Below are 57,671 nucleotides of genomic sequence, written 5' to 3'. Positions count from 1 at the left end.
CCTCCGGTAGCGTTTGAGCATGACGAGAAGAGTGTTGGTGCCGCGACGGGTTTGGACCTGTCTGTCTGTCTATCTGTCTTGGGGTCATCTCCACCTTGCTACTCTCAGCGTGCCCGGCTGATGAAGTCACCGGCGGCAGCGGTGAGACAGGCGACCCCGGCGTGCCAGTCCCCCAAGATCCGTTCGATGGCGAGGGAAGCGATCCGCCTGGCGAACCAGACCCAAACCTAGACTGGCCCCCGCCGCTCACGCTCGGTAATGGTCTGGTCCACGACTCCCGCTACGACCTGCACGCGAGCGAGTATACCAAGACCTTCTCAGCACAGCAGCTCGTGTCTGGCGTCAACTGGGCCGATAAATTTGTGAAGGACCACGCGTTGAAGTTGCGCAACGGCTTTCGTCCCACACAAGTCGACGCCGAGGTCTCGATGGCGAACAACCCCGACGGCAGCCTGGAGCTGACGGTCCTCGACCGTTCGGTGTATGTGTCGGACGACGACGCCAACTACAAGACCGAGATCAAGACCTTCGTGTTCGGCTCGGTGGCGCAGGAGCAGGTCCTCACGGGTGGTGGGTCTTCGGGCGACCCACGACCCACGTCGATCGACACCTTCGCGCTGCCTGTCGGCCGCGTCGGTGCGACCATCGCGTTCGTCTACGACAACAGCTCCGTCGCGTGGCAGATGGTTGACGGCCAGAGCCAGGCCAGCCTCATGACCACAGAGGCGACGCTCGCGGACAAGGGGTATCGCCCGATCTCGATCGCCAGCCGCAAGCGCAACGGCGCCAGCGAGTTCGCGGCCGTATTTGTCCAAGACGGCGTGGATCCGGGCGACTGGGAGCTGGGTGTGGGCTACGACGCACTTGCGCTCAGCGCCGATGCGCCGATCAAATGGGCCGCAGGGTACTACCCGTTCGCAGGTAGCTACGAGCAAGGTTCGCAGGAATGGCCGCGCTTCAACGTGCTTTGGTTGAAGCGCTCCCCAGAGCTGAAGCTGCAGCTACGCTACAACATGGACGATATCACCTTTGAGGGCGAGGACGCGCAGTGGCGGCAGGGCGGGTATCACCTCGAGGGGGCTTGCGCGTACCAGGACGCCGGCGTTCAGCGCTATGCTGGCGTTTGGGTCCGGCATGATCCCTACCTGCGCTGGCAGGAGGGGATTGAGATCGATCCGATGGATCCGGGGTACATTGCCAAATACTTGCCCTTTCATCAGCAGGCGATCCTGGGGATGACGCTCGCGGGCTCTAAAGTCGGGGACTTCTTTCGGCCGTCTGGAACACTGCATATATTCGAGGGTGACGACTTGGTGTTGAATCGGTCCTATACCTACGCGGGATCGACCTATCCTGAGACGCCGCTCAACGCCACGATGGCGCTGGCCAGCGTGGCCAAGTCGATCACGGCGGCGGCGACGGTGCGGGAGTCGAGCATCAAGGGGATCCCGCTCACCGCACCGTTCGCGGGGGCGGCCGGGATCAATGGGGTAGCGACGATGGCGAGTGTGCCGACGATCGCGGATGTGCTGCGCAACATCGGGGGGTTCGCTTTCAGTCCGAGCTCCTACGGCGACCATGCATTGATTGACGCGAGCCCCTACGGGCAATACCCCATCACTGGGAAAATGATGTATGACTACGCCGTGCTTGGAGGGCACCTCGATATAACCACCATGCTAGGTACGGCGGCGGACCCCGACAGCTACTGGAACTTGCTCAGGTACACCCAGAGTCAATCTGCGTCCCCAGGCCCGCGGCTCATCTACTCGAATTCAGCCTTTTCCATGCTCGGGGAGTTGGTGCGTGTGCAGTCGGGGCTGAGCTACGAGGCGTACGTGCGGACGAACTTCCTGGCGCCGCTCAACCTCGACCAGGACATCTACCCGGACCCTGGCCACCGCAGCGCCGTCGAGAATCCCACGCTGGCTGGCCTGCGTAGCTACCTCGTCAACCGCAAACATGCATACAATCCTGTCGACTGCGCCACGGATGCCGACTGTGGCTACCTCGCGTGTGCTCCGATGGACCCGAACCCAAACTGTACGACTCCCGTGTGTGGACCCGACAACACCTGCACGGGCTGCGCGACCAATGGAACGCCATGCAATCCCAAGTGGGCGTGCATGGCGGACACCTGCGTCAACACGGTCACCCCGCTGACCCAGTCAGAACCCACACCGGGGCCGCAAAAAGCCGTTGTCAGCGACGACTCGCCGACGTGGTCGACCAACGCCGGACCCATCGACCCCTCGGCCCCCGGGACTGCCGCCAACAACCGATACGCTGGCCGTGTGTACATGGGTGGCGCGCCGCTGGCGGCTGGCGGTTGGCACGGGGATGGTGCATCGCTTGGCCTGCTCATGTACGCGCTCACACAGACGGGCTTTCTGATGCCCCAAGCCGTCGCCGCTCAGCTATGGAATCCCGCGTGGTGGAACTCGAACGGAGCACCCGGGACAAGCTGGTTTTACGGGCTGGGCTGGTACGCCCGCGGCAACTGGGTGGCGATGGCCGGCGGCACTGATGGCTCAATGGCCATCGTCCTGCACAACAGGGCCTACAACATCACCGTCGTCTACCTCACCAACGTGGTAGGCGACCCCTTCGATGAGTTCATCAACCCGCTTCTAGCCACGAACCTGAGTCAGTGGAGTCAGGTCGCTGGAACGCCGCAGAGTATTTTGGGCGGTCCATTTCCGTGTCTTGACGACATGGCGACCCCACAGAACGAATGCACTGGCCCGTTCGGAGCGTACTAATGACCAAAAAACACAAGTACTTTGGGTTCGCCCTGCTCAGCCTTGCCCTGCTCGCCAACGCCACTGCATGTCGTGCCCCCCTCCCTTGCCCCGACTGCGATGAGCAGGATGGCCCCGAGGACGAGCAAGAGGACGGCCCGGTGCCGGATCTGCCCTGTGGCGGCGCCGACCTCATGACCGACAATCTGAATTGTGGTACCTGCGGCAACGAGTGCACCGTCTTTTTCGAGGGTCTGGAGTGGGAGGCCGGGAGCTGTCAAGCCGGCGAGTGCGGACCCATCTGGGTCGAGTGCATGCAGGAAGGATTTGGTGCGACTTGCGAGGAACTCTGCAAGCTTCATGAGGCGAGTTGCGTCCCCAACGGCTGCGCCGGCTCGACGGCGCTCCTCATGGCCAAGCTCTACGGCTGTGACCCGGACGACGAGCCGATCAAGACCATGGTCGGCGCTTGCGACGAACCGATCCCGTGGAGCGACGAGGACGTCACCCACGCGAGGTGCTGCTGTGGGTGGTGAATAGCGCCGGCTCGTCGGTACGAGCAAGCGCTGCGATCGCGGCCATCGATCGCTGGCCCGACGTGCACGTTCACTCCGCCGACCTCGGCCAAAGCCGAGGTCGGGCGAGGCGAGCTCGCAAGTCTGCTCGCCCGGTCAGCTCAGGGCCACGTGCACACGCCAACGTGGTTGAACGCGTCCGGAACCTGAAGACCCGTGACGCACTGTTGGCCTTCACCAAAGCCCGGGCAGGTGGAGTCCTCTCCGTCGACACAAAAGGGCGTACAACAACTCACACCTTCACAGCCAGGAACACCCGGTAGTGCTGCGCAAATCATGCCCGCATCACACTCTCCGCCGTGAAAACACTGCTCGCCATACTGCTTGGCGCCCGGCGTCCCGCAGTGAAACCCATCACCGACGTAGATACATGATCCAGATCCACAGCTGAGCTTGGTAGGATCGCAGTTCTCGACACACCAGCGATTGCCCGCCCCAACGATCCAGAGATTCCTATTGTGACGCATGTGACCTCATGGGCTGGGGGTGCTCTCATGCTCGGAGTACGACAGCTGGTTGGGCGAGACGCCAAACGGGCCCTGTCCTTCAGCACGAAGTCAGGTTGAGCAATACTGTGACCAAATTTTGCTCGAGCCGCACTTCCTACCGCCGCCGTAGTAGACCATCCAGTCGATGCTCGGAACGGCGGCGCTCGGAGGCGTTCCGGTGTTCGACTCACCCCGGCTTCTCGTGTTGGCCCCGGATTCGCTGTCGGTAGATCGGGTCGTATCTCGGCGGCACTGCTCCCCAACTGCTCCCCAGCATGACAGTGGGGCGCCACCGGCACAGCCCCAGACTCCCAGCGCCGAGAATGAGCGGCGCGACGTTCACGCAATCCCCGCCCCCCCATCGAATGTGCCTCGGGCGCAGCCATGGCCGCGCAAAAACGCGGGGCATCAGCCCCTCGCGCGAGCCCCAGCCCGTTCGACCAGACGCGCGTCGCTTCGACGGCGGACCCGGCAGACGGGCGCGGGAGGTGACACCACGACGACCGCGACCGCGGGGTCGATCTACGACCGCGAGAGCCCGACCCTCGACGTGGCGCGCGAGCTCAGGTCGGCCTGAGCTGCTTCCAGGACTCCTTGGCGGCCACACAGGTGCCTGCGAGCGACCGGGCCTCGAACCGCGAAGCGACCAGGCCCGTCAGCGGCTACCCAGCGCGCTTCGCACAGGCTCGCGAGCTCTCCCGCGTGACCACGGCAGCCCCGCAGGAGCACCACAGCTGCTCGGGACCCAAACGGCGCCGTTCGCACGGGCTCCGTTGCTCCCTCATGGGCAAGCGCGGTGGCCTCGGCGGGCAAACGCAGCTGCTCACCAGCAAGACCGCATTGTTCACGCAGCCTGCTCGGCTCCTGCGTCGCGGCTTCGGTGCGATCGCAGTAGCTGCGTCGATCCCCACTTTGGTTGAGCTGGACCGACAAGGGCTTGCCGCGATCGTGCGAGCTGTCGAGCACGGAGCCGTTGGGGAGAAGCACGATGTAGTGGACCTTCAGCCACTCGCCGTCGCGCGCGCTCGGGCCCTCGCCCTCGGCGAACACGTCGATCTGCACGCACGGCAGGCCGCGCACGCCCTCGAGAGTTTCAGCGTCGCAGTCCGGGTTGATCGCCGCGCGGACGGGCGCGCCCTCGTAGGCTTCACGGGGCGCGGGTTGCTTGGCGCAGGCAAGCAGGTTCAGCGCGAGCGAGAGGAGCGGAACGAGCGGCGAGCGACGCACTAGCGCTAGCGCACGTAAATCTGCATGTAGTTGGTCGCCGATCCAGCGGCGCCGCTGTTGAGGCCCAGCGCGTTGCCATAGCCGAGATAGTTGAACTCCATGCTTGGGAACTGCATCGGGCACACGCCGCATGGCCCGTGCGGACCAAGTCCGTACTCGGCAGGATCGTCGAACGGACAGCCGGCGCCCTTTTCTGCGCTCCATACTGGACCATAGGAGGCGGTGTTCGAACCCGAGCCCAAATCCATACAGGAGGCGAGATCTTGCTCGTGGTCGCCGAGGTTGAAGTACAGATCGGTGTCGCAAAGCAGGCCGGAATTGCTCAGCGTGCCACCCGTCAGCGGAAAACCGTTGCCGCCGAGCGCGTAGTCGCACACGGGGGAGCCGGCCGCCTCGATGACCTGGCCCAGAGTTTGAGCGCCGTCGCCAACATCCGCGTAGATCGTCGTCGCTGCTGCCGCCGCCGCCGCAGCTCATCAACACACCAACGGCGAACGACAAGATCGGACCGCTACGATGCTTGGGCACGCGCCAAGACACGCCAACTAGCGATCGATCGCGCCAAAACAATTCGGACCATTTGACGCCTGGCATGACAGCGGGGACAAACCCCGCGCATGAGCGCCGCCAAGCCCGCGGCGCTGATCACCTGCTGTCGCCCGCGCCGCCCGGCCGGCCCTGGGCGCGTCCCTGCCCGCGCAAATTGATCGAGCGCGCGCTGGTAGTCATGGGTGACGAACAAGCTGGCCTGCAGCAGCGTCGGGAAGGTCGGCGCGTTGGCGATGATCCGGCGGGTCAAGACCGAGTCGAAGCGATCAGCCGCAAGCTCGACGACCAGCTGCTCGGTCGCCTGGAGGTTGCGCCAGTTGGTCGAGAGCTCAGCGACCGCGGGTCACCAAGTGGCCCCAGTGTTCATCAGGAATGAACGATTGATACCACCTTGTCGACCCCCGACCAGCGCGATAAAGGGCTCACTGCCGTCGAGCACATACAGCTGGCCGGCTTCGAGATTGAAGCGAGCAGCGGTCCAGCCGTCGGCGAACTCGTAGGGCGCGGTCAGCTCGGTCGTGGGCCCGGTGATCATGACCGACGCGCCAGTTGGGTACGCGATCGACAGATCCGCATTGAGCATGTTGAAGTCAGGCGTGGCGAACACGTAGCGCGACGCGAGGTGCTCGAACGCCGGGATCTGAGCGAGCCCCGTACCTCGGACCTGATTTTCTTCCGCGCCGTCGGTTATGTTGAACACGGCGAACGGCTTGACCCCCTCGAACAGGATGTCGCCGATCTCGGGGACGTCGTCGGTCTCTATCCAAAATTTGCCGAAGGTGTTGACGAGATAGGGCTGCGGTGGGAGCGGGACGTTCGGCGTCGAAGTCATCACGACCGAGGTGTTCGGCTGCTCTGCCCACACGACCCAATAGGTGCGATCGTAGGTGGGGTTGACCGGCGGCGTGAAGGCATCTCGCAACCCCGCCGTGAGCGTCCCATAGCTGTGCTCGAGCGGCAGCAGCTGCTCGGCGTAGTGATCGTCGCAGAGCGGGCCGTAGACGGACCCGCACGAGTGAGAGATGTAGACGCCGATCGGGTGGGCCGGGTCGCTCGTGAAGGTCGTGTCGAGCAGCGTGCCGTTGGACGCGGGCTTGAACAGGCTCAGAACTTCGCCAGCGTCGAGCAGCACCTGAAAGGGTGAGCTGGTCATGGGTGTGTCTGGGCCGGCGGCCACTGTCCCGGCCGGATCGACCATCAAGGTGGTGCCGTCGACGGCGGCGACGACGCTGATGCTGAAGCCCCGGCCCAGCGACCACTCACCGCGCTCATCCCCGAGCGCGCGGCCCGAGCCGCCCCACGCCCGGACCGGGACCAGGTTCGTGGCGCTGAGGCGTGCGCCGATGTTCGAGTTGAACTGATGCGCCACGATCGGCTTGGTCGACGTGAGCCGATAGGCCTTGCCCTCGTACACACCCGGCGCCACGATATCGTCGGATCCGTAGAAATAGAACTCGTGGGTGTCCATGGCCGCGACCGACAGCGGACCGGCGACCGTGGTCCACGATCCGTTCTGGCGCTGCTCGACCACGACCTCCGTGCTGTCTGACAACGGATTGCCGATGATCAGGATCAGCGGCAGATCGTCGTCGATCTGGGCCTGATGGGTCGGGAACTTGAGCGCATGAAACACGCAGCCGAGCGTGTCCGTGACCGTGTCACAGGTGTCGCCGTCACCGTCACCGTCGCCGTCGCCGGTTGGGTCACCGTCGCCGTCACCGGTAGGGTCACCGTGGCCGTCGCCGGTCGGGTCACCGTCGCCGGTCGGGTCACCGTCGCCGTCGCCGGTCGGATCGCCGTCGCCGTCGCCGTCGGGACCACCGCACACGCCGTCGATGCAGGCCACATTGCCGAAGCACTGCCCCTCGATGCACGCGCAGCCGGGTTGTCCCGCTGTGCACCCCGTACAAATGTCATCTTCACAAGTGAGGTCGCCCAGACACTGGTTCTCGACACACTCACAATTCTCGCTCCCGGGCGTGCACTCGCCGTCGCTCGAGCCTTGCTCGTCGCTCGCGTCATCCTGCGCGGGAGGTGTGCAAGCGAGCAAACTCAGCACGATCGATGAAAGGACAATGTCTCGATTCATGGCCATCGGGATGCTCAATTCTGTCGACCAGCTCAGTCGGTCCGCAGACCGGGGAGGTAGCCAATACCCCACTCGCTGCTCCACGACACGTAGCCGTCGAGCGTGAGTACGACCTTGGCCGCGAAATCCTCGTCGGCGCTGATGCGCGTCACGCCCGGGTCGAACTCCCAGGTCGCGGCCTCCCAGTCACTGGCCATCCACAGCGCGGTCACGCTCTGGGGAACGATGTTCTGGCCGTTGAAAGACACCGGCATTTGAATTGGACGACCGACACCCAGCCAGCCTCGCTCGCCTTCGGGCCAGAAGATGATGTAGTTGTTGCGCAGCCGGTCGGAGGGCGCGACCGAGATCATGGCTGCACCAACCGAGATGTCGTCCTCCATCTCGTGGTGCCGCCCGCGGACGTAGTTCATCACGCCGACCGGCTTGTTTGCGACGATGACGAAGTCGCCCCCGTTGTCGCCGCCGTTGGTCGACGTGAACGACACGACGTCGCCATCGTTCATCATGAAGGGCGTGCCCGGCATGCCCAGAAAGTCGATCGTGCCGCTGTACTCCACGTCGACCACGGTGTTCGGCTGGGAGGCGACGATCTGCCAGGAGCCCTGGAGGTCATCCAGGAGCGCTGGCGCGTTCAGACCGACATACTCGGTCCCCCACAGCTGAATGGGCAGGTTCTGCTCCAAGATCGCGTAGGGGCCCGTGTCTTGTTCTCCGAACATGGCGAGGTCCACCCGCGTATTGCCGCTGAACACGGCAATTGGGTGACCTGGATCCGAGCGCATCATCGCCCCGACGATGTTCGAGTCGGCCGGGGCGGCGACCATGAACACGTCGCCCTGATTGAGCTGAACCTGAATTTACTGGCCCGGGTTTGGCGGGTTGACGTTGCCAATGATCACCGGCCCGGCGCGACGAAGTCGATTATGGTGTTATCGAAGGCCGCGATCGCGGCCATCCACTTGGTCGTGCAATAGCCATTGCAAGGAGACGAGTCGCCCCACAGCAAGACGCGGTGGTCCCAACCCCAGGCCGAGAGCGGCAGGAGATGCGTGGACATGAGCCCATGGTTGCTGGCCGGGATCGGCCCGACATAGTACACCTCGACGGGCACGTCGCTGGAAAAGCGCAGCGCTTTCTCTTGCTGAACACCGGGGCCGATGAGGGTATTGGCGCTGTTGAATTGGTAGGAAGAGCTTGCGAGGGGGTCGAGGTTGACCGGGAGCGCTGCGTCGGTCCACTCGCCATCGACCTTGATCTCGATCTGGATGGTGGCCGGCGTGTCGGAGCTCGGGTTTACGAAACTCACGGCCGCGGGGGGCTGGGGCCCGAGGGTGACGTAGACGGGGAAGCGGGTGACGTAGAACTCACACCCGGCGGTGCCCGTGGCGTTCTCGCAGGTCTCTGCGGGGTCCCCATCGCCGTCGCCGGTCGGATCACCGTCGCCATCGCCGGTCGGATCACCGTCGCCATCGCCGGTCGGATCACCATCGCCGTCGCCGGTCGGATCACCGTCGCCGTCGCCGGTCGGATCACCATCACCATCACCATCGCCGTCGCCGTTGGGATCGAGGCATACGCCCTCGATGCACGCTGCGCCGCCCAGGCACTGCCCCTCCACACATTCGCAGCCGAGCGTGCCCGGCGTGCAGCCCTCGCACACGTTGTCGACGCACTGCAGCTCAGACCCCAAACACTGTCCTTCGACACACTCGCAATCCTGCGTGCCGGGAACACAGGATCCATCACCAGATTCGCCGGATCCGGTTCCGTCGTCGCTCGAAGTGGTCGGGGGGGTGCACGCGGTGAGGCACGCCCACAGGATCAAGATGGACCAGGTTCGAGCGATCACCCGGGCTGAGGAATGTGGTGACGAATTTGTCATGGTATCGTACCTACTATGGAGCCCACAATTGAATCGGCCCGCCCCCTTCGATCGGGAGCTCGTCGTCCCCGATGTTGTGAGGTGACCGAGGCCGAGTTGGCCGCCGTTGTTGTTTCCCCAGCACCAGATCTCGTTGGTGGCGAGTAGCGCACAAACGTGGCCGAAGGTGGTGGTCCTGTTGGCTTGGATGTCGACGACCGGAGCAGGGAGCTCGATCGGGGGGACCGTCGAAGGCGCTTCGTCGTCACCGATCACGTCGAGGTTGCCCTGACCGAGGACCCCCTGGTTATTCTGTCCCCAGCACAACACCTCGTTGGTGTCCAGCAGCGCGCAGCTACATTGAGATCCGGCCGTGACCGCGATCGCGGGCGCGCCGAGATCGACGACCGTCGAGGCGGTCAGAGGCTCGTTATCGCCGATGTGGTTGGTGTGCCCCTGGCCGAGCTCGCCGTACGGGTTCGCGCCCCAACACATGATGTCACCGGTGTCGTACAAGCCGCAGAAGTGAGAGCCGCCGCCGGCGATCGCGACGATCTCGGCGTCATCGGGAAGCCCGATACCCAGCGGTTCGATCGGCGGACCGGAGAAGACAGGGTTGGTGTGGCCGTACCCGAGCTTGCCGGACGAATTGCTGCCCCAGCAGCTAATACGACCGTCACCGAGGATGGCGCAGCGAGAAGAATTCCTGCTCCCCTCGATCTCCGTCGCCCCTGACGGGAACACGAGCAGAGGCATCGCGCTCGGGAACTCGTCATCGCCGATGTTCTCGAGGATCCCCTCGTAGCCGAGCGGTCCGCCGGAGCTATTGAGACCCCAGCAGCGCACGCCGCCGCCTTGATAGCGCGCGCAGGCGTTGAGACCGGCCGCGTTGATGGCGAGCGCATCGCCGACTGACGGGGTCAGGGCGTTTTGGACGAGGGGTTCGTTATCACCGATCATGACCGTGGTACCCGCCCCGCACTGACCGTAGATGTTCCATCCCCAGCAACGCAGCGTGTCGTCCTCGAGGCGCACGAGCACGAAGCTGGCACCCAGGTCGACGTCGACGATGGGTTGGCCGAAATCAATTGGCACGGCGAAGTAGACCGGCTCGTCGTCACCGATCGGCTCGGTGTTGCCCTGACCGAGCTCGCCGGATCCGTTAAAGCCCCAGCAACGCAGGAGGCCGTCTTCGGTCAACACGCACGCCGAGTGGCTGCCAACCGAGAGCTCGATGATCTCGGTGTAGGTACAGTCGTTGTCGCAGCCGTCGTTGGGTGTTTGGTTGCCGTCGTCGCAAGCCTCGCCGGGGCCCTCCGGGATCCCGTTCCCACACTCGGGCATCACACAGGCGCCGTCGTAGCAGGCCAGGTCCATGTCGCAGCTGTCGGGGGTGCCGTCGCAATCGCAGCCGAGTTCGGTGCAGCCGGGATCGCCGTCGCCGTCGCCGGTTGGGTCGCCATCGCCGTCGCCGGTCGGGTCGCCATCGCCGTCGCCGGTCGGGTCGCCGTCGCCGGTCGGGTCGCCGTCGCCGGTCGGGTCGCCGTCGCCGGTCGGGTCGCCGTCGCCGGTGGGGTCACCGTCGCCGTCGCCGTCGCCGTTCGGATCGACGCACACGCCGTCAACGCACTCGAGGTCGCCGAAGCATAGAGACTCGGAGCAGACACATGCCTCGGTCCCGGGCGTACAGGACTCGTCGGTGTTGGTGTCGGACTCGGATCCGGTCGTGTCCTCGCCCGCTTCGTCGCTGGCGGGTGGCGTGCACGCGGCGAGGGCCAACGCAACCAACAAAATTCTCGATCGCGACCTGTCAAATTGCAATTCTCCCACTCATTGCGAGCGACTGTACATTTCCTTCGAATCCCTCCGCAACCGAAAACGCCTAGGCGCGAACGCGCGCCGACCCGCGCGGGTCCGAATGGCGCCGACCCGCGCGGGTCGGCGATCTTCCAGTACCGGGATTTTTGACGGTGCGTCGCGAACACGCTCGGCGACGCGATCGCCCGAGTCCTCGCCACCGTTGGGCACAGGCCGAGGCCACCAGCGCGACCCAGGCCGCCGCTTCCCCGCCAGCTCGAGCTGAGGCGGCGAAGTTTCAATGCGCTGAAGGTGAAGCTTCACCTTCAGCGCTGACCTCAAAAGCGCCCGGTGCCCGGACGCGGCGCTTCGAGCGGAGTCGAGGGCGCGGCGGGGGCTGGCTCGGGAGTAGCCTCGGGCGCCCCCAGCAAGAAAATAGCGAGAGCGTCCAGCACGACCGCGTGCGTGCCGTCTCGCCAGGCGTGCTTGAACCGAACCACGAAGTGTTGGCTATCGGCCGTGAGCCCCCTGTTAGAGTGCCGACGATGCGGGCCACGTCCACGCTCTCCCTCACCCTCATGGCGCTGCTGACGGCCTGTCCGAGCACCACCACGAACCCACCGGCCGCGACCGAGCCCGCGCCGCCGATCGCCAAGCGCGTCGCGCATGAGCTGGTCGCCCACGGTCACACCCGCGTCGACGACTATTACTGGCTGCGCGACCGCGACGACCCCGAGGTCATCGCCTACCTCGAGGCCGAGAACGCCTACACCAAAGCCGCCACGGCCCACACCGCCCAGCTCCGCGCGGAGCTGCTCGCCGAGCTCACGGGTCGCGTGGTCCCCGACGACAGCACCGCCCCGGTTCGCACCCGCGACTATTTCTATTATTCACGCTGGGTCGAGGGCGCCGAGCATCCGCTGTATTGCCGCAAGCACGAGTCGCTCGACGCCGACGAGCAGATCATCTTGAACGCCGATGCGCTGGCCCAGAACCACGAGTACTTCGACACGGGCGGCCTCGCGCTGAGCGAGAACCAACAGCTGATCGCCTACACGACCGACACCGTGGGTCGCCGCTTCTATACCATTCACGTCCAGGATCTGCGGACCGGAGCCATGCTCGCCGACGTGATCCCCAACGTCTCCGGTGACGTGGAGTGGGCCAACGACGACGCCACGCTGTTCTACACCAAGCAGGATCCGGTGACCCTGCGCACCCATCAACTGTTTCGCCACACCCTCGGCGACGCCCCGGCCGACGACACCCTGGTCTACGAGGAGCGAGACGAGACCTACGAGCTGGGCCTGTGGAAGACCAAGTCGCGCGAGTACCTGGTGCTCGACAGCGGCTCGACGCTCAGCAACGAGGCGCGAGTGGTGCCCGCCGCCGCGCCGCTGACCGAGCCGCGGGTCATCCAAGCGCGCGAGCGCGGGCTCGAGTACGACGTGGACCACATGGGCGCGCACTTCTTCATTCGAACCAACCTGGAGGCCAAGAACTTTCGCTTGATGAAGACGCCGGTCCAGGCCACCGCCAAGGCCAGCTGGCAGGAGGTCGTCCCCCACCGTGAAGACGTGCTGCTCGAGGACTTCGAGCTGTTCACGGATCACCTGGTGCTCGAGCAGCGCAGCCGCGGGCTCACGCAGCTGAGCGTGCGTCGGTGGGACGGCGGCGAGGCCCACGATCTCGACTTTGGCGAGCCCGCGTACCTGGCCTACGCCACCGGCAACGACGTGCTCGACACGGCGACCTTGCGCTACAGCTATTCGTCGATGACCACACCGGACGCCGAGTACGACTACGACATGAACACCCGGGGAAAGACGCTGGTCAAGCAGCTCGAGGTCCGCGGTGGGTTCTCGCAGGCGGACTATGTGACCGAGCGGCTCGACGCCCCGGCCCGCGATGGCGTCAGCGTGCCAGTCTCGCTGGTGTATCGGCGCGACGCCCCGCTCGACGGCAGCGGCGCGCTGTTGGTCTATGCCTACGGCTCGTACGGCTCGAGCATGGACGCGGAGTTCTCGGCCAGCACCCTGAGCCTGCTCGAGCGCGGGTTCGTCTACGCGATCGCCCACGTGCGCGGCGGCGAGGAGCTCGGGCGCGACTGGTACGAGACCGGCAAGCTGCTCCACAAGCAAAACAGCTTCACGGACTTCATTGACGTCACCGAGCACCTGGTCGCCCAGGGCTACGCAGATCCCTCGAAGGTGTTCGCCGAGGGCGGGAGCGCGGGCGGCCTGCTAATCGGCGCGGTCGTGAACATGCGGCCGGAGCTCTACGCCGGGGCGATCGCGGGCGTGCCCTTCGTCGATGTCGTGACGACCATGCTCGACGACACGATCCCGCTGACGACCAGCGAGTACGACGAGTGGGGCAACCCCAACGAGAAGCCATACTACGACTACATGCTGGCCTACTCACCCTACGACAACGTCGTCGCTCAGGACTATCCGGCGCTGCTGGTCACGACCGGGCTGCACGACTCGCAGGTCCAGTACTGGGAGCCGGCGAAGTGGGTGGCCAAGCTGCGCGCGAACAAGACCGGCGACGATCTGCTGCTGCTGCGCACCGACATGAGCTCGGGCCACGGCGGCAAGTCTGGCCGGCTCGAGCGCTTCGAGGAGATCGCGTTCGAGTTCGCGTTCTTGCTAGATCTGGCAGGATAGACGGCGAGGCTGACGCCGCCGGGACTCGAGCGGGACGCCGGTCGCTGCCAGAACTGTATGGGCCCCGGCACAAGATACAGGCGCCGCGTCGACCTGAATCGTGGTTTGATCGGTGGCATCACGAGAGCGACGAACAAGCCCATGCGCGTAGCCCAACTCATCGCCATCAGTCTGCCCCTCGTCGTGTTGCTTGGGGGTTGCGACGCGGCAGAGTCCTCCGACAAGGCCGAGGCCGAGGCCGTCGCCGCCACTCCCACCACCGCGCTCGGCGGCGTCGCAACACTCGAGCCCGGAAACACCGCGGCGAGCTTCCAGATGCAGGCTGTGATCGAGCTGGTCAAGGGCTACGCGGTCGCCGACGCGGCGGCCCTCGAGGTCAAGCTCAACGACCCCGAGGCCAAGCTCAACGCGGTGGATCTCGACGAAGACGGGGTCACGGACTTCATCGAGGTCATCGAGTCCAAGGACGGCGACGTGACCACCCTCGAGTTCCGCGTGATCCCGTCTACGAAGCAGGGCGAGCCGCCAGCGCAGGTCGGGGTCGTGATCGCAACGATTACGTTCAGCATCGAGGATCAGGAGAAGCTCGTCGTTCACGGCGCCTTCACCGATCACATCGATCACCACAAAGACATCCACGTGTACCACCATGAGCAGCCCGTGGTGGTCGAGCACGGCGCGGTCGTGATCGCCGAAGGGTGCTTTTTTCACTACATCTTCGTGCTCCACCACGAGCCCTATCACGGGCACCATCACTACATTGTGATCGATGCGCCGCACGTGGACGTGCATGTGCACCACCCGAAACACAAGAAACACAAGAAACATAAGAAGCACAAGGGCCACAAGGGGCACAAGGGCCACAAGGGCCACGGCCACGGCGTCGTCGTCGAATGGTAGCGCTGCCCAGGCTCGCCTGGGGGCTGGCGATCGCTGGCGCGATCGTGTGCGGGGCCGGCCTGGCGGTCGAGCTGAGCTGCCACACCGGGCACCTCGATCCAGACAGCCCGTGGCGCTCGGGCCTGTCGCTCAGCTACGAGGGCAACCTACCGACCTGGTACTCGGCGGGGCTGCTGTGGACCGCGGCGCTGGGGCTCGGGCTGTGCGGCTGGTCTCACGACCGACCCGAGCGCAAGTGGTGGGTCGCGCTCGCGGCGATCTTCTTGCTGATGTCGCTCGACGAGTCGATCGAGCTGCACGAGGAGCTCTACGGCCTCGCCCTCGGCGGCGCCCTGTACTTCAGCTGGGTGGTCCCCGGCGCCGCGATCACGCTGTGCTTCTGCGCGGCCTATCTCCGGTTCTGGCTTGGTCTGCCCACACCGACCCGGCGCGGGTTCGCGGCGGCCTTCGTGATCTACGTGGGCGGAGCCCTGGGCATGGAGCTGCCGCTGGGCCTGTGGTTCGAGCGCCACGGCAACGAGAACCTCGGCTACGCCAGCCTCGACTTCGTCGAGGAGAGCATGGAGATCGCCGGGCTCAGCGTGTTCTTGCTCGTCATCGCCGGCTACCTGCGCGACCGGGCCCCGTTTGCGAGCCGCTACATCGACGACAGCTCGAACACCAGCTCGGTCTGATCGTCCTCGGTGCCCGAGTTGGGGTGCTTGAGGACCTTGGCGTACACGCCGGGCTTGTCGGCGATCATCCACACCGTGTAGTTGTTGCCAAAGAACCCGGCGAGCTCGGCCTTGACCGTGTCGAAGGTCCCGGCTGGGACCGTGAGGTCCGCCCGCTCGATCAGCTTGACCTCGGGCCGCGAGACCGAGAAGAACGGGCTGAACTCGGTCCACTCCGCGGTCGCGACCATGGTCGCGCCCTTGTCCTCGCTGGGATGGTTGACCCCGTTGCACACGGTCCCAACCTCCATGTCGGTCGCGGTCTTGATCTCGCACTTGAAGTCGTCCTCGACCTCCTTGCCCTTGATGTCTTTGCCCGACTGTTTGTAGACGAGGGTCGTGCCAGGCTTCATCGCGCCGGTCACGTCGCTGGCCATCCACGGCAGCTCGAGCTTCTTGGGCTTGTCGGCCGGCTTGTCGACGGGCTTGTCGGCGGCCTTGTCGGCGGCCTTGTCCGCCGCCTTGTCGGCGGTCTTGTCGTCGGCCTTGTCACAGGCGAGCAGCGCGAGGGGGACCAACAGTGCGAGGGCGAGGTGCGGGCGCAGCATGGCGCGCAGGGTACCAGGATCGACGCCGCGCTACCCAGTTCGGTCTCGCGTTGATAACTTGGCGGGGGCTGGCTCATGACCTCGACGCGCACCCCCTTTGTATTCCTGGTCCTCGAGGACCACCCTTACGGGCGCGAGATGTTGCGCGCGCTGCTGCACGCCGACCTGCTGCCGCTCGCGGTGATCGAGGAGCGGTCCACGGTCGCCGAGGAGGAGGCCGCGAAGTTCACGGCGCGCATGGCCGGCCTCGAGCTCGCGCCCAGTTTCGCCGAGCTGCTCGCCAGCCACGAACATGGCCACCAGGTCGAGCGACTCGCGGTGCCCAACCACAACGCCAAGGTCTGCGCCGAGCTGGTGGCGGCGCGTGCCCCCAAGCTGCTCGTGCTCGGCGGCACCCGGATCTTGCGCGAGCGCATCTTCGCGCTCGCCGACCACACCCTCAACGCCCACCCGGGGCTGCTGCCCGAGGTCCGCGGGTCCGCGTCAGTCGCGTGGGCGATCGAGACCGACGTCGAGGTTGGGTGTACCTGTCACTTCATCGACGCAGGTGTCGACACCGGGGAGATCGTCAGCCGCGAGCGGATCCCGGTCCACCGCGGCGACAGCTACGAGCTGCTGTGCTGGAAGACCACACGGCTGTCGGCGACGCTGATGTGTTCGGCCGTGCGGGCGTACTTCGACGGGAGCATTCGCTCGACGCCGCAGCCCCCTGGGGGTGCGACCTATCGGAACATGTGTGCCGAGGGGGTCGCGCGGGTCCAGCTCAAGCTCGCCGAGGGTCGCTACCCCCACCTCGTCGACGAGGTCAGCGGTCTCCTGTAGAATCTGGCCCGTGGCCAAGACCATGTACTGGCGGGTCGTCCCGGGCGTCGTGCACGTCGTCGCCCACACCCATGTCGCCCCGTCCGACGAAGACTGGGACGCCTACCTCGCGGATGTCCTCGCCAACCTCGGCACCATCAAGGGCGCGTTGGTGTACACGCACCGCGTGGGGCCGTCGGCGCCTCAGCGAGCCCGCTCCAACGAAGCGTTCACCCGCGCGGGCGCCGAGCTCCAGACCGTGATCATGACGGCGTCGCGCATGACCCAGGGGATCGTCACGGCGTTGAGCTGGGCCATGGGCGCCAAGATCAAGGCGTTCTCGACCCGCGACTTCGCGGGCGCCGTCAACTGTCTCAACCTCGATCCCGAAGAGCAGATCAGGACCCGCGTGGTGCTCAAGCAGCTCGCCCGGGCGGCCGAGGTCGAGGTCGACGCGTTCGCCGACGAGTCCGGCCGGTTCCGTCAGCGGCTCGAAGAAAAGAAGTAGGCGTCCATGCCGGCCGGCGGGCGCCCGAGCGCGACGTCCCCCCAACGCATGATCATCGCGGCCGCCGATGACACGCTGCCTGGGCCATAGACCAGGACCGTGTCCCCCGCGGTGATCCGCTTGGTGTGGGCGGCGTAGTGCAGGTTGATCGGCGTCAGCGCCGGGCCCACGTTGGCGTAGTGCTGGTAGACGCTGGTCGTGCGCTCGGGATCGATGCCCAGCGCGCTCACGGCGAACTCGGCGAACCATGCCGTGGGCGTGTGAAACACGAAGAAGTCGACGTCATCGAGGCTGATCCCGGCCTTGGCCGCCGCGCCGTCACAGCAGCGCCGCAGGTGCTTCTCCACGGTCCTGCGCAAGATCTGGCCGGTCTCGGGCTTGGCCCGCATGACCCGCGCGGGCATGCCGTCATCGTCGAGCTCGAGCGTGTAGTACCAGCTCCCGCAGGTGTCGCCCGTGTGCATGGTGTAGCCCGAGATGTACCCGGTGCCCGACGCGACGCGGCTGACCACGAACGCCCCGCCGCCATCGCCAAGGAACCACGACAGGGTGTCGTCTTCGCGAGCGTAGCGGGAGTAGGCGCACGACACCGTGACGAGGATCGTCTCGTACTCGCCGGCGCGGACCAGCGCGAACGCGGTCTGCAGAGCGGTGAGCGGCCCGGCGCAGGCGGTCTCGAGGTTCCAGCCGCCGCCGCGCAGGCCCAGGCGCTTGGCCACGTAGACCGCGTTGCCGATCCCGACGTGGTGCGGCAAGAAGCCGACGCTGATCAGCAGGTCGACGCTCTCGGGCGCGAGCCCGGCCAGCTCGAGCGCCTCGGCGCCGGCCTGAACCTCGAGATCGATCGAGCTCTCGTCAGGCCCCAGGACCCGCCGGGTCGTGACCCCGCGGAATGGATCATCGAGATAGGGCACGATCGACGCGTCGATCATGGACATGTCCGGCCGACTGTCGGTGTTGGACATGATCCGCCCCAGCGTGCTCTGCTCGGAGCGCTGGACCAGCTCGGGGTGCCGGCGCCGGAGCTCGTCATTCGTGCGAATGGTCGCGGGCGCCGAGATGGCCAGGCTACGAATACCAACGGGGATGACGGTTGACATGAACGTGCTCTATTCGTGAAGCTTGCGAACGTACTCGTAGTGAGTGGGCAGCTGCTGCAACAGCGCGGCGGTGCGCTCGGCCACGTCCGCGAGCAGCGCGGCCCCGGGGGCGGTGGGTGCGTGGTCCAGGATCGGCGGGCCATACTCGGGATACACGCCCATGCCGGACAGGATCGCCGCGTAGCTGCGGGACCGAAACAAGCGAAACCGCAGGCGATCCTGCGGCATCACGCCGACGCGATACTCCTCGAGGGTCGTGGCCAGCGAGTCGGGGATCGGCATGTCATCGCGGATCCGTCGCCAGAACGCGGTGTCGCCCCGGCTCGTCGTGCAGTAGTGCATGACGATGAAGTCCCGCAGGTGATCGTACATGTCGTTGATGGTCTCGTTGTAGCGATGGAGCCGCGCGGGCGCGAACCGACGGGAGGGGAACATATTGACGAGCTGCGCGAGCTGATACTCCACGAAGAAGATCGCCGTCGACTCGAGCGGCTCCAGAAAGCAGCTCGACAGGCCGATCGCCACGCAATTGTTGACCCACGATCGGCGACACCGCCCAATCCGCATGCGCAGGTGGTTCGCGTCCTCACCGGCGGCCGGCCCGAGCAAGTCACGCAACTCCTGCTCGGCCGCGCTGGCGTCGAGGTGATCGCTCGAGTACACGTACCCGCAACCCAGCCGGTGAAACAGCGGGACCCGCCACGACCACCCGGCCGAGAGCGCCGTCGCCATAGTGTAGGGAAAGATGCCGTCGCGCTCGGGTGCGCTGGCGGCCGGCAGCGCGACCGCGGCGTCGCAGGGGAGGTACTTTGCGTCGCTCTCGAACGGCTCGTCGAGCGCGCCGTTGATCAGCAGCCCGCGAAACCCCGAGCAGTCGATGAACAGGTCGGCGGTGAGCTTCGCGCCAGACTTGGTGACTAGCGAGCCCACAAAGCCGCGCTCGTCGAGCTCGACCGAGAGCACATGATCGATGCGTCGCTCGACCCCGCGCTCGATGGCGACCTCGGCCAGCATGTCAGCGAACAACGAGGCGTCGATGTGATAGGCGTATTGCAGCGTCTGTGAGCCAGGCAGGCGCTCGGGCGCGAACGCGAGCGCGTCGCTGACGGCCGGGATCGCCGAGCACACACGATCGAAGCGTGGTTCGCGGCGCTCGCCTCCGGCGGCCCAGATATCGGCGGACGAGAACCCTTCGCCGACAAACGGAAAGTGCATGACGCCGTACGGCTGCGCGAGCAGCTCGGGCCGGTCGAAGAAGGGGTGATAGAATTCGTCAACGCGCTCGCCGCTGCCCCCCGTCGCCCAATTGACGTACTTGATCGCGGCCTTGAAGGTTGCGTTGCAGCGGCGCATGAACGCCCGCTCGTCGATCCCGAGGAACGCCAGCGTGCTGACCATGGTGGGGACGGTGGACTCGCCGACTCCGACCCGCCCGACGCTCGCCGACTCGACCACGGTAATCCGCACGCTCGAACCGAGCGCGCGGTTGAGGTACGCGGCCGACAGCCACCCGGCCGTGCCGCCCCCGACGATGACGATCGACGTGATGCTGTGTGGGGTCACTGGTGCTGCTCCCAGCCCTGGGTGAGGATCTCGTTGCGCCGACCAAACGGCGGAGGCGCGCTGGCGTCCATGGCCACGTCGAGGACCACGGGGCCGGGCGTCGCCAGCATCTCGACCAAGGCCGCGTCGAGCTCGCTAGCCGAATTGACCCGCAGCCCCTTGGCCCCGAGCGCGCTCGCCAGCATCGCAAAGTTGGTCGGTGGGATCGCGGTGCCGCGCGGGTCCATGCCAACCGCCAGCATGCCGTGCCGGACCATGCCGTAGGAGGCGTCGTTGAGCACGATCCACTTGGCGTCGACGTCGTACTGCACGGCCGTGCTGACCTCGTTGCCCATGAGCATCGCGCCGTCACCGACGATCGCCACCGCGGCCGCGTCGCTCGCGAGGGCCGCGCCGACGACCCCTGTCGTGGCGTTGGTCATCGACGCGAACCCAGATGGCGTGCGGTAGCGTCCAGCTCGCTCGAAGCGTAGCTGCGCGTTGGCCCACGCGAACGAGTTTCCGACATCGGCGAGCACGGTCGCGTCGCTGCGCTCGACGATGACCCGCTGGATCGCGGCCATCAAGCTGCGGGGGTGGACCGGTCCGTCCTCGTCGACCGCTTCGGTCCCCGCCGCGGCCACGATCTTGATGATCGGCGCCGCCTCGCTGACCGGGCGCAGCTGGTTGAGCGCGGCCAGCAACGACCCGATCTCGGCGCACACGCCGAGGGTCTCGACCTCCGGGTACGCGACACCAAACGTTGTCGCGTCGACGTCGACGTGAATGAAGGCGCGGCGCGGCGCGAACGTGGGATCGAAGCACGAGGTCGACTGCCCGAGCCGGCTGCCGAGCACCAGCACGTAGTCGGGCCGGTTCGCGCGGAAGTAGTCGTGCACCCATGGCTGCCCGCCGAACATGCCCGTCACGCCCAGGTATTGAGGATGCGACTCGGGGAACACGCCCTTGGCCCGGGGCGACGCCATGACCGGAGCGCCGCTGCGCTCGGCCAGCTCGAGCAGCTGCGCTCCAGCCTTGCGGGCCCCGAACCCGACCCAGATCGCAAACTTGCTGCCGTCCAGCAGCTCGTAGACCTGGTTGACCAGGGCCGGACACACGGACGGCGACGGCGAGACCGTTGCGATGCGAGCCAGCGCCATGTCGGTGGTCCCCCCCTGGACCCCGAGGGGAAAGCTCAAGCTGGCCAAGAACCCGCCGGGCTTACCCAGGTGGAAGGCCAGGCGCTGGCGCAGCAGCGGGATCTGGGCGGCGTCCTCGATCGTGTACTCGAGGTAGTGCGAGGTGTCCCACAGCCAGCTGCCGAGATCGAGCGAGCGCGGGCCGGTCTCCTGGAACGCGAGCCGCCCGCGCTCGGGCAGCTCGGTCGCGCCGGTGACGACGATGATCTTGGCGCCGTCCCACGCTCCGGACACCAGGCCCGTCAACGCGTTCGTCGCTCCCGGCCCGGTCGTCGTGTACACGACGACCGGCTCATCGGTGGCGAGGTGGGCCTCGGTCGCCATGAACCCGGCGGCGGTCTCGTGGCGGGCGTGAATGACCTCGACGCCCGCTCGGTGCAGCGCGCCGCAGAACCGCGCGATGGCGCCTCCGAGCACACCAAACGCCCGCCGCACGCCCAGCTCGACCAGCGCAGCAGCCAACATGTCGGCGCCATTGGTGTGACCGTGCGAGCGCGGCCGCGCCTCGAGCTGCGGCCGAGCGAGCTGCGGACGCCGCCCGAGCGGCTCTTGGACGACCCGCGCAATGGGTATTGGAATCGACACCTCTTCCGACTGCAGTTTATGGCTCATTTCTGCACACGCCTACGACAACAGAATAGACCTCTGCGGTTTCTAACCCAAGTATTTAGGTGTCGTGGTTCGCTCTTTTATCTCGCCGCCCCCAGAACCAGTCATCGCACTGGCCAAAAGGACGAAATCGGAACAGTGTATTTAGCGCTGGTCGCGTTCGCCAAATGCGCTGAGCTGCGCTGATTACAGTCAACTGCCCATATCCGCCTTGAATCGGGCCCGTTGATCGTGAGACCGTTCGCGCATGCGTCGTCCTGCTACCTCGTGGTCTCGATTTGTTCGCGAACGAGCGCGAGGCACGGCGATCGCGGCGATCCTGCTGCTCCCGGCCAGCGCGCTCGCGGGCGATCCGGATCAGATCGCCGCCGACCCCTTGGATCCATCGATCTACGGCGGCGCCCCCGCGGCGACCTGCGGCTGGCCGACCACGATCCTGGTCACGGGTGGTGGTGGTCTGTGCACGGGTACGCTCGTTCACCCCCAGCTGGTGATCACCGCCGCGCACTGCACGGGCAACGGCGCGAACAAGCAGATCGGCTTTGGGCCGACCGGCAACTCGCGCACCGCCAGCGCGACCTGCTATCCGCACCCAAGCTACAACGGGAGCGCGACCTACGACTTCGCCTACTGTGTACTGAGCCAGCCGGTCAACGACGTGCCGATCGTTCCACCGCTGTTCGGGTGCGAGACCTCCTACCTCAGCCCCGGTCAATCGGTCGAGATCGTCGGCTACGGCCAGACCAACCAGGGCGGCGCCGGGACCAAGTACGAGGTCACCACGACCATCAACTCGTATCAAAACGGCGAGGTGTACATCGGCGGCAACGGCAAGGACTCCTGCTCCGGCGACTCGGGCGGGCCCGTGTATGTCCAGCTCGACGACGGCTCATGGCGGGTGTTCGGCGTCACCTCCTACGGCGGCGCATGCGGGGGCGGCGGCTACTACAGCAACATCGCCACCAACCTCGCGTGGGCCGAGCAACAGTCCGGTATCGACATCTCGCCCTGCCACGACGCCCAGGGCAATTGGACACCCAACCAGGGCTGCGGGAGCTTCCCGCTCGATCCGGGCAGCGGCGCCAACACCACGTGGGGCCAGGGCTGCGGCGGCGGTCCAGTCTCGGGGTTCTCGAGCAGCTGCGGCAGCCCGTTCTCGCCCGAGGGTGACGACACCGCGCCCAGCGTCACGATCACCTCGCCCGCCAACGGCACCATGTACATGACCGGGGGCGAGCCGACGGTGTCGGTTGCGATCAGCGTCAACGCCGACGACGGCCCGGGGTTTGGCGTCGACCACGTCAGCCTCCGGGTCGACGGCAACGACCTCGCCAACTCCGACGACGCGACCGCGCCCTACGAGTGGACCCTCGAGTTTCCCAAGGGCAGCTGGGTGATCGAGGCCGTGGCCGTCGACGTCTCGCAGAACCAGGCGGTCTCCAACGCGATCGCGATTGGCGTCGACGAGGAGCCAGACGATCCGCCGCCGCCTTCGGATGAGGGCGGCGACGGCGAGGACGAAGGCGGCGGCGAGGACGAAGGCGGCGGCGAGACCGGTGGCGACGACGAGTTCGGCGGCGGCGGCGGGCTACCGCCGGGGTTTGGGCTCGACGAGTTCGAGAGCGGGTGTGCGTGCTCGAGCGACGACGGCGAAGACGGCGGCGCAGGCGGGCTCGCAGCGCTGGGTCTGCTCGCGGTCCTGGGCTGGGTTCGGCGGCGACGCCCGAACGACCTACCATGACCGGGATGCGCCGCTGCCCGCCGCACCTCACCTCGCGTCTGGTCCCGAGCCTGGTCTCGTGCCTGATCTCGTGCTTGGCCCTGGCCTGCGACGTCGCGGCGCCGGGCAGCTTCCCGCCCGAGGACCCCGAACTCGCCGCCAACAACGAGGCCGCTGGCGATCCTCACCGCGGTCGGTTTCCCCTCGAACAGGCGGTCGCCGGGCTGCCCGAGACGGGCCAGCTGTACGCGACGATCGTCACCGACGAGGGCGAGCTTCGCTGCACGCTGCTGGCCGACGTCGCGCCGCTGGCCGTCGCCAACTTCGTCGGGCTCGCCCGCGGCCTGCGTCCCTTCCTGGACCCGCAGCTGGGCACCTGGACCACGCGGCCGTACTACGACGGGCTCACCTTTCACCGCGCGGTCGAGCGACAGTTCGTGCAGGGCGGCCGGCTGGGCGAGGACAAGTGGATCGGGTTCTTGCTGCAAGACGAGCGCTCGATCGGCACCGCGTTCGACAAGCCTGGCGTGCTCGCGCTCGCCAACCAGGGCGCCCCCAACACCAGCGCGGGCGAGTTCTTCGTCACCACGGAGGTCCTGCGCAACCTCGACGGGCAGTACACGATCATCGGTCGCTGCGAGCCCACCTTCGTGGCCCGCGCGCTGGCGGTGCGCACCCACGCGGGCGAGCGCCCGGTGATCCAGACCGTGCAGATCACCCGAGAGTGATCGCGCCGCCAAACACCAGCGTGAGCTGCTCGTGCATCTGAGGTGAGGCCGCGAGCACGCTGGCGCCCGTGTGTGGGTCGTCGCTGTGGCGCAGGCCCGTGACCACGCCGCCGGCTTCTTCGACCAGCAGGTTGCCCGCCGCCACGTCCCAGGGCTTGAGGCCCTGCTCCCAGAACCCGTCGAACCGGCCGGCGGCGACCCACGCGAGATCCAGCGCGGCCGAGCCAAACCGACGCACCCCGCCGACCCGATCGCGGACGGCGACCAGCTGCGACATGAACTGATCGTGGTGGATGCTGCCGCGATGCGGGATGCCCGTGGCCAGCACCACCTGCTCCCATCGACGCCGCGATGACACGTGGATCGGCGCGCCGTTCAAGGTCGCGCCCGCGCCACGCCGGGCCGCGAAGCGGTCGCCCGTGAGCGGCTGGTAGACCATCCCCGCGATGGTTCGCCCCGCCTCGCGCAGCGCGATCGAGACGGCAAAGTGGGGGATCCCGCACAAGAAGTTGGTGGTGCCATCGAGAGGATCGACGACCCACTCGAGCGCAGACGTCCCCTCCTGGTAGTCCGACTCTTCGCCGCGGTAGGCCGCGTCGGGGTAGGCCTCGAGCAGCACCGCCCGGATCGCGGCCTCGGCCTCGAGATCGGCCCGCGACACGAAGTCGGCCGGCCCTTTGGACACGACCTCGAGCTGGTCGAGCGCACGAAAGTAGTTGGAGAGCACGTCCCCACCCGCGCGCGCGGCCGCCTCGATGACCCCGAGAGTGTCCCCTGTCGCCATGCGCGGCCATGGTACACCGGCTTCGCTTGGCGTCGGCGCCGGGCGAGGCACCTCGTGACCTTCACGACCCTGACCTTCCTGCTGTTCCTCGCGGTCGTATTCACCGGCTATTGGGGCGTCCGCGGGCGGGCTCGGCAAAATTTGGTGCTGCTGGTCGCCAGCTACGTGTTCTATGGCTGGTGGGACGTCCGTTTTTGCGGGCTGATCTTGGCCTCGAGCCTCGTCGATTTTGCGATCGCCCGCGCGCTGGTGCGGGGCCGCGACGGGGCCGGCGCCCGGCAACGAGCGCTGGTCGGTCTCAGCTGCGCGCTCAACCTCGGGCTGCTCGGGCTGTTCAAGTACTACGGGTTCTTCGTCGACAGCTTCGCGGCCGCGCTCGGCAGCCTGGGACTCGCGCCGAGCCTGCCGAGCCTGCATCTGGTCCTGCCGGTCGGGATCAGCTTCTATACGTTCCAGACCCTCGCCTACACGATCGACGTCTACCGCGATCAGGTCGCCGCGCGGTCTGGGGCCGCGCGGCCCGGGGTCGCAACCGACAGCTTGCTCGACTACCTGACCTACGTCGCGCTGTTTCCCCAGCTGGTCGCCGGACCGATCGAGCGCGCCCGCCGGCTGCTCCCGCAGCTTCAGCGTGAGCGCAGCTTCGACGAGGCGCAGGCGCGCGACGGCGCCAAGCTGATGCTGTGGGGCTTCGCCAAGAAGATCATCTTGGCCGATCACCTCGGTGAGTTCGTCGAGCAGGTCTACGGGGCTGGGGTCGTCCACGCGTCGGGGCCGGTGCTCGCTGTCGCGACGATCTGCTTCGCGTTTCAGATCTACTGCGACTTCTCGGCCTACTCGGACATCGCGATCGGCTGCGCCAAGCTCCTGGGCCTGAGCCTGGTCCGCAACTTCGCGTACCCCTATTTTAGTCAGTCGGTCGACGAGTTCTGGCGACGCTGGCACATCTCGCTCTCGACCTGGTTCCGCGACTACGTCTATGTCCCGCTCGGTGGCAGTCGCCACGGGCCCGCGCGGCTGTGGTTGGCGCTGATGCTGACCTTCACGCTGAGCGGGCTGTGGCACGGCGCCAGCTGGACCTTCGTGATCTGGGGCGCCGTCAACGGGCTGCTGGTCGGGCTGGCCGCGCGCGTGCGGCCAGCGTCTACCCCGAGCGCCACCCGGCTCGGCGCGTCCGATATCCCGGCGCCGCTGCGGGGGCTCGCGGGCCTGCGCGCGCTGGCCCGCATGCTCGCGACCTTCGGCTTGATCTGCCTGACCTGGGTGTTGTTCCGCGCCGTCGATCTACCCCAGGCGATGGGCATCTTTCGCCGGATCCTGCTCGACATCCCGCGCGCCGACGCGTGGCGCGAGCTCGTCCACCACCGCGAGTTCTTGTCGGCCTTCGGTCCCCTGCTGATCACGCTGGTGATCGTCGAGTGGCTGACCCGCGACTGCGAGCACCCGCTCGCGCTGACCCGCTGGCCACGACCGCTGCGCTGGGCCCTGTACACGGGCCTGGGTTGGTTCACGATCTACCTGATGCCCGACGACCCGGGCGCCTTCATCTACTTCCAGTTCTGACCCGCCACCGCGACTCGAGATGCGACGCTTCGTCACCCACGCGCTGATCTTTGCCCTGGTCCAGGCGCTGATCCTGGTGGTCGTGTGGCGGACCTGCCCGGACGATCCCAACCACTACATGGCCGCGACCGTCGACAAGCACGCGCGCCTGCGGGCCGTCGCGACGCCGCGCGTGATCTTCGTGGGGGGCTCGAGCGTCGGGTTTAGCGTCGACTCTCGCGCGTTCGCGCCGCTCGGGCTCGAGCCGGTCAACATGGGCCTCAACGACGGGCTCGGGCTGCCCTTCATGCTCGCCGAGGTCGCCGGCCAGCTCCGCGCGGGCGACGTGGTGATCGTCGCCCCCGAGACGCACCTGTACTGGACGGGCTCGCAGGACGACGCGCTGTGGGCCGTCGTGCAGCAGCGGCCGGCGAACCTGGCCTGTCTCGCCGCCGCCGGCCCGCGCGAGCTCGCGGACTTGTCGGATCAGGGCCTGCACTTCTTGGCGCGCAAGCTTCGCTGCGCCGCCCACCAGATCGCGACGGACCGGCCGCTGCCCACAATCTATACGCGCAGCAGCTTCGATGAGTACGGCGATTTCGCAGCTCACCGCGACGTCGCGCCCAAGCTCGAGCAAGCGATCGACCAGCCGTGGCCAGCTCCGGAGTCACTGTCGTTTGATCGCGCGATCGCGGCGCTCGCCCAGTTCGCTGACCAGTGCGAGCGCGCCGGCGCCCGCTGCTTCATCGCCTGGTGCCCCACGCGGCGCCACGAGCTCGAACGCGAGATGGCGGTGTTCGCCGCGATCGAGGCCCGGCTGCGCGCCGACGTGAACATGCCGATGCTCGAGCACCCTGGCGAGATCGGCTTCGCCAGCACCGACTTCTTCGATCGTGGCCCGCACTTGAGCGGTGAAGCAGCGGCGGCCCGCTCGGCGCGCTTGGCCGCAGCCCTGGCTACTGCCATCGGTCGATAGACGCCTCTTCATGCGAGGTCTCCGTCCTGTGAATCACCGGATTTTCTGCAATTGACGCCGGCTTCGCCAGCTACCGCGCGAATCTGCACAGTCTTATTTCTGGCGATCGAGCATCAACATGCGGTCTAATGCCAGCGTGATGCATGGATTGACGCCGTCTCGCCTCGCTGGGTTGTTCTCGCTCGTGCTGCTGGCTCCCGCGTGCGGGGGCGGAGCTCGTGACAGCGGGAACGAGGGGCTCGGGATCGACGACGGCATCGACGACGGCATCGCGTCCAACTCCGACGGCGACACCGGCAGCACCACCAGCACCGACACGGGTCCCAAGTTCGACACCGACCAGTCCGACTCGATGGGCATGGCCGGCGACTGCGGCGAGGGTGGCGGCGGCGGCATGATGGGCATGGGCGGGTACAGCTACATCTGGATCTCCAACTCGCCCGAGGGCACGGTCTCGAAGATCAACACCAAGACCACGATCGAAGAGGCCCGCTACCGCGTCGGCCCGGGCGTCACCGATCCCTCGCGGACGTCGGTCAACCTGTTCGGCGACGCGGTGGTCGTCGATCGCAACGGCGGCATCACCAAGATCGCCGTGTTGGAAGATCGCTGCGTCGAGACCAATGGCCAGCCGGGGATTCAGACCTCGACCGGGCCCAACGACGTGCTGGCGTGGGGTCAAGACGAGTGCGTCCTGTGGCGGACCGAACTCGCCGCCCTCAACTACCAGATCGGGGCCCGACCGGTCGCGTGGGAGGGCGGCCTCGCCGACGGCTGCCCGGATCCGAACCCGCGGGTCTGGGTTGGCTGGTACGACGGCGCCAACGGCCACTTCCGCCGGCTCGACGGCTCATCCGGGGCCGTGCTCGACAGCGTCGGCCCGGTGCCGTGGTCGGGCTTGAGCTTTGGCCCCTACGGCGGCGCGACCGACAAAGACGGCAACTTCTGGGTCAGCGGCTGGCAGGCGGGTCCGCTGATCCGCATCAACGCCAGCGACCTCAGCGTTCAGACCTTCCAGATCCCCGCCACGATCACCGCGCAGCAGTGGAACTACGGCATGGCGCTCGACAAGAACGGCGACGCCTGGATCGCCAGCGCCTACAGCGTCTACCACTTCCACGCCAACAACTCGACGTGGACCGAGATCCCCGTGCCCGGCGCGTTCAGCCTGCGCGGGCTGATGGTCGACAAAGATGGCACCGCGTGGGTCGCAACCAACGATCCGCCCGGTCTCGCCGCGATCGACACCGCGACCGAGACCGTGCTCGCGCCGTCCATCTCGATCCCCGGCTCGATCCAGCCGGTCGGCGTGTCGATCGATGTCGACGGCTATGTGTGGGTCGTGGATCAGTCGGCCAATTCGGCGTTCAAGATCGACGGGGACACCTATCAGCTCGCGGGCACCACGACCGGGCTCAACCAGCCCTATACCTACTCGGACATGACCGGCGCCGGGCTGGATCTCGTCACCTTCCCGCCGCCTGAGTGATCCGAGCCTCAGTTGCTGCAGCCGGTCTCGTCGTACCGCTTGACCCAGACCTCTTCGGCTTCTTTGCGGGCCTCGGCCTGGTCCTGGTCATGGCGGTACTCGAGCGAGGACTGAATCGCCCACTTCTTGGCGGCCTCGCAATTGCCCCGGCTCCACAGGCAGGCGCTGGCCTCTCCCAGTGCCTCCATCGCGGAGTGATCGGGCTTGGTGCCAGCCTTTCGTTGCTTGCGGATCAGCTCGAGCGCGGCCTCGGCGTTGGCCTCGCACAGCGCGGGTTGGTTCTCTGATCGCGCGGTCCGGATCCGGGTGAACATGGCCGCGCCCTGCAGGCTCTCGGGGATCTGATCGAGGGGGCAGTAGGCGAGCTCGGCCTGGTTGAGCTGCACGTGGATCTGCAGCTCGCTGAGCTTCTTCTTCTTGTCGGCGAGAGAGATCGCCTCCACCAGCATGTCCTTGCCGCCCTGGCAGTTGCCCGCGACCATCGTGCACAGCGAGCGAATCCACAGCGACTTGACCCGGGTCTCGTCGCTGTTGTCGAGGGCGTCGGCGCGATCGAGATCCGCGAGGCAGCCGGCACCGTCGCCCGCGTCGCCCTTGTCCTCGGCGGCGTGACGCAGCTTGGCCGCGCGCTCGGACACGGTGTCCTCTGCGGGCTCGGGGTCAGGGCGAGCCGCCCCCGCTGCGCTCGCGTCGAGATCTTGGGTGGTCTCGTCGATCGCCTGCAGGACCAGGCGGATCGGCACGCGGCAGTGCTGCTGACCGCGTGTCTCGCAGCTGTCGAGATCGCCGCCCTGCTTGAGGTTGCTGCTCTCGCTGTTCGTGCGGGTGCCGACGCCGGCCTGACCGACGCCGCCCTCGATCTGGCCCCCGGCCAATTCGTGGGCGAGCAACCGGAACGCGCCCAGGTTGTAGGCGGACACGAAGTGGGTCGCGGCGCTGCAGCGGCCGTTGTCGGCGATCGCCGACCGCTCGACATAGTTGCGCGTGCTGTTGACCGCGCCGCTCACGAAATAGCGCAGCTCGAGGGCCTGCCCGACCTCGAGCTTGCCGGCGAAGCTCGCCGCGCCGAGCGGGAGCTTGGCGTAGACCTCGGACTGGTCGCGCATCTCGAACGACTCGACCGTGCCGCTGGTGAAGATCGGGGTCTCGTAGGCGCCGTAGCGGCCCGGCACGCCGTTGTCCGAGCAGCCGTAGAGCATCTGGATCTCGCAGCCCTCGTACTTGACGAACACCAGATCACGCGACGCCTTGGCCTCGAAGCCCGCGAGATCGGTGGCGTCCCACTCGACCACGAACGGCCGGGCGTCGCCGTCCTCGTCCGGGCAGCGGTTCTTGCCCACGGCGACCTCGTCGAGCATCGAGCTTGGTCCGGCGCCGGCTGGCTTGCCATCCACGCTGCGCAGCCCATGGCAGCCAAGCGCCACGCATCCACTTGCTAGCAACAGTCGTGCCCAGAGCGTGCTTCGCATGGCGCGGAGTATCACACGTTTCACCCCGGGGCCGTGAAGCTCAGGACCACGCCGTGCCGCTCCCGCTGAGTCGGGCTCCGGCAGGTCCACGCAGGATCCCCAGGAGGCGGCTGCGGGAGCTCGACGAGCTCGAGCGCGGCCCCAAACCCAGCCTCCTCGAACAGCCCCGTCACGGCCTCGGGCGTGGCCTCGCACGCACAGTCCATGTGGTGGATCAGGCGTCCACCAGGCGCGAGCGTGCGCAGCAGCTCGCGCAAGTAGGCGACGTCCCGCTCGCGGGACGACCTGCCGTCAAAGCACAGGGAGTCGATCATTAGCATCCGGTCAAACGACTGGTCCGGGACGTCGCTCAGCCCCGTGTCTCGCTCGTGTGCGCAGGCCCGAACCTCGACGCGGGCGCGGTCCGGGTTCACTCGCCCCGCCAGCTCGCGCAGCGCGACCACGGCCGCCGGATCGATGTCGGTCGCGTACACGACCCCCGCGGGCCCGAGCGCGAGCGCGGCTCGGTCGACAAACCAGCCCCGGCTGGCCCCAATCTCCGCGACGCGCATGCCCGGCTCGAGCTGCGCGTGCTCGAGCAGACGCTCGCGGGCTCGCTCGATCATCTCGGCGTGATCGCCCGATTCGGCGATGCGCGGGTCCGGCAGCGGCGGCGCCGGAACCTGGACCGGTGAGCCCTCCCCCGCCGACCCCTCGCTGCCCACGACCTCGTGCACGTCCGGGCCCCGCTCGCAGGCGACGGCGAACCCCAGGACGCTCGTCCACACGACCACGCAGAACGCGGCGCGATGCATGGGCGATGTCATAGCCGATCTGGCGACCGTCGGTAGGGACAATTCGCGGGGTGACCGGGCCTGCACAACTCACTGCGAGTCGCGGGAGCGTTGGGCGTCGGACCGTGTCAGCGTGATCGGTCAGCGGACCTGCGCGAGCTCGACCTCGAACACCCGACCATCGAAGTCGATCGCCACCCGCCCGACCGCGTCCGCTGGCAGCGGCACGATCACGCCACCGACCTCGCCCTCGCCCGTGATCTTCGCCGCAACCGCAGCCACCCACCTGCGGCCTTGGCCCCGCCCTCGGGCCGTTCGCGCGTCGGAGTTGGGCGTCGCGTGCACGACTGGCTGCCCGCGCATGACGTACCAGCGCGCGCTCCCGTCGGCCAGGAACACCCCATGCAGCGACTCGCCAGCCGTGGCGGCGGCCCCAGCGTTGTCCCAGCTCGACAAGGTCGAGATCCGCTCGGCGAGGTGGCGGTAGTTGTACGCGCTGATCCAATAAGGGTACGCATAGCTCATCACGTCATTGAGCGCGGGCCCCCACAGATCGTAGTCGTCGTGCCCGTAGCAGTAGTCTGCGAGCAGCAAGCCCTCGGTCGGCGCGATCAGCCAATTGTCGAGGGTCTGCATGGCTGGAAAGTCCCACTCGTTGGCCTTGGGGTGCCGACCCGCGCGGACCGGCCAGCCCCAGGTCGATCGGCGGCCGCAGTCGGGGCTGCCCAGACTGCCCGGCTGGTAGCCGCCGTCTTCGAAGCTGTGCTCGCGCCCGTTGCTGTGCCCAAGCTCGTGGGTGAAGTTGTTGGGGGATTCGCCCCAGTGGTTGACGGAGTAGGACACACGATCGGCCCCGGTGGAGTCGTCGACCAGCCACGCCATGCCCCCCGCCCAGCAGCTGCCCTCGTGGGAATTGGGGAAGATCGCGTGATAGTAGACATTGGGATCCGCGCCCTCGCCGTTGCGGTAGCCCGACACCTGGGCGAGGATGTTGTTGCCGTCGTAGCAATCGGTGATCTGAACCGGCGCGTGAACCTCGACCGAGATCTCGTTGACCGGATACAGGTTGTACAGGTCGGTCTCCATCACCTCCCGCAGCGCGGCCGGCAGCTCATAGCTCGCGCCGTCGATCGCTGGATCGTTGGCGGGCAGGATCACGACCTTGACCTCCATGTTGCCACCCACGACCGCGAGCGCGGCTGCGCCGTCGCCGGGCAGCCGCGGCGGATCGGCGTCCGTACCGGCCTGGCCCGGATCCGCTTCGAACAGGCCGATGATCAGTGAATCCCCGGCCCGCAGCGCGTCGGCCTCGAGCGGCACGGCGAAGCTGCCCGCGACGAAGCCTGGATCGGGCGGGCCGGAGATCAGCTTGGTCTGCTCGAACTGATCGACGGTGCCGTCGCTGTGCTCGAGCGTGACGCGAGCGAGGATGTCGCGAGGCACGAACTCGGGCTCGAGCGCCCAAAACACGCGCAGCAAGCCGGGCCGTCCGCCGATCAGCGGTGCGACCCACTGGTTCTCGGGCAGCAGCTGGCCGCCCGCGGCGATCGTGACGCCCACCGCCTGGTTGATCTCGACGGTGTCTATCGAGATGTCCGCCGCGTAGCTGCCCTGATCGGGATCAACTGGATCGCCGTCGCCGTCGCCGTCGCCGTCGCCGTCGCCTGGATCGCCATCGCCGTCGCCTCCACCGTCGGTCGAGCTGGCGTCGCCGAGGCTGACGAAACCGTCGCCGTCGCCGTCGGGACTGCCGCAGCCCACGATGACGAGCAGCCAGGCAGCGAGGGGGACCAGTGGAGAGCCGCGCACGCGGACACTATAGCGTAGAGCTGAGCGGAGATGGTAGTTAAATTAATCGAGTCCGTACAATTCTGACGCTATAGAGGATCACGTCGAGGCAGGTCTGAGCCACGGGCGTCCGCCGGACCCGTGGTTGAAATTGCGCAGACGAGTCCAGTTCACGGGCACAGACCATATGTTGGAGCCATATTATTTCATGTAAATTATACCAATAGTTCGAACGCGTGGCGCAGTGCATGCTCTGAACATGGACATGCGCAAGCTCTTCAACGTGCTCGTTCTCGTCGGTGGCCTCACGTCCGAGCTTGGCTGTGACCCCGGCGAAGACGACGGTGACACCGACGGCACGGCGGAGAGTGAGGACGGCGACGCGACCACGAGCGGCGACGGCGACGGGGACCCGCAGGACACGGGCGACGGCGACGGAGACGGAGACCCGGAGGGCACGGGCGACGGAGACGGCGATGGCGACGGGGACGCGACTGGGGATGGCGACGGGGACAGCGAGACGACCGGAGACGGCGACGGGGACAGCGAGACGACCGGAGACGGCGAGGACGGAGACGGCGACGGGGACGGCGACGGCGACGGCGAGCCGGACGGCGCCTGCGGGTGCTGCTGGGTCGTCGACTGCACCTACGGCGACGAGTGCTGCATGGACTGGGGCCCCGACGTCAACGACCCCGACTGCGCTTGAGCTCGAGCCGATCCCCGGCCATGGTCGTGGCGCCATGAACACGCTGACCTACGCAGTCACCGGCCGGATCGCTCGCATCACCCTGAACCGCCCGGACCGCGGCAACGCCATCACCCTCGACACCCCCCGCGAGCTCGCGCGCTGTGTCGAGCGGGCCGACCTCGATCCCGGCGTCCACGTGATCGCGCTGTCTGGCGCCGGCAAAGGGTTTTGTGGCGGCTACGACCTCGTCCAGAGCGCCGAGCAGATCGAAGACGAGGGCTTTGGCGACGCAGACCAGGCCGGGACCGCGCTCGATCCCGCGGTCATCGGCCGAAACCATGACCCCGGCCAGGTCTGGGATCCGGTCGTCGACTATCAGATGATGGCCCGCAACGTGCGTGGGTTCATGAGCCTGTTCCACGCCGACAAGCCGGTCGTGTGCAAGGTCCACGGGTTTTGCGTCGCGGGCGGCACCGACATGGCGCTGTGCTCGGATCTGCTGGTGATCGCCGACGACGCCAAGATCGGCTATCCGCCCGCGCGGGTGTGGGGCTGCCCGACCACCGCGCTGTGGGCCGCCCGAATCGGGATCGAGAAGGCCAAGCGACTGCTGTTCACCGGGGACTGCCTGAGCGGTAAAGAAGCCGTCGAGTGGGGCCTGGCCGTCGAGTCTGCGCCCGCCGAGCAGCTCGACGCGCGGTTCGAGATCCTGCTCGAGCGGATCGCCAGGATGCCCGTCAACCAGCTGGTGATGATGAAGCTGCTCGTCAACCAGAGCGTGGGCGCGGCCGGGCTGCAGGCCACGCAGATCCTCGGCACGGTGTTCGACGGGGTCACCCGCCACACCCGCGAGGGGTATGCGTTTCAGCGCCGGGCCGCCGAGGTCGGGTTCAAGCAGGCCGTGCGCGAGCGGGATGAGCCGTTTGGTGACTTCGGGCCGAGCACCTTCAAGGGCTAGCGCCAGCAGCCCGTACGGCGGGATGCGGATTTCCGCAACGATGGCGCGGCCTTGGCCCGCATCCCGCCGTGTTTGTTTGGGTTTCTCGTCTCGTGTGGTCCCGTTGGGTTCCCGGGTGGAGAGGCTGCTGCAGCAGAGTCACAGCACACTAGCAGCACGAGACTATTGGCGGCTGGACGGTGGCAGAGTGCGGCGACGTCGGGGCGTGTCGCTCCTCGAATGCCTGGGGGAACGCTATCAACTATCACGACAAAACCCGCTCAACGGCTATCGACGGCTAACGTTCATGATGCTCGACGACGACGTCGCTGGAGCGATCGACCTCTATGGTCTCCTCGAGGCGGTGGCACCCATCGCCATCCCGGGGCGAGACCGTTGACCAAGTTGCGGTCGGACGGGCCACGACCACAACTTCTCGGCCGTGACGGGACGCCACAGACCTTGTGCGGCGTCAGCCGCGTGGCCGGGGTCCCTGCCACTTCACTTGTGCGTTGACGAGTCGCTAGCGACGCAAACTCGGCCCAAGTCGGGTCAAAGACTGCGCGAATACGCGCTCAGCAGCGGCCACGCACCGAGCGGGTCTTTATGGGACGTTTCTGGCGCCCGTCAATCGGGCAGGTGCTGGACGTAGAACTGGCTAGGAAACGGCAGCCGCCGATCGACGACGAACTTCGCCGACATCAACTTGTTGGCCCGGGCCTTCGGGTCCGACCCAAACGGAAAACGGTCGGCGCGCTTGCCCTCCGTGAGGAACCCAAAGCCTTCATCAAGGCGCATCATCCAGCTGCCCCCCTCCCAGGTGAGGGTGAACCCGCGGTGATGCGGAAGCTGTCGGCGGTTGACTTGGCGCAGCTCGATCGTCAGGCCGAGCCGCTCGGCCGCCGCGGCAAGGGTCGAACTCCGGTCGGCATCGCTGCGCCAGTCATGGCTGAACTCGCTCGGGGTCCCACGGTTGTTGCCCGCGTCGGTCGGGATGGTGTTGACGACGACCTTCGTAGCATCGGTGAACGCGCCTGGATTCTCGGCCTTCAATATGCGCAGCGTCTCGAGCAGCAACCGCATGGTTAGCGGCGTCCGGAGGTAGCGGTCGGAGTACTCGATGGTCTCCAGCGGAGCACTCGCCAACCGCTTGCGCAGGTTCGGGACCTTGGTGTGGACCAGATTCCAGAAGTGGCGCCCGAACACCTCGGTGGACACACGCAGCTGCCCCTCGATGGCGATGCCGTGGTAGTCGCCGGCAGCGGAGGGAGCGGGAAGCGGCGGGCGGATGGCGTCGAGCGAGATGGGGTTCCCAGCCAGGGCTGGGAGCGGGGACGGGGAGCGGTCAACGACGCACACCTCCGTGCGACCCCACTGCGAGCCCGGTCCGCGGGCGTCGGCGGGGAGCGTGGCCCAGCGGACCGACTCGACCCCGCCGAGCTCGACGGCTAGCTCCGTCGGCGACCGACCGTCGTGCTCCCGGACCTCGAGGCCGAGGGCCTCGACCAACGTGGCGAGCGTCGAGCGGTTGCCAGCGTCGAGTTTGGTGACAGCGTTGGGCGGCACCAGCAGAGTGACCTTGGCGTGCGCGGCAGCCCAACGCAGCAACGACGCACGCGCGGACCAGGCGGGGAAGTCCCACTGCTCGACGTCGCCGCTCAGGTGAATGCGTAGGTCCCGGGCTTGGCTGCGGCGAAGCTCGCGATCGATGGCCTCCTCGAGCGGCTGGAACTCGGACTTGCTGTCAGGACCCAAGAGTCGGTCCTTGGCCAGGAGCTCGAGCGCATCGAGGAACTCGGTGGACAGAGCCTGTTCGCCGACGTGGCGGTTGAGGTGCTTGCTCTCGTGTTGCGTGTCGTAGCTGAGCAGGCACCCATGGCAGGCCTGGTCGCACTTGCGCTCGCAGTCCAGGTGCTTGCGGGCGGCACGCAGGAGCTCGGGCAGGAGTTCGGGGATGGCCCCGACGAAGCCAGCACCACCGGCGGCGGTGTCGTAGAGGACGATGGACCGGCCACGCATGCCAGAGGGGGCCTGCGAAGCGATGATGGCCCAGCCGAGCTCGCGGTCTTCGATGCCGAGCTTGGCGGCGGTCGCTCGGCGCAGGGCGACGGCGATGGTGCTCAGGGCCGTGCGCGAGGTGATGACCTGGCCTGAGGCGAGGTCGCAAAGCTGCAGCTCGAACACGTCGGTGCGGGACTCGACGCCGAGGTTTTGCCCACGCTTGATGCCGTGGGTGGAGTCGTTGGCCGGGCAGCGACTCGAGCCGTTGGCCTCCTTGCCGCCGCGGAGCTTGTAGTGGTTCTTCAGGGCGTTGGGCAGGGGCGGGTTCCTGGACCGGCCAGAATCGTCTGCGTCGCCGGACTCGGCGTGGGCCCGGCCGCAGACCAGGCAAATGGCGTACCCGCGGCCATGCTCGCCGCGGTTGTAGTGGAAAATCGAACCCTCGGCGCTGGTTCGCATGCGCCCAGCGTCGGGGCGAGCGAGCGGGACCCACGGTTCGGGGCCGACGGAGATCCACGGGCGCTCGACTGGGAGGTAGCGCTGGCGGAGATCGTTGTCGGGGTCCTGGACGATCGGGATGGCGAATCCAGCGGGCTGCAGGTAGGGGATACGGTCCGGCTTCGCCGCTCCGCAACCGGTGCAGCTGTCGACCCAGCTCGAGACGGTCCCACTGGCGCCGCAGTCTTTGCAACGCCAGGCCTGGCGGAAGGACTGAATCTCTGGATGAGGCTGGTCGCCGGGTGGGGTCTGCCAATTGAGGGTCACGCCCCCGCTGGTCCAGACCTCGCCGTCGATGACGATGCGGGCCCCAGGGGCATACTCGCGGATGGCCTTGGGGAGTTCGCGGCTGGCCCAGGCGCGGCCGCGCGATTGGCCGTCTTCGCGGCTGTTCTCGTCGTCGTCCTGCCCGGCCTTGCGCCGAGCTTTTCGTGCTGCTTCGGCCTTGAGGTCGCCGATGTTGCTGTTGATGAACGGGACGACTCCGGTGGGGAACCCATAGCCGGGCAGGAAGCCGCGGTTGGCGAGCTCGCCGAGCAGGTACTCGTTGCGGAGGCGTCGGAGCTGGCGTTGAATGGCGAGTTGGGCCGGGCTGGCTACGTCGTTTTTCTTGGGCACGCCTCCGGCGTTGTCGAGGTCGGACACGAGGCGGTCGATCTCGGCCCGCCACGGCGCGACGATGTCGTCGAGCATGGCGGCACTCGCCTCGAGCAGACGGTCGAGCGGCTGGCCGGCGAGCCGGGAGTTTCGGGTCAGCAGCTCGGCGACACCTCGGGCGAACCGGGTCTCGGCCTCGCGCGCGGGAGTGTCCCGCAGCCATTTGCCGAACAGGTCGGACGCGGAGAGGCCCTCTTTGCTCGGAGGCTCGACGAACCACTCGGTGCGGAGGCTCAGGCCGTCAGCACCCTGCTCGGCCAGGAAGCTGGTCAGGGCGAGGGCGTTGATGTGGCGCTGGACGATGCGGTTGCTCTCGAGCGAGACCCGCGGGACGTTGATTGGTGTCGTGAACGGCCACATGGGGTGGCGGAACACGGCCTCACCGTGGGGCATGGCTTGGCACATGGTCAGGCTGACGGCTGCGGTCTCGCCACGCCGGCCCGCCCGACCTGCACGCTGTAGGAAGTTAGCGGGTCCAGGCGGGGCGTTGTTCATGGCGACCGCAGACAGGCCACCGATGTCGACACCCATCTCCATGGTGGTCGAGCAGCTCAGCACATTGACGTCGCCCGCTTTGAACTGCTTTTCGATCTGCGCGAGGCGGCTGCCGCTTTGTTGGGCGGAGTGCTCGGCGACACGATAGTAACGGGCGGCGGTGGCGAGGCGGTCGCTGAACTCGGTCCAGACCCCGCGGGTGCGGGCGATGGCGATGTCTGGGTCGGTTTCGAGCCAATGGGGGATGGTGCCGGGAGGGATCGGGCGTCCGGTCGCGTCGCCGCGCTCGGGGAACGGGTGTGGGAGCCGGGGCATGGTCACCGGGCGGCACTGCAAGTCGGCGTCCTGGCGGCGAGGAATGTAGGGGGTGGTCTCGCGGAAGGTCGTGTCGAGGATCCGGCGGGTGGTCGGACAGATCCACGCGTGACTGATGCTCGTGAGCACCACGGAGTCCTTGTGGCTGAGCTGGTGGCCGTCGGCGAAAGGCTGGAGCACACGCCGCGCGTCGGTCCAGGCCTGCTCGAGCAGCTCGTTGATACGTGTGCGATCCTCGGCGACCCCGGTGTCGAGCCCGAGAACGCGCGCAAGGAGTTTGACGAAGCGTGAGCCCATGCCACCTTCGCGGATGTAGGGCCAGAGCATCTGCTTGTTGCGCTGGCCGACCTCGGCATGAGGTCCGAGGATGAACTTGAGCGCGAAGTGAGTGCCCATCCAATCGAGCCACTCGCGTTTGGCGGCGACGGCTGTGTTGCCACGGACCCCAAGGTCGAGCAGCAGCTTGATGAACGACCGCCACTCGTGGGCGCTCAAGCCTTCGCGGGCGACGACCGACGGCACTCCACCAGCAGCGATTTGGTCGAGCTCGCGGTAGTCGACGGCGACGAGACCGAGGGTCTCGACCGAGTTCTGCCGCATCGGTCGGCGGGCAAACTCGCGAAACAGCAGAAACTCGGACAGCTCGTAGAGCTTGCGGTCGTGGCCGTCACTCTTCCAGGCTGGTTGAATCCAGTGCTGGACCGCGTTCGAACCAGCGAGGGACTGCACGGCTTCGGGCCACGTGACGGTGCCGACGGCAGGGGCAGACAGTCGCGCCCGGATCTCTTCGGCCTGGCTAGCCAGCATGGCTTGGACCGACTCGGGCATGCCGGGCTGCGCGAGCGCGAGTTCGAGACCTGCGAGTTTCTCGGCGTCGTTGGGCAGAGCGGGACTGGTGATGCGGCTCTGGACGAGATGGTAGATGTGACTGCGGACGAAGTTGCGCTCGGCCTCGATCTGCGAGCGCAGCGAGAAGCGAGCGGTGCCCTGGCGACTGTCACTGAAGGTGATGATTCGCCGGCCGTCGAAGGGCTTCGACTTCGGGTCGTCTTTCTGGGGCGGAACGTGCTCGAGCAGGGTTGGCGTGGACACACCGAGCAGGAACGGCGCGCCGAGGTTCATGCTCCGGAGCATCTCGCCGCGGGCAAACTCTCGCTCGCCGCAGCGCGGGCAGGTTCCCTGCTCGGTGTGCCAGCGGGCCATGAGGTGGCTGGTGCCGGGGGTCGCCCATGTGCCAGTGGCCACGTTGATCTCTACGGGGAGGTCGGACTTGTGGTCCCGCTGCCGCCAAACCAGCATGCGTTCGCCGGGTTTGGGCGGTGAGTCTGGATCAGGATCGGTCTCCTCATCGATCCCCGGCTCCTGGCCGGACTCGTCGCCGGATTCGTCGTCGGAATTCTCATCGCTGCCTCCAACCGGCACGAGGCGAGGCTCGGGGTTCTTGGGGTCCTGCTGATTCTCCGCCGCCAGATACTCGGCGCCACAGCGCCTGCACATGACCAGCTCGAGGGCCAGCGCTCCACAGTCGCACTTCGATCGGTGTTCGAGGAACACTCGCCCGAAGTCCCAATTGTCGAGCTCGGGCTGGCGCTCGGAGCAGTTGGGATCGATGCAGCTCCACAGCCCTGGCTGCGTGCGCTGGAAGTAGTGGGCACGCAGGGGTAGGAACGGCTGCTTGTCGAGGGTCGCCATGCGGGCGACGTCGAGCAGTTCGAGGGTCTTCTCGATCGTGTCGGGGTCTTTGTCACCGAACGTGGCCTCCGCGAGGACACCCGTCTGAGTGGGGCCCTTGGACAGGGTGTCCCGGAGCGTGCGCACCGCTGGGACCGTGGCGAGAGACCGGAACCTGTGTCCGGGCGAGGCACTAGCGAGGTCGCTGAGGTCACCGAGTTCGTTCGATTGCGATACGAGCTCCTCGGGCAGATTCGGTGTCTCGCGCGAACCCTCGACCACGTGGACGCGGTCCTTGGGCAGGCCGGCGATGTCGGCCAGGTACGCTTGTAGCTTGTCGCGTGACTCTTGGTCGCCGAACTTGCCGATGGTGGCCGATGTCGCAACGAAGCGGACTTGCTCGGGCTCGACCTGGAAGGCGTGGAGCACCCGGCGAAGCAAGAGCGAGACCTCGGCGGCCTGCGAACCAATATAGGTGTGGGCCTCGTCGAGGACGATCCAGCGCAGCTTGCCCTTGGACGCCTCGAGGATCGGGGCGTCTTGTTGGCGCACGAGCATGTACTCGAGCATCGTCGCGTTGGTGATCAGGATCGGTGGTGGCGACCGCCGAAGTGCAGGGCGACCCATGACCTCCTGCGGCACCTTCTTGGCCTCATGGGCGGGCGGGTCGACTTTGGGGGTTTGGCCGTTGTAGAGGCAGAATTTGATGTCTCCGCCGAAGTCATTGGTCCACGCTCGAAGCCGGTCGCGCTGGCTGTTGATCAGGGCGTTGAGCGGATACAGAAACAGGGCCTGAACCCCGACCAAGCTGGCCCCGCTCGCACGCTGGCGGGCGAGCGAGTCAAGAATTGGGACCAGGAAGCACTCCGTCTTCCCCGAGCCGGTGCCACTGCTCACGACCACCGACTGTGCCGGCTCCTCTTTGAGCTTGTTCCAGGCCTCGACCTGGTGGACGTAGGGGTTGAAGGACTTCTCGAACCGCTCGGACTCGGCCCGATCCATGGCATCGACGAGCGAGTGATGCAGCAGCGAGCCGCCGAGCGAACTCATGGGCGCGTGGTGCTCCTTCCACCCGAAGGTGGCTTCGAACACGGGGTCGGCGAGAAAACTGCCATCGGCGCCCGCTTGCCGCTCGAGATGTTTGGTCAAGAACGCACGGAGCCCAGGCGAGAGCGGATTGAGATAGCTGATGACCGCGCGCGAAGAACGGAGCGCAAGTTGGGTACTGAGCGAGGAGTAGAAGTCGGCGTGGGTGGTCATTGGAAGGTCTCGGGATCGCTCTCGAGCATGATTCCGATCGCCGCAGCGAGGCTCGCCTCGTAGCAGTGGTCAAACCATGTATTGTCGAAGGCCTCAAGCTGGCGGAGAGCGAAGATCTGCTCGGGGTTGAGTTTGAGCCCGCAGGCCGCCGCGATGGCGGCCTGGACGGGGGCGTAGGTGACGAACCGGGTCTTCTCGCGGATCTTGTTGGCGAAGACGCCGAGCGGAAGCAGGCTCTTGGGGACCTGACCCGGAAACTCGTCGAGGAGGTCGCGAGCTGCTTGGAACGACGGCCACGATCGGTCGTCAGCGTGGGTCCGGAACAGGTTCATCCGGGCTTCGTCGCGGCCCTCGAGCAGGGGGGCGCGTCCCAGGCCCCCGGGGAAGGCGAGAAATTGCATGTACTGGCCTGGCTCAGCCCCGAGCAGCGCGCATTCGATGAGTTCACGGACGATCGTGAACCCGTGCAACCGGGCCTCGATCGCGCTCAATGTACTAGCGAGCTGGTTCCGGGCGGCATCCAGGACGATGGGCTGAAGTCCCTCGTCGAGTTTGGCGACGTCGGCTTCGATCCGGGCCCACCACAGCCGAAAGCCGGCAATCCACGCTTTGACGGGGACCAACTTCCACGCGAAGCTGAGTTGCTCGAGAGCGGTCCACAGTGGTTGTAATCCCACCGAGGGTGACATATCGATCAACGTGTAGACGCACAGCGTCGGTTTTCGCACCGCGACGTCGAGCACGTCGTAGGTCGTGGCGGGGAGTGTGGCGAGTGACCCAAGGAATGGGGTCAGTTGGGTCCACTCGGGGTGGGAGGGGTCGGCGATCAGTTCGTCGAGGACCTTGCTGATCGCAGCGAGTCGTACCTGCTTCCAGGCGACGCCGACGGCGTCGGTGAGCGTCGAGATGTCGTCGAGTTCGGGAGCGGGTCCAGAGTCCCGGGGCGGGTGCCAGATCACCGGCCGTGCACAGCAGCGCCCCTCACGAGAGCCGATCACGAGCCAGGTTTCAGCGTTGTCTTCGTCGAGTCCGATCGTCCATCCAGCTGGCGACCGCTCCATCGAAACCGGTGTGGCGTCGGGCGAGCGTATCGGGATTCGATGGAGTTCCATCCCCATAACGAGTTCGTCGACGAAGGTCTCGCTCTTGTCGGGCAAGACCATCACGCCGGTGTGCTCGGGGGTCACCATCATGGAAAGTGGGAAGCGTCGGACGTTCAACCGGGTCTTGCCGGTTCGGGTCTGGACTACGAGCCTCACAAACGCGTTGAGCTCGGTGGTGCCTGCGAGGCGCAGACCCACATCATCTACGAGTCGAGAAAGATCGAGGGCGAACCGACGGATCAGCGGCGCGCCACGTTTACTCAGCAGCCGGAGCTTGTGGGCAAAGTTCGAATCGCTGACGAACCCGCCTGGGCGATCGGTGGCGCTCTTCAGCTTCGCTTCGACAAAGGGATGTGGCTCGTGACGGGGCAATAAGGCCTCGACCCGGCACCCACGAAGGTTGTCGAGGGCGACGGTGGCGTCATTGGGGAGCACTCGACCAGCGTTGTCGATGAAACGAATTCCGACCTTGGGAAACGGGAGCCACAGCTTCATGGCGCGCGACTCCGTCCAGCGAAGTTGGACTTGGACACGCGCCGGAGCGTCGTCGGTCGAAGTGACGGCCCAGGCGAGGTTGCCTGAATCAGCCAGCGACACCACCTCGAAGCCCGCATCAGCGCGCAGGAGACCGTGGCTGGCCTCGGTCCCATCGAGCAGGAGTTCGGCGGTGTTGTGGTCGCTCGTGGGGCGGATCTCGAAGACCGTGGCTTTGGGCACGATGAGGAGCGAGCGGGCGAACGCAGTGGTCCCGCCGCGCCGAAGACGGATCTCGACATGGCCTCGACAAGCGTCGGACAGGCGGGCCCAGGTGTGGCCGCCGTGTTTGGGTCGCCATTCGAGGTCACGGGGGTGCACTTCGCGACGGACGCCGAACATGGGCTCCTCGTAGACCCGAGGCACGCCTCGCCAGACCGGGGGTCGAAGTTCCTCACCGAACAGCGGCCCCTCGAACCGGTAGGCCTGGGCATCGTCCTCGCTGGCCGAGGCCTCGACGACGTAGCGCTCGCCAGAATCCACGTCGTTGATGTGGATTGGTCCACCAGTGACTCGAACAAGGGCACGGACTCCCTTGTGAGTGATGAGTTGACCGTGTGGCTCAGTACCCCGGAGGGTCGAGGGGCAATTGGCAGGCAGGGCGACCAAGACGTCGCTCGACCGCACGCGGGCCGAGCCTTGCGCGATGAGCTTCCATTCTTCGCCGCCGCCTTCATCCTGCCCGTCGGCGATGAACACCCAGGGCCCGTGGTCGAGCCGCTCACCACCTCGAAGTAGCTTGCCGGGGAACGCCTCGCTCACGGTGTCCGCGAGCACCACCAACTCGGTCGCGGAGAACGAGACCAGCGCACCCTCGACCAGCGGCACAAGTTCGAAGGGGTCATCCGCCTTCCACTGAGTGGCGATGGCGAGCGGTCGCGGCCCGCTCCCGTCGTCGATCAGGATGCGAACGCGACGGGGATTGTCGTCCGCTTGGGGATCGAGGTCGAGCAGTTTCCACAGCTCGCGAGGCTGCATGCGTCGAGGGGGCTGGAGCACACGTTGGAACGACCATTCGCCGTTGCGGAGCATCAGCCGGGTCTCGACTGTGAGACCGAGGCGTCCGCTGGTGGCGATTTTCTGAGCGTCCTCGACTAGACCGCGGACCAAGGCCGCGGCGACGTCGCTGTCGACCAAGATCGGGAGTCGCTCCTGCCAACCTGTTTGGACGCGGTCGAGTTCGAGCACAGGCTGCTCGGCGTGAGCAACACTCTTGCGCAACTGCCAGATGTGATTGACGAGGGCGGGCGCGAGTTCGTAGATGTCGGGATGACGCCAGGCCTTGGGAAGGTCGATCGCCGCAACCTCTGCCCACTTTGCAGTCACCTCGACGCCGGTGCTCTGGATCTGAAGCAGCTGGCGGAAGAACCGGCGGATCGAGGTTTGGGAATCGAGCAGGAGTTGGAGCGGGAGACCACCCTCGCGCGAGAGGCTACCCACGAAATCGCGCCAGCTTCGGGTCGGCGTACGAACGATCCGCAAGTGCCGGCCCCAGTAGCGTAGTCCCTGCTCGATCTCGCCGTAGAGCTCGGTGTAGGAGCAGTCCCAACCAAGCGACTCGAGCAGACCCTTGAAGGTCAGTCCTTCACCATGTCGTCGCCACCACTCCGCAGCGTAGAGGCAAAATGCCCCGCAATCGTGGGCACTGACGAACAGAGTCTCGGACACGAGCGCTTGCAGCGATGCGAACTCGGCCTCCCTGGTACGATACTCGAACAGCGGCCGACCATCGGGTTTGACGAGGTTGCGCCCACGGAGGAACTCTTGCAGCCATCTTGCTGTTGTCGCCATCATCTTGCTCGGAGTCGTTCCCCTCGATCGCCGGGAGCGACCAACCTGGCGCCGATGGTGGCGTGATTACCAGCCGCCGGCAAGGGGAAGTGGTGTGATCGTTGGTCCGTGATCTCGTTGGGATCAACCACATCGATGAGCTGGACAAGTCGGCCGTGCAAATCGGCCAAGCAACGTTCGGGAAGGTTTAAGCACTCTCCGATCCGATCGGACAGGTTCCTGCACTCATGGAAAGACCTGCTTGTGGCAGGCGACGAGCCCAGGAGCGAGCCCGGGGAAAGTTCCTTAACACTTTGCCTTCACGAGTCTGTGAGCAAAAGCGGCCCATCTTGGGCCGGGTAACGGATGGGCCGGGGCGGCTGCCCTTCGATCTGTAGTGCAGCCCGTTCAGGACACACCCGTGTCCAAAGGCCGGCGTCGTGCAAGCGCCTGGATGGGTACGTCGAAGTCGCAGTCACCGCCGCGTCCCACGAATCGCTCAGGCACGAAAGAGATCTGCTCCCACGCGCGCTCGACTCCGACCGCGGCGATCGGCTCGAGATCACGATCGCTTCGGCTCGCGCTGGCGAGAACGCTTCCCGCCCCTGGTCTCCCCGGTCACTGCGGCAGCAACACCATGCTGGTCCGAGCCGGCAAATCGACCCCCGGACCAGCCACGTTCTGCCCGGTCAGAAGATCCTGATAGCTCCCCCCCGGCAGCCCGCCCGCGCTGCGGTTGCCATCCGACCGGTTGATCGCCACGTACACGCTGTCCGAGCCAAAGCTCATCTCGTACACGAAGGTGTCCGCGTCGGCGCTGAGCGTGGTTCGATCCCCGCGGCGCAGCGGCATCTGCTCGGCTCGGATCGCGTTGAGGGTCATGACGTGATCGAGCAGCAGCTCCTGCCCGGCGCTGTAGCCATCCCACTGCATGAAGCGGCGATTGTCTGGGTCGCCCGCGCCGGCCATGCCGACCTCGTCACCATAATAGATCAGCGGCGCCCCGGGGGTCGTCAACAAGACCGAGAAGCCCAGGGCCACGCGCTCGAACGGCGCCAGGTTCCCTGGCAGCGGAATGTTGGACCACGCCAGATCCTTGCCGTCGGTCCACTCGCTGTTCCACACCGGCTGATCCTCGGCGAGGTGGATCACCCGCGGGATGTCATGATTCCCAATGAAGGTGCTCATGATCCCGGCGCCATAGTAGTCGTCGTTGCCGTCCATGAACGCGGCAAAGTCCGACATTGCGCCGTTGCGCATGAGCAGCTTGTTGGCCAGCTCCATGCGCAGCGGAAAGTCGAACTGGCCGTCGAGCATCGACGAATTGACGTAGTAGGCGATCAGGTCGCGGTCCCCGGTGAAGGTCTCGCCGACCATGTAGAAGTGCTCACCGGTGTTTGGCTCGACCTCGCTCTCGACCCGCGCGCGGAGATCGAGCAGCCACTGATCTTCGATGTGCTTGACCGCGTCGAGCCGGAACCCGTCGACGCCGGTGTCGGCGATCCACTGCATGGCGTTGCCGACCGAGTAGTCCCGCGCGCCCGCGTCGGTGAAGTTGAAGTCCGGCAGGTAGGGCGTGAACCAGCAGCGCCGCCCGTCGGCGCCGTCCCACCCGCAGCCGCCCCCGCACACACAGTCGCCGCCCTGGCCGTTGTCGTTGGGCCAGAACCACCCGGGGTTCTGCGCGTAGATCGGCGCGCTCGAGTGCACGTGGTTCATGGCGTAGTCGAACAGCACCTTGATGTCGTGGGCGTGGGCCAGCTCGACGAGCGCCTGCAGCTCGGCCAGGGTCCCAAAGTGCTCCTCGGTCTGATCGAGGTTCTGCGGCCAGTAGCCGTGATAGGCCGAGTATTGATGGCCGTCGGTCCCGGCCCCGCTGGCCTGGGTGTTGTCCATGGGCACCGACAGCCACAGCACATTCACGCCGAGATCGTCAAAGTAGCCCTCGTTGATCTTTTGCGAGACCCCGGCCCAGTCGCCGCCCTGCCAGTCGGCCAGCGCCTCTACGCCGATCGGGCCGTCGTTGCTCATGTCGCCGTTATAGAAGCGATCGACGAACACGAAGTAGATGACCGCGTCGCGCCAGTCAAAGTCGCCGATCAGGTCGGACTCGCAGTCCCAGTCTTCACAGGTGGTCGCGTCGAGCACGGAGTTGAACCCGCCGAACCCGTCGTCGACCTGATTGGGGTTGTTGGGGTCGGGGATGTAGCCCTGCCCGCCGTCGACCCTGAATTTGTACTCGACGGGGGTGTCCCAGGGCACGCCCGTGATCACCCGCCAGGTCCCGCCGTCCAGGGTCATCGACGCGCCAGCGGTCCAGCCGTCGGACGAGAAGTCGCCGATCACGTCGACGCTCGAGTAGCTCATGTCGGGCAGCGTGAACTCGTGAGGGCAGCGCTTGTCGGCGTCGTCACACTCGGGCGGGCCCTCGTCGCCGTCGCCGTCGCCCGTGTCGGGCTCGCCGGTGGTCGTGGACGTGCTGCCGCTCCAGTCGCTGCCGTCGTCGGGGCTGTAGGTGTCGCTGTTGGGCGGATCGCCGTAGTCGTCGTCGGACTGAAATTGATCGACGGCGCAGGCCGGGAGCGCGAGCAGCAGCGGAGTGAAAACCAAGGTCAGGTGAGTGCGCACAGCCAGGTGGTTCCTCGAGAGCAGATGCAGGCCGCTAGAGTACCGCCTCTGGCGCGGCGCGAGGACCACGGTCGCCTCAGCGCAAGCAGGGATCGTCCGCGGCGAGCAAGACCATCGCGGCGCGCGGGCCAAGCTCGACCTCGGCGCCCGCACCAAGCTCGACCGCGCCGCCTCCGAGCGCGTCCACGAACGTTCCGCTGATCGTGCTGGTGCCGGGGATCGGGATCACCCGCGGCGCGTCGGCCCGCGAGATCAGCACGACCGCGACGCCCCCATCGCCGGCCGAGCGCGCGTAGGCGTAGGTGTCGTCGCTCACGTGCAGGGTCTGGCGTAGCTCGGAGCGCAGCGCGGGCGCGCAGCGTCGCAGCTGGCCCAAGGTCCGGGCGCGATCGAGCAGCGCGAGGCGGGCCGGCGACAGCGACTCGAGCGAGGGCATCACCCGGCGGTTGTCGGGATCGTCGCCGCCGGCCAGGCCGAGCTCGTCGCCATAGTAGAGCACTGGCATCCCCGGCAAGGTCAGCTGCAGCGTCAGCGCCAGGCTCACCCGGTCGAGCGCCGCGAGCTCGAGCTCGTTCACGCCCTCGGGCTGCGACGCGGGCTGGTCCCAGGGGTCGCCGGAGCCGTCGCCGACGACCGTCGAGACGAAGCGCTCGACGTCGTGGTTGCCGAGCATCCGCGCCAGCACGGCCCCCGAACCGCCGAGCTGCGCGTCGATGTGATCGAGCAGCGCGTCGAGGCTGGTGAACCCGGCGCTGTCGGTTGCGAGCACGTCCCGCAGCGCCCACATCAGCGGAAAGTCGAACACGCTGTCGAGCCCGCCGGGGCCGAGATAGCGGCGCAGACCAGCGACGCCCGGGGTGCCCGAGCCGGTGAACACCTCGCCGAGCACCAGGCGATCGACGCCCGGCGCGGTGTGCTGGTGAACCGCGTGGACGATCCGCCGCGAGGCCGCGCGCGGCATCATGGGGACCGCGTCGACCCGCAGGCCATCGACCTCGAAATTGTCCAGCCACCACAGCAGCTCGCCGACCGCGAAGTTCATCGCGTCGCCGTTCTCGAGCCGCAGATCCGGCAGGTAGGGCGCGAACCAGCAGTCCTGCATGTTCGTGGCCCACGGGCAGCTCGCGGTCCCACACACGCACTCGCTGGGGTGCTCGTTGAACCACCCCAGCGTGCCTGGATCGCCGACGATCTCGTGGGTCTCGTAGACATGGTTGGGGACCACGTCGAGGATCACCGCGACCCCCCGCGCGTGGGCCGAGTCGATCAGCGAGCGCAGCGCTTGCTCGCCGCCGATCCGGGGCTCGACCGCGCGCGAGTCCGTGACCCAGTAGCCGTGGTAGCCCTCGTAGAGCCGCCCGTCGGTGCCCAGGCGCGGCTCGACCGGGTTTGCGTAGACCGGCGAGAGCCACAGCGCGCTCACCCCCAGCGCCTCGAAGTAGCCGCTCTCGAGCGCGGCCTGAACCCCGCCCAGCGTCCCGCCCGCGCGAGATCCCGGGGTCGGCGGGGCGGCCAGCGCGAGGCCGTCGTCGGCGAACAAGCGATCGGTCACGACTTGGTAGATGACCGCGTCCGCCCAGCTCGGCGCGATCGGATCGACGAACACCGAGACCCGAGCCCGAGCTGCCCGACCCGCGAGGTCATGGGCGCGCAGCTCGAACGAGTGGCGGCCGCGAGCGAGCGGCGGGCTCGACAGCTCGATCGTCCCGTCGGCGGGCGTGGCTGCGTCGACGGTGAGCGCCGCCTCGACGCGAGCCGGGTCCAGCCGCGCGTCGGCGTTGACGGCCAGGAACGACGCCGAGATCGCCAGCTGGCCTGCGTCGACCTCGACATCCTCGGGCTGCACCCGCAGGGTCGGCACCGTGCAGTCCTCGATCTCGAGCCGCGAGACCTCGCGCCCGTCGTCGAGTCGAAAGCTGGTCAGCGGGTTGTGCGGGTCGAGCCGCGCCGAGCCGCCGTCGACGACCAGGTAGCCGTACTCGCCGGCCGGCAGATCCAGGCCCAGCACCCGCCAGCCGTCGTCGCGGCGCAGCATCGAGGTGCCCGGGCTCGCCCAGCCGTCCCAGCTGCCAACGATCTCCACGCTCGCGCTGGGGTGGCCAGGCCACGCCCAGATCACCGCCGTGCAGTCGCGGACCGGCGGACCGTCAGCGGCCTCGCCATGCGTGCAGCTGGTGATGAGCACCGCCCACACGATGGCGCGCAGACCACGACGCACACGCTCCCGCGGCTTCGCCACGGCGTGACTCTACTACCCGAAGCGGACGATGTCTGAGGTATGGTGCCAGCGGTGACGACCCACGGGTTCCGAGGCGCGGTCAGCCAGCTCAGTCAGCTGGCTTCAGCTCGGGCGAGGCTCGCCCGCTTGCGGACGCCCTTCGTAGACTGGTGCGCCGTGAGCCACGGACTCGTGCGGGTCAGCTGGGTCACTGGCCTGATGCTCGCGGTGCCCACGTTGGCGTGGGCGGCTCCACCCGAGGACGCAGGCCCACCCGCGCCCGTGAGCGAGCCGCCGCAGAACACGATCGACGCCGAGCAGCTGCGCCGCATGCAGGAGCAGCTCGACGCGCTCGAGTCCGAGGTCCAGCGACTCCGCGGCGAGCTCGAGGACCGCGAGTCTCAGCCGGTCCCCGAGCCACCGCCCAAGCCCGAGCCTGCGCCGGAGGTCGAGCCAGAGCCAGAGCCAGAGCCAGACCAGCCGACCACGGTCGGCGTCGCGTCAGACGGCCAGCGCCCGCCCGACTACGCCGACGGCTTTCACTTTGGATCCTACGGTCGCGTGGTCGCGGCGGGCGACGCCCGGGGTCGGCCAGGCCGCGACGCTGACATCGTCGGGCGCGGCTCTCGGTTTGACGAGTCGACCTACGCCGAGCTCGAGCTGCGCCGCGAGGATTACTGGAAGCAGACCGGCGCCTACACTCGCGTGGTCGCGACGGTCGCGTTTCGCCACCCGATCTTCCACTACAGCGGTGACTTCGACGCCGCGATCGCGCTGCGCAACCTCTATATCGAAGAGACTGACCTCGGCCTGAAGCGGCTCTCGTTCTGGGCCGGGTCCCGCATGTACCGGGGCGACGACATCTACGTGCTCGACTGGTGGCCGCTCGACAACCTCAACACGATCGGCGGCGGCGCTGGCTATCAATTCGAGGGTGGCACCTTCATCAAGGTCCACGCGGGCGTCAACCAACCCCAGACCCGATTCTACACCCAGCTGGTCGCGCGCCCGCTGCCGCTCAACCAGCCCGGTGAGACCGACGTTGCGATCTTGGATCGCCAGCAGATCGTGAGCAGCTACAAGCTTGGTCACGTGTTTCACATCGGACACAGCGGCGGCGGCGTGAAGCTGGTCGGCTACGGCGAGACCCACCACGTGCGCGCCGGTCAGCGCGAGCTGCTCGGCGAGTTCCGCGAATTCGAAGCCGTCCCGCCCGACAACGGCTACGTGGCTGGCGGCGAGGTCAGCCTGTTCACGGGCAAGCGCAGCACCCACCTCAACCTGTGGGTCCGTCACGCCTGGGACCTGGCGGCCTACGGCGAATTCTCCCGTCCGACCCAGCTGGCTCCAAATGGCACGACCAAGGGCGCGCGCGAGCTGATCGTCGCGCTTGGTGGCAACTACGAGGTCAGCTTCTTTGGCGTGATGATGGGCGCGTACTTTCGCCGCTATCGCAACGCCAGCCCCGACCTCGATCTGTTCGATCTCAACGAGGGCATCGTGCTGGTCCGGCCGCAGTTTTGGTTCGGCAACGTGGCCGGCACCGCGATCGAGGCCAGCTACCAGGCCCAGCAGCGCGCCGCGTTCCCCAACCTCGAGCAAGACACCACCGGTCCGCTGTTCGCCAGCTTGTGGCGCGTGGGCGTGATGCCGTTCTGGGCGCCGGCCGGCCGGGGTTCGTACGCGCGGCCGCATATTCGGGCGTTCTACATGGCCACGATCCGGGATGATGGCGCTCAGTCGCTCTACGCCCAAGACGACGTGTTCGCGCAGCGCGCCGTCGACCACTTGATCGGCTTTGGCGCCGAGTGGTGGTTCGGCAGCACCTCCTACTTCCGGGACTGACATGCAGCAGCTTCGTCGAACCTCGAGGGTATTCACAAACGCCATCCGGGCGCTGTCGTTGAGCGCCGCCCTGCTCCCGCTCAACAGCTGCCTGGATTTCCAGGGCTACGAGCAGACCCCCAAGCTGACCACCGAGGTCGAGGACTGGCGCGACGAGGTCATCTATCAGGTCCTGGTCGACCGCTTCGCCAACGGCGACAACGCCAACGACTATCGGGTCCAGCTCGGCGCTCCGGCGCGCTACCACGGCGGCGACTGGCAGGGGCTCGAGGACAAGCTCCCCTATCTGCAAGCGCTCGGGGTCACGACTTTGTGGATCTCGCCGGTCGTCAAGAACGTCGAGACCGACGCCAACGTCGACGGCTATCACGGCTATTGGGCCCAAGACTTCACCGAGCTCAACCCCCACTTTGGCGATCTCGTCGCGCTGCGGCGCCTGGTCGACGCGGCCCACGAGCGCGACATGTTGGTGATCATCGACATCGTCGCCAACCATGTCGGGCAGCTGTTTTATTACGACATCAACCTCAACGGTCACCCCGACGAGCAGATCCAGGGCAACGGCGTCGACTCGCCGGTGATGTACATCAACGAGTACGACCCGGACTTCGACCCGCGCGGGATCCAGTCGTTCACCTCGCTGGGCGAGGCCGGGCCGGCGCCGATCATTTTTGGCAATGACCCTGCGACCAACCACATGCCGCCCAACCCCGAGGTGTTTCGCAACCCCGCGATCTACAACCGCAAGGGTCGGACGCTGAACTTCGACGAGGAAGATCAGCTGCTCCACGGTGACTTCCCCGGCGGACTCAAGGACGTCGACACCAGCCGCTGCGACGTCAAGCAGGCGTTCGTCGACGTCTACGCGCGGATCATCGAGCAGACCAACGCCGACGGGTTCCGCATCGACACGATCAAGCACGTCGAGCACGAGTTCTGGCGCTACTTCTCGCAGCGCGTGCGCCAGCGCCTGGCCGAGCAAGGCAAGCACAACTTCTTCATGTTCGGCGAGGCGTTCGACGGTCGCGACGATCTGGTCGGCTCGTTCACGCAGAAGCTCGAGCCCGACCCCAGCGAGCTCGACTGCGCGGCCGGGGGACCGGCGCTCACGGGCGATCAGCTCGACAGCGCGTTCTACTTCCCGCAGTACTTCCAGGCCGTCCGCGACGTGTTTCAGCAGGCCCAGTCGACCGATCGGATCCAGGCGCTGTGGGAGCAGCGGACCACCAATTGGGGCACCGAGCCGGCCGAGGGTGGGGTCGGCGTGGCGCCGTCGGACATCCCCGTCAACTTCCTCGATAACCACGACGTGCCGCGCTTCTTGTATGGCGTGCAGGAGCTGTCGCTCGAGGTCCAGCGCAAGCTGCTGCGCAACGGCTTGGTGTTTCTCTATACCGCGCCCGGGGTGCCCTGCCTGTATTACGGGACCGAGCAAGAGCTGCGCGGCGGCAACGATCCAGCCAACCGCGAGGATCTGTGGGACACCGGCTACGACCAGAGCGGCGGGACCTTTCAGTGGATCGCGCGGCTGGCCAAGATCCGGCGGGCCTACGCGTCGCTGCGGCGCGGCGACGTGGCCGTGACCTGGGCCAGCGCGCGCACGGGCGACGAAGAAGACGCCGGGTTGTTCGCGTTCGAGCGCACGGGCGGGACCAACAAGAACAGCTACTCGCTGGTCGTGCTCAACTCGAACCAGGTCCACGCCAGCCACACTGGGTTCGAGGGCGCGACCATGCCGGTTGGCGCGCCCCCGGGGCTGGTGCTCGAGGACGTGCTGTCCGGCGACAGCTATACGGTCGCTGGTGACGGTACAGTCGACATCACCGTCGAAGCCATGTCCGCCGCGATCTTGGTGCCCGCGAGCGACATCGTGAGCCTGAACTGAGCGCTCAGGTGGGCGCGGCGTCAAACCCAAAGTGGGCCAGGCCGTCGGTGTCGCGCAGCCGGATCAGGCGCATGCGGATCAGCTCGCGCTCGGGGCCTGCGAGCCGAGCCACGGCGTGCCGCGCGGACTTGCAGCGCAACAGCTCGGGCTCGAACAGCTCGACGCCGAGCTGCTCGTGAACCAGCTGCCCGAGCCGGGCCAGCGGCGCGAGCGGGCGCCGGGCGGCGAGCCAGGCATAGACGCCGAGCCGCATCGCCGTGATGAAGCCCGGGTCGCGCCATGCGTTTGGTAGCGGAGCCGATCCTGGCTGCAAGCTGGCCGCGATACACAGGACCTGGAGCGTCAGGCACGCGAGCAGATGCCTGGTCGCGGGCTGCGTCGCGCCGACGGGCCACGTGGGCGCAGACGCGTTGATCGACTCGAGCACCCACGCCGCGGCCGTGGACTCAGTGCGTGGCTCGGACTCGACGTTCGCGTGATCGAACACCGCACAACACCAGGCACGAACTAGCACTTGCCGAGCGGGCTCCGCCACACCCGAGAGCGCCGAGCTCGCGTCCAGGCCAGACGACCTGACAGGCCCGAGCGCGCGGGCATGCCACGCCTCGTCGATGTCGCCGACGAGCTCGCGCTGGGCGTCGCCACCAGCGAGTGCCCGCTCGAGCGCAGCCCGTAGACGTGTCGCCGGATCTGCTGACGAGGCCTGCGGCTGGGTGGTCGGAGCCGGTGCGCCAGCGTCACGGGCGATCGAGGCGCCGCCGCCCGGACGCCCACTCAGCGCGTACACGCTCGGCATCGGGCCGGGATCATGAGGATCCGAGAACCACTCGCTGACGACCCCCGTGAACTGCTCGAGCTCGCGCTGCTTGGGCTCGCCGGCCCACGCGATCCGATGCAGCGGATCCGCGAGCTCATAGAAGCGCTCGCGGCCGAGCTCGAGCTGGACGACCAGCCCATCGCCCCGCAGGTGCCGGATCGAGCCCGAGGTGGACCCGTGCGTGCTGAAGGTTCGCTCGGCGATCTCGCCGACCGACAGCGGCCGCCAGTGCTCGGCCAGCAGCTCCATGATGTTGCGCTGCGCGGGAGAGATCCGCGCCAGCTGCTCCCGAACATAGGGCGTCTGCTGCTCGGCCAACCCCGCGAGCGCGCTGCCGAGGTCGACAGCTCGACCGCCCGGCCCCCCGAGCCGCTCGAACGCCAGCGCCATCGCCCGCGGGCTGCCACCGAGCAGCAGGCGCAACGCCTTGACGCGCGCCAGACCGATCGGCGACATGAGCTCGGCGACCCGCTCGGGTTGCTCGTGGGCGTTGGCCAGCGCGACGAGCAGCTCGCGGCAGTGCGCGGCCGACAGCGGCTCGAGTCGCTGGATGTTGAAGGTTCCGTGAAACGGCGCTTCGTGCTTGGTGAACGATGGCAGCAGCGAGCTCGCCCCCGCGAGGATCGACCAGCTGCGCTCGGTCTGCAGGATGTTGCGCAGGCGCTGCTGGCCCAGGCGCCCGAGCGCGTTGAACAGATCGTCGAGGTGTTCGAGCACCACGATCATCGAGCGCCCAGCCAGCCGCGCGCGGATCAACGCGACCGCGCGCCGCTCTTGATCGCCGTCGGTCTGCCGACGCAACGACTCGAGCGCAGGCGCGACCGGCCCGACGTCGGGATCGTCCGGGAACTCCCGCAACAGCACCGCCAGCAGCTGCACCAACGACGTGGGGTGGAGCTGCTCGGGCGGCGCGACCACCAGGGTGCGATCAGCCAGCTGCGCGGACCCACGCAGGCGATGCTCGAGCACGCCGAGCATGTGACTCTTGCCCGACCCACGCGGACCAATGAGCAGATCAAAGCGGGCCTGGCGGCTGGCGACCGCCCCCACGATCGAGTGTTCGAGGTGACGCAGCAGCGGAGCCCGGCCGACCGTCAGCGCCTCGAGCTGCGCGGGCGCGAGCCGGCGAGGTGAATAGGGTGACGACCGCAGCTCGTTCACAGCCCACGCTCCGCGATCCAGAACCGACGCAAAAACCCGAACATGAAGTCCAGCCGGTCGTGCTCGATGCGACGCAAGTAAAAGTCGTCCTCGAGGATCCGGATGGTTGCGAGCACCCCGTCGCGTGGGTGGCCAGCCAGCACGGCGCACACGCCCGCGCGATCGAGGGCGGTCGGGCTGCTCGCCAACACGTCGAGCACCGCGCGGGCGAGCGCCGCCGCGTCGGGGTCGAGCTCGCGCTCGAGCCGGTCGAGGTAGTGGTTGAGATCGAGCGGATCGCCAGGCGGCGTCATGAGAGCCGCGAGGCAGCCGGGGATGTCTGCGCGGCTTGGCACCGGCTGCTGAAGCAGGCGCTCGACGAGCAGCTGAATCACGAACGGGTGCCCCTCGCTGACACGCACGATCTCGTTGATGAACGCGGGCTCGCGCGCTTGCTCGGCGTCTCGCAAGAGCGCGCAGATCAACGCCTCGGCGCCCCCGGTTGCAAGCAGGGGGACCAAGCGCTGCGCGACGTCGTTGAGCGGCCGGTTGCGGTAGCCGTGCTCGCGCCGGAGCCGACGCAGGAGCTCGCCGAACCCGATCGAGCCGGTCAGCACCATGCGCACGCGGGAGTGGCTCTGTCTGATCGCGCGCAGCAAATCGAGGAGCAACATCGCGTCGCTGGCCCCACCGGAGTTGATCAGCTGTGCGATGAACAGCGTGACCTCGTCCCACATCAACACCAGCGTGCGATCGTGGAGCTCGAGCTGCTCTTGGAGGTCATCGAACAGGCGCTCGAGCAGCCGCTTCCAGCCGACGCCCCGCAGCTCGAGCTTGATCTTGTGCAGCTCGACCACCCCGAGCTTGGCCAGAAACTCACGCGCGCGCAGGGCCTTGGTCTTCCAGGTGCCGAGCAGCTGCTCGACGTCCTCGAGCAGCACCTGGGCGAACTCCGAGGTCGACTCGAGCCCCTCGAGGTTGCGCCGCGCGACGACGAAGCCCTCCGGGGCCAGCAGCTCCATGCGCACCATGATCGAGGTCTTGCCGATCCGCCGCGGGGCCAGCAGCGCGAGGCTCTGGACATGCAGCGTCTGCCAGAACTGGTCGATGAGCAGATCCCGACCGACCACGTGATCTGGCGCCAGCGCTCCGCCTGGGTTGGGCCGCATCGAGCGGGCCGGGGCTGGATATTCGTCAGTCGGATCTGACATATGTCGATTTTACTGATGCATTGCTGGCTGTCAACCTCGAAATTTGGCGATCCCCGCCGCTGCGTGGATCGCCAGACACGACAACGACCCGACAGCGTGCTCGCCGCCGGCTCACTCACGACGTTCAGGCCCGCCCGATCACCGAGCCGCCTCGCGACCAAACGCGCGGCTACGACTCGGCTTCGCCGGTGACCGCTTCGATCAGATCATCGAAGTCCAGCGGCTTCTCCAAGAAGCGCTGGACCAGGCCCGGATCGAGGAAGTTGGCGAGGTCCATGTACGAGTGTCCCGACACGAGCATGCGCTCGGTGTCCGGGTACTTGTCTCGCACTTGTCGCAGCAACCACGCGCCGTTTGGCCCCTTCATGGTGAAGTCGACGATGACCGTGTCGTAGACAATCCCCTCGAGCTTGGCCTTGTCCAAGTGCTCGAGCGCGGCCTCGGCTCCCAGCGCGACCTTGACCGTCGCGTGGCCATCGAGCAGCCGCATCATCGCCTTCAGAACATCGATGTCGTCATCTACGACGATGACTCGCTTGCGTCCTTCTTCGTCCACAGGTTCCTCTGCCCGCGAGTATATGCGATCAGAGCGCGCGCGGGGCATAAGATAGGGGGGCGGACTCGCGCCAAGAACTCGGCCCGTCCCGCCGAGACCAGCCGTTGTGGCGGGGTTTCCGGGCTCCGCGCGGGCGAGCACCGAGCATGTTCGCGCGTCGAGGGCTGCTGACGTGGCCGAGAGACAGCGTGAGTCGCCACCCCGACCACGATGCCACGTCGGTGATCATTTTGGGGATGGACGCGACGCGG

General features: G+C 67.1%; 36 protein-coding genes. 16 read left to right on the top strand and 20 right to left on the bottom strand.

From position 1 onward, the window contains the following. Positions 1 to 161: 161 nt before the first annotated feature. Together ENSA7_RS19525 and ENSA7_RS19520 are read left to right on the top strand one after the other, a co-directional pair. Entirely contained in the window at positions 162 to 2,762 is a 2,601-nt protein-coding gene (locus tag ENSA7_RS19525) for a serine hydrolase (protein ID WP_106090820.1), read from the top strand. Then, the gene (locus ENSA7_RS19520) at positions 2,762 to 3,277 is read left to right on the top strand and encodes a hypothetical protein (RefSeq protein WP_106090819.1); all 516 of its coding nucleotides are present in this window, start codon (positions 2,762 to 2,764) and stop codon (positions 3,275 to 3,277) included. Before ENSA7_RS19525 ends, ENSA7_RS19520 begins: the two co-directional genes overlap by 1 nt. Before the next feature lie 1,049 nt (positions 3,278 to 4,326). On the opposite strand, the gene ENSA7_RS19515 is transcribed toward ENSA7_RS19520, so the two are convergent. The 5 genes from ENSA7_RS19515 to ENSA7_RS19490 all read right to left on the bottom strand — a co-directional run bounded on the left by ENSA7_RS19515 (position 4,327) and on the right by ENSA7_RS19490 (position 11,321). Next, a complete protein-coding gene (locus ENSA7_RS19515; protein ID WP_106090818.1) occupies positions 4,327 to 5,031 on the bottom strand; it encodes an FKBP-type peptidyl-prolyl cis-trans isomerase in 705 nt (234 codons plus the stop codon). 5 nt (positions 5,032 to 5,036) lie between these two features. Further along, positions 5,037 to 5,408 (bottom strand): hypothetical protein, encoded by a 372-nt coding sequence (locus ENSA7_RS19510; protein WP_106090817.1) that lies wholly within the window; start codon positions 5,406 to 5,408, stop codon positions 5,037 to 5,039. Between the two features lie 515 nt (positions 5,409 to 5,923). Then, the gene (locus tag ENSA7_RS43895) at positions 5,924 to 7,669 is read right to left on the bottom strand and encodes an IgGFc-binding protein (protein WP_181233908.1); all 1,746 of its coding nucleotides are present in this window, start codon (positions 7,667 to 7,669) and stop codon (positions 5,924 to 5,926) included. 32 nt (positions 7,670 to 7,701) lie between these two features. After that, the gene (locus tag ENSA7_RS19495) at positions 7,702 to 8,529 is read right to left on the bottom strand and encodes an IgGFc-binding protein (protein ID WP_280524019.1); all 828 of its coding nucleotides are present in this window, start codon (positions 8,527 to 8,529) and stop codon (positions 7,702 to 7,704) included. 38 nt (positions 8,530 to 8,567) lie between these two features. After that, a complete protein-coding gene (locus ENSA7_RS19490) occupies positions 8,568 to 11,321 on the bottom strand; it encodes a hypothetical protein (protein ID WP_181233907.1) in 2,754 nt (917 codons plus the stop codon). 554 nt (positions 11,322 to 11,875) lie between these two features. On the opposite strand from ENSA7_RS19490, the gene ENSA7_RS19480 reads away from it, so the two are divergent. The 3 genes from ENSA7_RS19480 (at position 11,876) to ENSA7_RS19470 (ending at position 15,573) form a co-directional block, all read left to right on the top strand. Beyond that, complete coding sequence (locus ENSA7_RS19480) at positions 11,876 to 13,999, top strand: S9 family peptidase (RefSeq protein ID WP_106090844.1); 2,124 nt, start codon at positions 11,876 to 11,878, stop codon at positions 13,997 to 13,999. 141 nt (positions 14,000 to 14,140) lie between these two features. Then, a complete protein-coding gene (locus tag ENSA7_RS19475; protein WP_106090812.1) occupies positions 14,141 to 14,899 on the top strand; it encodes a hypothetical protein in 759 nt (252 codons plus the stop codon). Beyond that, positions 14,893 to 15,573 carry a DUF8692 domain-containing protein gene (locus ENSA7_RS19470; protein ID WP_106090811.1) on the top strand — a complete coding sequence of 227 codons (681 nt, stop codon included), beginning with the start codon at positions 14,893 to 14,895 and terminating at the stop codon, positions 15,571 to 15,573. The genes ENSA7_RS19475 and ENSA7_RS19470 overlap by 7 nt, the downstream gene beginning before the upstream one ends. Here the strand turns inward: ENSA7_RS19470 and ENSA7_RS43890 are convergent. Continuing rightward, a complete protein-coding gene (locus tag ENSA7_RS43890) occupies positions 15,537 to 16,160 on the bottom strand; it encodes a hypothetical protein (RefSeq protein WP_181233906.1) in 624 nt (207 codons plus the stop codon). The two genes, ENSA7_RS19470 and ENSA7_RS43890, sit on opposite strands and share 37 nt — an antisense overlap. A gap of 75 nt (positions 16,161 to 16,235) precedes the next feature. Between ENSA7_RS43890 and ENSA7_RS19460 the strand changes: the two genes are divergently transcribed. After that, positions 16,236 to 16,982: a formyltransferase family protein gene (locus tag ENSA7_RS19460; RefSeq protein WP_106090810.1), complete on the top strand. Its 747-nt coding sequence runs from the start codon at positions 16,236 to 16,238 to the stop codon at positions 16,980 to 16,982. Between the two features lie 10 nt (positions 16,983 to 16,992). Next, a complete protein-coding gene (locus ENSA7_RS19455; protein WP_106090809.1) occupies positions 16,993 to 17,469 on the top strand; it encodes a hypothetical protein in 477 nt (158 codons plus the stop codon). Here ENSA7_RS19455 and ENSA7_RS19450 read toward each other — a convergent pair. The 3 genes from ENSA7_RS19450 to ENSA7_RS19440 are packed head-to-tail and all read right to left on the bottom strand — an operon-like array spanning position 17,445 to position 21,922. Then, a complete protein-coding gene (locus ENSA7_RS19450) occupies positions 17,445 to 18,569 on the bottom strand; it encodes a 3-oxoacyl-ACP synthase III family protein (protein ID WP_106090808.1) in 1,125 nt (374 codons plus the stop codon). The genes ENSA7_RS19455 and ENSA7_RS19450 overlap by 25 nt on opposite strands. 9 nt (positions 18,570 to 18,578) lie before the next feature. Beyond that, the gene (locus ENSA7_RS19445) at positions 18,579 to 20,132 is read right to left on the bottom strand and encodes a tryptophan halogenase family protein (protein ID WP_181233905.1); all 1,554 of its coding nucleotides are present in this window, start codon (positions 20,130 to 20,132) and stop codon (positions 18,579 to 18,581) included. Next, positions 20,129 to 21,922, bottom strand: a complete 1,794-nt coding sequence (locus tag ENSA7_RS19440) for a thiamine pyrophosphate-dependent enzyme (RefSeq protein WP_106090806.1) — start codon at positions 21,920 to 21,922, stop codon at positions 20,129 to 20,131. Before ENSA7_RS19440 ends, ENSA7_RS19445 begins: the two co-directional genes overlap by 4 nt. Positions 21,923 to 22,166: 244 nt before the next feature. Here ENSA7_RS19440 and ENSA7_RS19435 point away from each other — a divergent pair, with 244 nt between their 5' ends. Together ENSA7_RS19435 and ENSA7_RS19430 are read left to right on the top strand one after the other, a co-directional pair. Further along, positions 22,167 to 23,660 carry a trypsin-like serine protease gene (locus ENSA7_RS19435; protein WP_106090805.1) on the top strand — a complete coding sequence of 498 codons (1,494 nt, stop codon included), beginning with the start codon at positions 22,167 to 22,169 and terminating at the stop codon, positions 23,658 to 23,660. A 5-nt stretch (positions 23,661 to 23,665) separates the two neighbouring features. Further along, on the top strand, positions 23,666 to 24,367 hold the full coding sequence (locus ENSA7_RS19430; protein WP_181233904.1) for a peptidylprolyl isomerase: 702 nt from the start codon (positions 23,666 to 23,668) through the stop codon (positions 24,365 to 24,367). On the opposite strand, the gene ENSA7_RS19425 is transcribed toward ENSA7_RS19430, so the two are convergent. Next, positions 24,354 to 25,151: an inositol monophosphatase family protein gene (locus ENSA7_RS19425; protein ID WP_106090803.1), complete on the bottom strand. Its 798-nt coding sequence runs from the start codon at positions 25,149 to 25,151 to the stop codon at positions 24,354 to 24,356. The two genes, ENSA7_RS19430 and ENSA7_RS19425, sit on opposite strands and share 14 nt — an antisense overlap. 54 nt (positions 25,152 to 25,205) lie before the next feature. On the opposite strand from ENSA7_RS19425, the gene ENSA7_RS19420 reads away from it, so the two are divergent. The 3 genes from ENSA7_RS19420 to ENSA7_RS19410 all read left to right on the top strand — a co-directional run bounded on the left by ENSA7_RS19420 (position 25,206) and on the right by ENSA7_RS19410 (position 29,158). After that, positions 25,206 to 26,714: an MBOAT family O-acyltransferase gene (locus ENSA7_RS19420; protein WP_106090802.1), complete on the top strand. Its 1,509-nt coding sequence runs from the start codon at positions 25,206 to 25,208 to the stop codon at positions 26,712 to 26,714. Positions 26,715 to 26,733: 19 nt separating this feature from the next. Beyond that, complete coding sequence (locus tag ENSA7_RS19415) at positions 26,734 to 27,669, top strand: hypothetical protein (protein WP_106090801.1); 936 nt, start codon at positions 26,734 to 26,736, stop codon at positions 27,667 to 27,669. Between the two features lie 139 nt (positions 27,670 to 27,808). Then, a complete protein-coding gene (locus tag ENSA7_RS19410; RefSeq protein WP_146157876.1) occupies positions 27,809 to 29,158 on the top strand; it encodes a Vgb family protein in 1,350 nt (449 codons plus the stop codon). Positions 29,159 to 29,166: 8 nt separating this feature from the next. On the opposite strand, the gene ENSA7_RS19405 is transcribed toward ENSA7_RS19410, so the two are convergent. The 3 genes from ENSA7_RS19405 to ENSA7_RS19395 all read right to left on the bottom strand — a co-directional run bounded on the left by ENSA7_RS19405 (position 29,167) and on the right by ENSA7_RS19395 (position 33,209). Further along, positions 29,167 to 30,627, bottom strand: a complete 1,461-nt coding sequence (locus ENSA7_RS19405) for a hypothetical protein (protein WP_146157875.1) — start codon at positions 30,625 to 30,627, stop codon at positions 29,167 to 29,169. Between the two features lie 20 nt (positions 30,628 to 30,647). Further along, entirely contained in the window at positions 30,648 to 31,421 is a 774-nt protein-coding gene (locus tag ENSA7_RS19400; protein WP_106090798.1) for an SAM-dependent methyltransferase, read from the bottom strand. A 120-nt stretch (positions 31,422 to 31,541) separates the two neighbouring features. Next, positions 31,542 to 33,209 (bottom strand): zinc metalloprotease, encoded by a 1,668-nt coding sequence (locus ENSA7_RS19395; RefSeq protein WP_106090797.1) that lies wholly within the window; start codon positions 33,207 to 33,209, stop codon positions 31,542 to 31,544. 244 nt (positions 33,210 to 33,453) lie between these two features. Between ENSA7_RS19395 and ENSA7_RS43885 the strand changes: the two genes are divergently transcribed. Together ENSA7_RS43885 and ENSA7_RS19385 are read left to right on the top strand one after the other, a co-directional pair. After that, entirely contained in the window at positions 33,454 to 33,897 is a 444-nt protein-coding gene (locus tag ENSA7_RS43885; protein ID WP_181233903.1) for a hypothetical protein, read from the top strand. 34 nt (positions 33,898 to 33,931) lie between these two features. Beyond that, positions 33,932 to 34,837: a crotonase/enoyl-CoA hydratase family protein gene (locus tag ENSA7_RS19385; protein WP_106090796.1), complete on the top strand. Its 906-nt coding sequence runs from the start codon at positions 33,932 to 33,934 to the stop codon at positions 34,835 to 34,837. A gap of 606 nt (positions 34,838 to 35,443) precedes the next feature. Here the strand turns inward: ENSA7_RS19385 and ENSA7_RS19380 are convergent. From ENSA7_RS19380 to ENSA7_RS19365, 4 genes are all read right to left on the bottom strand, one after another. Next, a complete protein-coding gene (locus tag ENSA7_RS19380) occupies positions 35,444 to 41,713 on the bottom strand; it encodes a DEAD/DEAH box helicase family protein (protein WP_106090795.1) in 6,270 nt (2,089 codons plus the stop codon). After that, positions 41,710 to 45,141 (bottom strand): STY4851/ECs_5259 family protein, encoded by a 3,432-nt coding sequence (locus ENSA7_RS19375; RefSeq protein WP_146157874.1) that lies wholly within the window; start codon positions 45,139 to 45,141, stop codon positions 41,710 to 41,712. Before ENSA7_RS19375 ends, ENSA7_RS19380 begins: the two co-directional genes overlap by 4 nt. Before the next feature lie 597 nt (positions 45,142 to 45,738). Then, entirely contained in the window at positions 45,739 to 47,730 is a 1,992-nt protein-coding gene (locus ENSA7_RS19370; RefSeq protein WP_146157873.1) for an alpha-amylase family glycosyl hydrolase, read from the bottom strand. A gap of 94 nt (positions 47,731 to 47,824) precedes the next feature. Then, a complete protein-coding gene (locus ENSA7_RS19365; protein ID WP_106090792.1) occupies positions 47,825 to 49,987 on the bottom strand; it encodes an alpha-amylase family glycosyl hydrolase in 2,163 nt (720 codons plus the stop codon). A 156-nt stretch (positions 49,988 to 50,143) separates the two neighbouring features. Here ENSA7_RS19365 and ENSA7_RS19355 point away from each other — a divergent pair, with 156 nt between their 5' ends. Both ENSA7_RS19355 and ENSA7_RS19350 read left to right on the top strand, forming a co-directional pair. Then, the gene (locus tag ENSA7_RS19355; RefSeq protein ID WP_146157872.1) at positions 50,144 to 51,811 is read left to right on the top strand and encodes a carbohydrate porin; all 1,668 of its coding nucleotides are present in this window, start codon (positions 50,144 to 50,146) and stop codon (positions 51,809 to 51,811) included. 58 nt (positions 51,812 to 51,869) lie between these two features. Further along, a complete protein-coding gene (locus ENSA7_RS19350) occupies positions 51,870 to 53,696 on the top strand; it encodes an alpha-amylase family glycosyl hydrolase (RefSeq protein WP_106090843.1) in 1,827 nt (608 codons plus the stop codon). A 4-nt stretch (positions 53,697 to 53,700) separates the two neighbouring features. Here ENSA7_RS19350 and ENSA7_RS19345 read toward each other — a convergent pair whose 3' ends face one another. The 3 genes from ENSA7_RS19345 to ENSA7_RS19335 form a co-directional block, all read right to left on the bottom strand. Next, positions 53,701 to 55,674, bottom strand: coding sequence for an AAA family ATPase (locus ENSA7_RS19345; protein ID WP_106090789.1), 1,974 nt, complete (start codon positions 55,672 to 55,674; stop codon positions 53,701 to 53,703). Continuing rightward, entirely contained in the window at positions 55,671 to 56,864 is a 1,194-nt protein-coding gene (locus ENSA7_RS19340) for an ATP-binding protein (protein ID WP_106090788.1), read from the bottom strand. Before ENSA7_RS19340 ends, ENSA7_RS19345 begins: the two co-directional genes overlap by 4 nt. Positions 56,865 to 57,033: 169 nt before the next feature. Further along, positions 57,034 to 57,420: a response regulator gene (locus ENSA7_RS19335; protein WP_244923846.1), complete on the bottom strand. Its 387-nt coding sequence runs from the start codon at positions 57,418 to 57,420 to the stop codon at positions 57,034 to 57,036. Positions 57,421 to 57,671: the final 251 nt, after the last annotated feature.

The organism is Enhygromyxa salina (assembly GCF_002994635.1).
In the GTDB taxonomy this organism is placed as follows: domain Bacteria; phylum Myxococcota_A; class Polyangia; order Nannocystales; family Nannocystaceae; genus Plesiocystis; species Plesiocystis salina_B.
Note: the sequence above shows the minus strand (reverse complement) of the source record. Positions and strands in the feature narration are given on the sequence as shown.

Coding starts and splice junctions, on each gene's coding strand:
- ENSA7_RS19425 (WP_106090803.1), bottom strand. CDS start 25,151: ATGGCGACAGGGGACACTCTCGGGGTCATCGAGGCGGCCGCGCGCGCG.
- ENSA7_RS19440 (WP_106090806.1), bottom strand. CDS start 21,922: ATGAGCCATAAACTGCAGTCGGAAGAGGTGTCGATTCCAATACCCATT.
- ENSA7_RS19385 (WP_106090796.1), top strand. CDS start 33,932: ATGAACACGCTGACCTACGCAGTCACCGGCCGGATCGCTCGCATCACC.
- ENSA7_RS19415 (WP_106090801.1), top strand. CDS start 26,734: ATGCGACGCTTCGTCACCCACGCGCTGATCTTTGCCCTGGTCCAGGCG.
- ENSA7_RS19430 (WP_181233904.1), top strand. CDS start 23,666: ATGCGCCGCTGCCCGCCGCACCTCACCTCGCGTCTGGTCCCGAGCCTG.
- ENSA7_RS19450 (WP_106090808.1), bottom strand. CDS start 18,569: ATGTCAACCGTCATCCCCGTTGGTATTCGTAGCCTGGCCATCTCGGCG.
- ENSA7_RS19435 (WP_106090805.1), top strand. CDS start 22,167: ATGCGTCGTCCTGCTACCTCGTGGTCTCGATTTGTTCGCGAACGAGCG.
- ENSA7_RS19380 (WP_106090795.1), bottom strand. CDS start 41,713: ATGACCACCCACGCCGACTTCTACTCCTCGCTCAGTACCCAACTTGCG.
- ENSA7_RS19375 (WP_146157874.1), bottom strand. CDS start 45,141: ATGGCGACAACAGCAAGATGGCTGCAAGAGTTCCTCCGTGGGCGCAAC.
- ENSA7_RS19410 (WP_146157876.1), top strand. CDS start 27,809: ATGCATGGATTGACGCCGTCTCGCCTCGCTGGGTTGTTCTCGCTCGTG.
- ENSA7_RS19405 (WP_146157875.1), bottom strand. CDS start 30,627: ATGCGAAGCACGCTCTGGGCACGACTGTTGCTAGCAAGTGGATGCGTG.
- ENSA7_RS43890 (WP_181233906.1), bottom strand. CDS start 16,160: ATGCTGCGCCCGCACCTCGCCCTCGCACTGTTGGTCCCCCTCGCGCTG.
- ENSA7_RS19520 (WP_106090819.1), top strand. CDS start 2,762: ATGACCAAAAAACACAAGTACTTTGGGTTCGCCCTGCTCAGCCTTGCC.
- ENSA7_RS19400 (WP_106090798.1), bottom strand. CDS start 31,421: ATGCATCGCGCCGCGTTCTGCGTGGTCGTGTGGACGAGCGTCCTGGGG.
- ENSA7_RS19480 (WP_106090844.1), top strand. CDS start 11,876: ATGCGGGCCACGTCCACGCTCTCCCTCACCCTCATGGCGCTGCTGACG.
- ENSA7_RS43885 (WP_181233903.1), top strand. CDS start 33,454: ATGCGCAAGCTCTTCAACGTGCTCGTTCTCGTCGGTGGCCTCACGTCC.
- ENSA7_RS19475 (WP_106090812.1), top strand. CDS start 14,141: ATGCGCGTAGCCCAACTCATCGCCATCAGTCTGCCCCTCGTCGTGTTG.
- ENSA7_RS43895 (WP_181233908.1), bottom strand. CDS start 7,669: ATGAATCGAGACATTGTCCTTTCATCGATCGTGCTGAGTTTGCTCGCT.
- ENSA7_RS19470 (WP_106090811.1), top strand. CDS start 14,893: ATGGTAGCGCTGCCCAGGCTCGCCTGGGGGCTGGCGATCGCTGGCGCG.
- ENSA7_RS19340 (WP_106090788.1), bottom strand. CDS start 56,864: ATGTCAGATCCGACTGACGAATATCCAGCCCCGGCCCGCTCGATGCGG.
- ENSA7_RS19460 (WP_106090810.1), top strand. CDS start 16,236: ATGACCTCGACGCGCACCCCCTTTGTATTCCTGGTCCTCGAGGACCAC.